The 54,459-nt window shown below is 71.4% G+C and carries 56 protein-coding genes and 2 tRNA genes (2 of these 58 cut by a window edge); 20 read left to right on the top strand and 38 right to left on the bottom strand.

What is annotated here, in order from left to right; translation table 11 throughout:
• A protein-coding gene (locus AFL01nite_RS09145; RefSeq protein WP_146827364.1) for a trans-sulfuration enzyme family protein crosses the window boundary here: on the top strand, positions 1-690 show its 3' portion. It extends 339 nt beyond the left edge of the window; the window shows 690 of its 1,029 coding nt (coding positions 340-1,029); its start codon lies beyond the left edge, outside the window; its stop codon occupies positions 688-690.
• Positions 691-703: 13 nt separating this feature from the next.
• Here AFL01nite_RS09145 and AFL01nite_RS09140 read toward each other — a convergent pair whose 3' ends face one another.
• Genes AFL01nite_RS09140 through leuC form a run of 4 tightly spaced genes read right to left on the bottom strand, consistent with a single transcriptional unit; the run spans position 704 to position 4,489 of the window.
• A complete protein-coding gene (locus AFL01nite_RS09140) occupies positions 704-1,705 on the bottom strand; it encodes an NAD(P)H-dependent glycerol-3-phosphate dehydrogenase (RefSeq protein ID WP_146827363.1) in 1,002 nt (333 codons plus the stop codon).
• A complete protein-coding gene (locus tag AFL01nite_RS09135) occupies positions 1,705-2,439 on the bottom strand; it encodes a lysophospholipid acyltransferase family protein (protein WP_146827362.1) in 735 nt (244 codons plus the stop codon). The genes AFL01nite_RS09140 and AFL01nite_RS09135 overlap by 1 nt, the downstream gene beginning before the upstream one ends.
• Before the next feature lie 41 nt (positions 2,440-2,480).
• Entirely contained in the window at positions 2,481-3,080 is a 600-nt protein-coding gene (gene leuD, locus AFL01nite_RS09130) for a 3-isopropylmalate dehydratase small subunit (protein ID WP_146827361.1), read from the bottom strand.
• Positions 3,081-3,091: 11 nt separating this feature from the next.
• Positions 3,092-4,489, bottom strand: coding sequence for a 3-isopropylmalate dehydratase large subunit (gene leuC, locus AFL01nite_RS09125; RefSeq protein WP_146827360.1), 1,398 nt, complete (start codon positions 4,487-4,489; stop codon positions 3,092-3,094).
• A gap of 57 nt (positions 4,490-4,546) precedes the next feature.
• On the opposite strand from leuC, the gene AFL01nite_RS09120 reads away from it, so the two are divergent.
• On the top strand, positions 4,547-5,257 hold the full coding sequence (locus AFL01nite_RS09120; RefSeq protein WP_078698542.1) for an IclR family transcriptional regulator: 711 nt from the start codon (positions 4,547-4,549) through the stop codon (positions 5,255-5,257).
• 71 nt (positions 5,258-5,328) lie between these two features.
• On the opposite strand, the gene AFL01nite_RS09115 is transcribed toward AFL01nite_RS09120, so the two are convergent.
• Entirely contained in the window at positions 5,329-5,775 is a 447-nt protein-coding gene (locus AFL01nite_RS09115) for a methylated-DNA--[protein]-cysteine S-methyltransferase (protein WP_246119658.1), read from the bottom strand.
• A gap of 11 nt (positions 5,776-5,786) precedes the next feature.
• Positions 5,787-7,211 (bottom strand): AlkA N-terminal domain-containing protein, encoded by a 1,425-nt coding sequence (locus AFL01nite_RS09110; protein ID WP_222593468.1) that lies wholly within the window; start codon positions 7,209-7,211, stop codon positions 5,787-5,789.
• Positions 7,212-7,341: 130 nt separating this feature from the next.
• Here AFL01nite_RS09110 and AFL01nite_RS09105 point away from each other — a divergent pair, with 130 nt between their 5' ends.
• The 3 genes from AFL01nite_RS09105 (at position 7,342) to AFL01nite_RS09095 (ending at position 10,111) form a co-directional block, all read left to right on the top strand.
• Complete coding sequence (locus AFL01nite_RS09105) at positions 7,342-8,442, top strand: S-(hydroxymethyl)mycothiol dehydrogenase (protein ID WP_146827357.1); 1,101 nt, start codon at positions 7,342-7,344, stop codon at positions 8,440-8,442.
• Entirely contained in the window at positions 8,442-9,050 is a 609-nt protein-coding gene (locus AFL01nite_RS09100) for an MBL fold metallo-hydrolase (RefSeq protein ID WP_146827356.1), read from the top strand. Before AFL01nite_RS09105 ends, AFL01nite_RS09100 begins: the two co-directional genes overlap by 1 nt.
• A 143-nt stretch (positions 9,051-9,193) precedes the next feature.
• On the top strand, positions 9,194-10,111 hold the full coding sequence (locus tag AFL01nite_RS09095; RefSeq protein WP_146827355.1) for a DMT family transporter: 918 nt from the start codon (positions 9,194-9,196) through the stop codon (positions 10,109-10,111).
• Positions 10,112-10,113: 2 nt separating this feature from the next.
• On the opposite strand, the gene AFL01nite_RS09090 is transcribed toward AFL01nite_RS09095, so the two are convergent.
• Both AFL01nite_RS09090 and AFL01nite_RS09085 read right to left on the bottom strand, forming a co-directional pair.
• Positions 10,114-10,623, bottom strand: coding sequence for a flavin reductase family protein (locus AFL01nite_RS09090; protein WP_146827354.1), 510 nt, complete (start codon positions 10,621-10,623; stop codon positions 10,114-10,116).
• Positions 10,620-11,129 carry an NAD(P)H-dependent oxidoreductase gene (locus tag AFL01nite_RS09085; RefSeq protein WP_222593467.1) on the bottom strand — a complete coding sequence of 170 codons (510 nt, stop codon included), beginning with the start codon at positions 11,127-11,129 and terminating at the stop codon, positions 10,620-10,622. Before AFL01nite_RS09085 ends, AFL01nite_RS09090 begins: the two co-directional genes overlap by 4 nt.
• A gap of 142 nt (positions 11,130-11,271) precedes the next feature.
• Here AFL01nite_RS09085 and AFL01nite_RS09080 point away from each other — a divergent pair, with 142 nt between their 5' ends.
• The 4 genes from AFL01nite_RS09080 to AFL01nite_RS09065 all read left to right on the top strand — a co-directional run bounded on the left by AFL01nite_RS09080 (position 11,272) and on the right by AFL01nite_RS09065 (position 14,701).
• Entirely contained in the window at positions 11,272-12,168 is an 897-nt protein-coding gene (locus AFL01nite_RS09080; RefSeq protein ID WP_146827353.1) for a LysR family transcriptional regulator, read from the top strand.
• Between the two features lie 94 nt (positions 12,169-12,262).
• Positions 12,263-13,402, top strand: coding sequence for an LLM class flavin-dependent oxidoreductase (locus AFL01nite_RS09075; protein WP_146827352.1), 1,140 nt, complete (start codon positions 12,263-12,265; stop codon positions 13,400-13,402).
• A 72-nt stretch (positions 13,403-13,474) separates the two neighbouring features.
• On the top strand, positions 13,475-14,182 hold the full coding sequence (locus tag AFL01nite_RS09070; RefSeq protein ID WP_222593466.1) for an HNH endonuclease family protein: 708 nt from the start codon (positions 13,475-13,477) through the stop codon (positions 14,180-14,182).
• Between the two features lie 45 nt (positions 14,183-14,227).
• Positions 14,228-14,701, top strand: coding sequence for a GNAT family N-acetyltransferase (locus AFL01nite_RS09065; protein ID WP_146827350.1), 474 nt, complete (start codon positions 14,228-14,230; stop codon positions 14,699-14,701).
• 35 nt (positions 14,702-14,736) lie between these two features.
• On the opposite strand, the gene AFL01nite_RS09060 is transcribed toward AFL01nite_RS09065, so the two are convergent.
• On the bottom strand, positions 14,737-15,378 hold the full coding sequence (locus tag AFL01nite_RS09060) for an FMN-dependent NADH-azoreductase (RefSeq protein WP_146827349.1): 642 nt from the start codon (positions 15,376-15,378) through the stop codon (positions 14,737-14,739).
• A gap of 87 nt (positions 15,379-15,465) precedes the next feature.
• Here AFL01nite_RS09060 and AFL01nite_RS09055 point away from each other — a divergent pair, with 87 nt between their 5' ends.
• Both AFL01nite_RS09055 and AFL01nite_RS09050 read left to right on the top strand, forming a co-directional pair.
• Positions 15,466-15,990 carry a MarR family winged helix-turn-helix transcriptional regulator gene (locus tag AFL01nite_RS09055; protein ID WP_222593465.1) on the top strand — a complete coding sequence of 175 codons (525 nt, stop codon included), beginning with the start codon at positions 15,466-15,468 and terminating at the stop codon, positions 15,988-15,990.
• Positions 15,991-16,195: 205 nt separating this feature from the next.
• A complete protein-coding gene (locus AFL01nite_RS09050) occupies positions 16,196-17,740 on the top strand; it encodes a LamG domain-containing protein (RefSeq protein WP_146827348.1) in 1,545 nt (514 codons plus the stop codon).
• 67 nt (positions 17,741-17,807) lie between these two features.
• Here the strand turns inward: AFL01nite_RS09050 and AFL01nite_RS09045 are convergent, their stop codons facing one another.
• The 6 genes from AFL01nite_RS09045 to AFL01nite_RS09020 all read right to left on the bottom strand — a co-directional run bounded on the left by AFL01nite_RS09045 (position 17,808) and on the right by AFL01nite_RS09020 (position 22,178).
• Entirely contained in the window at positions 17,808-18,650 is an 843-nt protein-coding gene (locus AFL01nite_RS09045; protein ID WP_246119657.1) for an NERD domain-containing protein, read from the bottom strand.
• 140 nt (positions 18,651-18,790) lie between these two features.
• Positions 18,791-18,866, bottom strand: a tRNA-Glu gene (locus AFL01nite_RS09040).
• A 42-nt stretch (positions 18,867-18,908) separates the two neighbouring features.
• A tRNA-Gln gene (locus tag AFL01nite_RS09035) sits at positions 18,909-18,980 on the bottom strand.
• A 97-nt stretch (positions 18,981-19,077) separates the two neighbouring features.
• Positions 19,078-20,547, bottom strand: coding sequence for a glutamate--tRNA ligase (gene gltX / locus AFL01nite_RS09030; protein ID WP_146827347.1), 1,470 nt, complete (start codon positions 20,545-20,547; stop codon positions 19,078-19,080).
• Positions 20,540-21,319, bottom strand: coding sequence for a fumarylacetoacetate hydrolase family protein (locus tag AFL01nite_RS09025; RefSeq protein ID WP_146827346.1), 780 nt, complete (start codon positions 21,317-21,319; stop codon positions 20,540-20,542). Before AFL01nite_RS09025 ends, gltX begins: the two co-directional genes overlap by 8 nt.
• Positions 21,320-21,329: 10 nt before the next feature.
• Positions 21,330-22,178 carry an NAD(P)/FAD-dependent oxidoreductase gene (locus tag AFL01nite_RS09020; protein ID WP_146827345.1) on the bottom strand — a complete coding sequence of 283 codons (849 nt, stop codon included), beginning with the start codon at positions 22,176-22,178 and terminating at the stop codon, positions 21,330-21,332.
• 35 nt (positions 22,179-22,213) lie between these two features.
• Here AFL01nite_RS09020 and AFL01nite_RS09015 point away from each other — a divergent pair, with 35 nt between their 5' ends.
• Positions 22,214-22,657 carry a MerR family transcriptional regulator gene (locus AFL01nite_RS09015; protein WP_246119656.1) on the top strand — a complete coding sequence of 148 codons (444 nt, stop codon included), beginning with the start codon at positions 22,214-22,216 and terminating at the stop codon, positions 22,655-22,657.
• Positions 22,658-22,659: 2 nt separating this feature from the next.
• Here AFL01nite_RS09015 and AFL01nite_RS09010 read toward each other — a convergent pair whose 3' ends face one another.
• The 3 genes from AFL01nite_RS09010 to recO all read right to left on the bottom strand — a co-directional run bounded on the left by AFL01nite_RS09010 (position 22,660) and on the right by recO (position 25,160).
• Positions 22,660-23,538 carry an NAD(P)/FAD-dependent oxidoreductase gene (locus AFL01nite_RS09010; RefSeq protein WP_146827344.1) on the bottom strand — a complete coding sequence of 293 codons (879 nt, stop codon included), beginning with the start codon at positions 23,536-23,538 and terminating at the stop codon, positions 22,660-22,662.
• 138 nt (positions 23,539-23,676) lie between these two features.
• The gene (locus tag AFL01nite_RS09005; RefSeq protein ID WP_146827343.1) at positions 23,677-24,432 is read right to left on the bottom strand and encodes an isoprenyl transferase; all 756 of its coding nucleotides are present in this window, start codon (positions 24,430-24,432) and stop codon (positions 23,677-23,679) included.
• Complete coding sequence (gene recO / locus AFL01nite_RS09000) at positions 24,432-25,160, bottom strand: DNA repair protein RecO (protein WP_146827342.1); 729 nt, start codon at positions 25,158-25,160, stop codon at positions 24,432-24,434. The genes AFL01nite_RS09005 and recO overlap by 1 nt, the downstream gene beginning before the upstream one ends.
• A 53-nt stretch (positions 25,161-25,213) precedes the next feature.
• Between recO and AFL01nite_RS08995 the strand changes: the two genes are divergently transcribed.
• Positions 25,214-26,146: a pyridoxal-phosphate dependent enzyme gene (locus tag AFL01nite_RS08995; protein WP_146827341.1), complete on the top strand. Its 933-nt coding sequence runs from the start codon at positions 25,214-25,216 to the stop codon at positions 26,144-26,146.
• 4 nt (positions 26,147-26,150) lie between these two features.
• Here the strand turns inward: AFL01nite_RS08995 and amaB are convergent, their stop codons facing one another.
• Together amaB and AFL01nite_RS08985 are read right to left on the bottom strand one after the other, a co-directional pair.
• A complete protein-coding gene (gene amaB, locus AFL01nite_RS08990; RefSeq protein ID WP_146827340.1) occupies positions 26,151-27,653 on the bottom strand; it encodes an L-piperidine-6-carboxylate dehydrogenase in 1,503 nt (500 codons plus the stop codon).
• On the bottom strand, positions 27,650-28,732 hold the full coding sequence (locus AFL01nite_RS08985; RefSeq protein WP_146827339.1) for a saccharopine dehydrogenase family protein: 1,083 nt from the start codon (positions 28,730-28,732) through the stop codon (positions 27,650-27,652). Before AFL01nite_RS08985 ends, amaB begins: the two co-directional genes overlap by 4 nt.
• Before the next feature lie 50 nt (positions 28,733-28,782).
• On the opposite strand from AFL01nite_RS08985, the gene AFL01nite_RS08980 reads away from it, so the two are divergent.
• The gene (locus AFL01nite_RS08980; protein ID WP_146827338.1) at positions 28,783-29,691 is read left to right on the top strand and encodes a LysR family transcriptional regulator; all 909 of its coding nucleotides are present in this window, start codon (positions 28,783-28,785) and stop codon (positions 29,689-29,691) included.
• Positions 29,692-29,793: 102 nt separating this feature from the next.
• Positions 29,794-30,504 carry a hypothetical protein gene (locus AFL01nite_RS08975; protein WP_222593463.1) on the top strand — a complete coding sequence of 237 codons (711 nt, stop codon included), beginning with the start codon at positions 29,794-29,796 and terminating at the stop codon, positions 30,502-30,504.
• Between the two features lie 60 nt (positions 30,505-30,564).
• On the opposite strand, the gene leuA is transcribed toward AFL01nite_RS08975, so the two are convergent.
• Positions 30,565-32,298 carry a 2-isopropylmalate synthase gene (gene leuA, locus AFL01nite_RS08970; RefSeq protein WP_246119655.1) on the bottom strand — a complete coding sequence of 578 codons (1,734 nt, stop codon included), beginning with the start codon at positions 32,296-32,298 and terminating at the stop codon, positions 30,565-30,567.
• A 188-nt stretch (positions 32,299-32,486) separates the two neighbouring features.
• On the opposite strand from leuA, the gene AFL01nite_RS08965 reads away from it, so the two are divergent.
• Entirely contained in the window at positions 32,487-33,467 is a 981-nt protein-coding gene (locus AFL01nite_RS08965) for a glutathione S-transferase C-terminal domain-containing protein (RefSeq protein ID WP_146827337.1), read from the top strand.
• A gap of 1 nt (position 33,468) precedes the next feature.
• Here AFL01nite_RS08965 and AFL01nite_RS08960 read toward each other — a convergent pair whose 3' ends face one another.
• The 3 genes from AFL01nite_RS08960 to AFL01nite_RS08950 are packed head-to-tail and all read right to left on the bottom strand — an operon-like array spanning position 33,469 to position 37,648.
• Positions 33,469-35,595: a transglutaminase TgpA family protein gene (locus tag AFL01nite_RS08960; protein WP_146827336.1), complete on the bottom strand. Its 2,127-nt coding sequence runs from the start codon at positions 35,593-35,595 to the stop codon at positions 33,469-33,471.
• The gene (locus AFL01nite_RS08955) at positions 35,592-36,731 is read right to left on the bottom strand and encodes a DUF58 domain-containing protein (RefSeq protein WP_146827335.1); all 1,140 of its coding nucleotides are present in this window, start codon (positions 36,729-36,731) and stop codon (positions 35,592-35,594) included. The genes AFL01nite_RS08960 and AFL01nite_RS08955 overlap by 4 nt, the downstream gene beginning before the upstream one ends.
• A gap of 2 nt (positions 36,732-36,733) precedes the next feature.
• Positions 36,734-37,648 carry an AAA family ATPase gene (locus AFL01nite_RS08950; protein ID WP_146827334.1) on the bottom strand — a complete coding sequence of 305 codons (915 nt, stop codon included), beginning with the start codon at positions 37,646-37,648 and terminating at the stop codon, positions 36,734-36,736.
• Between the two features lie 70 nt (positions 37,649-37,718).
• Between AFL01nite_RS08950 and AFL01nite_RS08945 the strand changes: the two genes are divergently transcribed.
• Entirely contained in the window at positions 37,719-38,168 is a 450-nt protein-coding gene (locus AFL01nite_RS08945; protein WP_146827333.1) for a flavodoxin family protein, read from the top strand.
• Between the two features lie 51 nt (positions 38,169-38,219).
• On the opposite strand, the gene AFL01nite_RS08940 is transcribed toward AFL01nite_RS08945, so the two are convergent.
• Together AFL01nite_RS08940 and AFL01nite_RS08935 are read right to left on the bottom strand one after the other, a co-directional pair.
• Positions 38,220-39,242 (bottom strand): PHP domain-containing protein, encoded by a 1,023-nt coding sequence (locus tag AFL01nite_RS08940; protein WP_222593461.1) that lies wholly within the window; start codon positions 39,240-39,242, stop codon positions 38,220-38,222.
• 22 nt (positions 39,243-39,264) lie between these two features.
• On the bottom strand, positions 39,265-39,864 hold the full coding sequence (locus tag AFL01nite_RS08935) for a LysE/ArgO family amino acid transporter (protein ID WP_222593460.1): 600 nt from the start codon (positions 39,862-39,864) through the stop codon (positions 39,265-39,267).
• Positions 39,865-39,943: 79 nt separating this feature from the next.
• On the opposite strand from AFL01nite_RS08935, the gene AFL01nite_RS08930 reads away from it, so the two are divergent.
• Entirely contained in the window at positions 39,944-40,783 is an 840-nt protein-coding gene (locus tag AFL01nite_RS08930) for a LysR family transcriptional regulator ArgP (protein ID WP_246119654.1), read from the top strand.
• A gap of 12 nt (positions 40,784-40,795) precedes the next feature.
• Here AFL01nite_RS08930 and era read toward each other — a convergent pair whose 3' ends face one another.
• The 8 genes from era to hrcA are packed head-to-tail and all read right to left on the bottom strand — an operon-like array spanning position 40,796 to position 47,399.
• The gene (era, locus tag AFL01nite_RS08925) at positions 40,796-41,722 is read right to left on the bottom strand and encodes a GTPase Era (protein WP_146827331.1); all 927 of its coding nucleotides are present in this window, start codon (positions 41,720-41,722) and stop codon (positions 40,796-40,798) included.
• Positions 41,719-42,051, bottom strand: a complete 333-nt coding sequence (locus tag AFL01nite_RS08920) for a cytidine deaminase-like protein (RefSeq protein ID WP_146827330.1) — start codon at positions 42,049-42,051, stop codon at positions 41,719-41,721. Before AFL01nite_RS08920 ends, era begins: the two co-directional genes overlap by 4 nt.
• A 22-nt stretch (positions 42,052-42,073) precedes the next feature.
• Positions 42,074-43,357: a hemolysin family protein gene (locus AFL01nite_RS08915; RefSeq protein WP_146827329.1), complete on the bottom strand. Its 1,284-nt coding sequence runs from the start codon at positions 43,355-43,357 to the stop codon at positions 42,074-42,076.
• A gap of 4 nt (positions 43,358-43,361) precedes the next feature.
• Positions 43,362-43,826: an rRNA maturation RNase YbeY gene (gene ybeY / locus AFL01nite_RS08910; protein WP_146827328.1), complete on the bottom strand. Its 465-nt coding sequence runs from the start codon at positions 43,824-43,826 to the stop codon at positions 43,362-43,364.
• Positions 43,804-44,829: a PhoH family protein gene (locus AFL01nite_RS08905; protein WP_146827327.1), complete on the bottom strand. Its 1,026-nt coding sequence runs from the start codon at positions 44,827-44,829 to the stop codon at positions 43,804-43,806. Before AFL01nite_RS08905 ends, ybeY begins: the two co-directional genes overlap by 23 nt.
• Before the next feature lie 19 nt (positions 44,830-44,848).
• A complete protein-coding gene (locus AFL01nite_RS08900; RefSeq protein WP_146827326.1) occupies positions 44,849-45,193 on the bottom strand; it encodes an HIT domain-containing protein in 345 nt (114 codons plus the stop codon).
• A gap of 23 nt (positions 45,194-45,216) precedes the next feature.
• Positions 45,217-46,368: a molecular chaperone DnaJ gene (gene dnaJ, locus AFL01nite_RS08895; RefSeq protein WP_146827325.1), complete on the bottom strand. Its 1,152-nt coding sequence runs from the start codon at positions 46,366-46,368 to the stop codon at positions 45,217-45,219.
• A 14-nt stretch (positions 46,369-46,382) separates the two neighbouring features.
• A complete protein-coding gene (gene hrcA, locus AFL01nite_RS08890; protein WP_146827324.1) occupies positions 46,383-47,399 on the bottom strand; it encodes a heat-inducible transcriptional repressor HrcA in 1,017 nt (338 codons plus the stop codon).
• A gap of 113 nt (positions 47,400-47,512) precedes the next feature.
• On the opposite strand from hrcA, the gene AFL01nite_RS08885 reads away from it, so the two are divergent.
• Positions 47,513-47,941 (top strand): hypothetical protein, encoded by a 429-nt coding sequence (locus AFL01nite_RS08885; protein WP_146827323.1) that lies wholly within the window; start codon positions 47,513-47,515, stop codon positions 47,939-47,941.
• Entirely contained in the window at positions 47,934-48,767 is an 834-nt protein-coding gene (locus tag AFL01nite_RS08880) for a DUF3097 domain-containing protein (protein ID WP_146827322.1), read from the top strand. Before AFL01nite_RS08885 ends, AFL01nite_RS08880 begins: the two co-directional genes overlap by 8 nt.
• Here the strand turns inward: AFL01nite_RS08880 and AFL01nite_RS08875 are convergent.
• The 4 genes from AFL01nite_RS08875 to AFL01nite_RS15735 form a co-directional block, all read right to left on the bottom strand.
• Entirely contained in the window at positions 48,754-49,995 is a 1,242-nt protein-coding gene (locus AFL01nite_RS08875; protein ID WP_146827321.1) for an arginine deiminase, read from the bottom strand. The two genes, AFL01nite_RS08880 and AFL01nite_RS08875, sit on opposite strands and share 14 nt — an antisense overlap.
• Positions 49,996-50,004: 9 nt before the next feature.
• Complete coding sequence (hemW, locus tag AFL01nite_RS08870; RefSeq protein WP_307724459.1) at positions 50,005-51,129, bottom strand: radical SAM family heme chaperone HemW; 1,125 nt, start codon at positions 51,127-51,129, stop codon at positions 50,005-50,007.
• A gap of 44 nt (positions 51,130-51,173) precedes the next feature.
• Positions 51,174-53,009, bottom strand: a complete 1,836-nt coding sequence (locus AFL01nite_RS08865; RefSeq protein WP_146827319.1) for an AMP-dependent synthetase/ligase — start codon at positions 53,007-53,009, stop codon at positions 51,174-51,176.
• A 76-nt stretch (positions 53,010-53,085) separates the two neighbouring features.
• Positions 53,086-54,459 carry the 3' portion of an esterase-like activity of phytase family protein gene (locus AFL01nite_RS15735; protein ID WP_146827318.1) on the bottom strand. It continues 849 nt past the right edge of the window, so the window shows 1,374 of its 2,223 coding nt (coding positions 850-2,223); its start codon lies beyond the right edge, outside the window — the gene reads right to left on this strand; its stop codon occupies positions 53,086-53,088.

Here is a 54,459-nt window from a genome sequence, read left to right as displayed (position 1 = left end):
ACGGCCGGCAGCATCGAGTCGTTCGCCGGCGCGGACCTGGTGTGGCTCGAGTCGCCCACCAACCCGGCGATGGAGGTCGGCGACCTGCCGGTGCTGGTGGCCGCCGCAAAGGACGCGGGCGCACTCGTCGCCGTCGACAACACGTTCCGCACTCCCCTGCGCGACCGGCCGCTCTCGTACGGCGCCGACATCGTGACCCACTCGGCCTCGAAGCTCCTCGGCGGGCACAGCGACCTCGTGCTCGGCGTCCTCGCCACGCGCGACGACGCGCTGTACGAGCGCCTCCTGCAGCACCGCTCGCTGCACGGCGCGATCCCCGGCGCACTGGAGTGCTTCCTGGCCGTGCGCGGCGTGCGCACCCTGGCCGTGCGGCTGGATCGCGCCGAGTCGAGCGCCGCGGTGCTGGCCGACCGACTGAAGGCGCATCCGGCGGTCGCCGAGGTCCGCTACCCCGGGTTCGGCTCGATGGTGTGCTTCGTCATCGACGATGCCGACCACGCCCAGCGCGCCACCGAGGCCAGCCGCATCATCACGCACGCCACGAGCCTCGGCGGCGTCGAGTCGACGTGGGAGCGCCGCCGCCGCTTCCCCGCCGAGCCCGAGACGATCCCCGCGGTCCTGATCCGGCTCAGCGTCGGCATCGAGGCCGTCGAGGACCTCTGGGCCGACATCGAGGCAGCCCTCGGCTGATCGCTCCCCGAGGTCAGCGGGTCTCGGGCTTGGCCGACCGGCTGATCAGCGCGTTGACGAGCTCGCTGGGCGTCATCTGGCCGTCGACGAGGGCCCGGACGTGCTCGACGATCGGCATGTCGACGCCGTGCATCTCCGAGAGCTCGGCGACGGACACGCAGGACTTGACGCCCTCGGCCACCTGACGGGTCTGCGACGAGATCTCGTCGACGGTCATGCCCCGGCCCAGCTTCTCGCCGAAGGTGCGGTTGCGTGACAGCGGCGACGAGCAGGTGGCCACGAGATCGCCCAGGCCGGCCAGGCCCATGAACGTCATCGGGTCGGCGCCCATCGCGACGCCCAGGCGTGCGGTCTCGGCCAAACCGCGCGTGATGACCGAGGCCTTGGTGTTGTCGCCGAAGTCGAGGCCGTCGCACACCCCGACCGCGAGGCCGATGATGTTCTTGACCGTGCCGGCCAGCTCGCAGCCGACGACGTCAGTGTTCGTGTACGGGCGGAAGGCCGGCGTGTGGCAGTACTTCTGCAGCTGCAGGGCGACCGCCTCGTCCTCGCACGCGACCACGCTGGCGGCCGGCTCTCGGCGGGCGATCTCCTTGGCCAGGTTGGGCCCCGTGATGACGGCGATCCGCTCGGGCCCGGCCCCCGTGAGCTCGGCGATGACCTGGCTCATCCGCAGGTGCGAGCCGAGCTCGACGCCCTTCATGAGGCTGACCATAATCGCCGAGGGCTCGATCAGGTGCCCCCACGACTCGAGGTTCGGGCGCAGCGTCTGGGAGGGCACCGCCAGCACGACGATCTCGGCACCGGCCAGGGCCTCGGCGGGGTCGGTGGTGGCGCGGATCGCCGCCGGCAGCTCCAGACCGGGCAGGTACTCGGTGTTCTCGTGCCGCTCGTTGATGTTGGCGCACGTCTCGTCGCGCCGTCCCCACAGGCGGACGTCGTGACCGGCGTCGGCCAGCACGATCGAGAAGGCGGTGCCCCAGGACCCGGCTCCCATGACTGCTGCAGTGACCATCAGCTCTCCTCGTATCGGGTCTTCGGCTTGCGCAACGTTCGCACGTCGATGCGCGGAGAGGAGGGTACCTCGCCACGGATCTGGGACTGCAATGCCGTGATGGCGTCCATGAGCCGGTCCGTGGCGGCGTGGAACTGGGCCTGGGTGGGCTGCTCACCCAGGTCGGACAGGTCGATCGGGGCTCCGACGCGCACGTGCATCGTCTTGCGCGGGAACACCCGGAACTCGCGGCGGTAGGGCCACATGATCTGCTGCGGTCCCCACTGCGCCACCGGCACGAGCGGCACGCCCGCGGCATGGGCCGTGCGGACGGCGCCGTCGCGGCCGGACATGGGCCACGCCTCGGGGTCGCGCGTCATCGTGCCCTCGGGGTAGATCGCCACGATGGACCCCGCCTCGACGGCGTCGACGGCCGCGCGCAGCGATTGGGCCGCTGCGCCGGTGCCCCGGTACACCGGGATCTGCTCGGCCATCCGCAGCAACCGGCCGATCACCGGCACCGCGAACAGCGGGTCCTTCACCAGGAACCGCGGCGGGATGTCGTGGTCGACCAGCCAGTGCCCGAACATGAACGGATCGATGTACGACAGGTGGTTGGCCGCGAGGACGAACCCGCCGGACCGGGGCAGGTGCTCGTCACCGCGCCAGTCGCGGCGGGTGACGACCATGAAGATCGGTCGCAGGATCCACACGACGACCCGCAGCACCGGAGGCAGCGGGCGCGTGCGTGACATGTGACGACCCTATTACGGGCCCCGGTCCGGCGGGACGAGCGTCAGAGCGTCGCGGGCTTGAACGACGGACGCTTCGCCTCGTAGGCGGCGATGTCGTCCGCGTGACCCAGCGTGATGCCGATGTCGTCGAGTCCCTCAAGCAGGCGCCAGCGGGTGTAGTCGTCGATCGTGAACGAGTCCTCGATGCGGTCGACGCCCTCGCCGGCGGAGACGGTGCGCGACTCCAGGTCGACGCTGATCTGCGCACCCGGGTTGGCCTCGAGGTACGCCCACAGGGCGGCGACGACCTTCTCGTCGACCTGCGCGGCGAGCAGGCCCGCCTTGCCCGAGTTGCCACGGAAGATGTCGCCGAAGCGCGGGCTGATGATGACCTTGAAGCCGTAGTTCTGCAGCGCCCACACGGCATGCTCGCGCGACGAGCCGGTGCCGAAGTCGGGTCCGGCCACCAGGACGGTGGCGTGCTCGTACGCCGGCTGGTTCAGGACGAACTCGGGGTCGTTGCGCCACGCGGCGAACAGGCCGTCCTCGAAGCCCGTGCGGGTGACGCGCTTGAGGTAGACCGCGGGGATGATCTGGTCGGTGTCGACGTTGCTGCGGCGCAGCGGAGCGCCGACGCCGGTGTGCGAGGTGAACTTGTCCATGGTGTGCGTCCTCAGAGCTCGGCCGGCGAGGCCAGGTGGCCCGTGACGGCGGTGGCGACGGCGACGTCGGGCGAGACCAGGTGGGTCCGGCCACCCTTGCCCTGACGGCCCTCGAAGTTGCGGTTGGAGGTGGAGGCGCTGCGCTCGCCCGGCGTGAGCTGGTCGGGGTTCATGCCCAGGCACATCGAGCAGCCCGCACCACGCCACTCCGCGCCGGCCTCCTTGAAGACGACGTCGAGGCCCTCCTCCTCGGCCTGCAGGCGGACCCGCACCGAGCCCGGGACGACGAGCATGCGGGTGCCGTCGGCGACCTTCTTGCCCTTGATCAGGTCGGCGGCGCGCCGCAGGTCGCTGATGCGGCCGTTGGTGCACGAGCCGACGAAGACGGTGTCGACGGTGATGTCGCGCATCGGCGTGCCGGCCTCGAGGCCCATGTAGCGCAGCGCGTTGGCGGCGGCCTCGCGCTCGTCGGCGTCGTCGAAGTCGTCGGGGTTCGGGACCAGGCCCGACAGGGCGACGCCCTGGCCGGGGTTGGTGCCCCAGGTGACCCACGGCGTGACCTGCGAGGCGTCGATCGTGACGACCTTGTCGAAGTGCGCGTCCTCGTCGGTGACGAGGCCCTTCCAGTACGCGACGGCCGCGTCCCACTCGGCGCCCTGCGGCGCGTGCGGGCGGCCCTCGAGGTAGTCGAAGGTGGTCTGGTCGGGCGCGATGAGGCCGGCCTTGGCGCCCCACTCGATACTCATGTTGCAGATCGTCATGCGCTCTTCCATCGTGAGCGCGCGGATCGCCTCGCCGCGGTACTCGACGATGTAGCCCTGACCGCCGCCGGTGGTCTCCTGCGTGATGAGCGCCAGGATCAGGTCCTTCGCGGTGGAGCCCGGGGGCAGCTCGCCGACGACGTCGACGGCCATCATCTTGGGCTTGGCCTGCGACAGCGACTGCGTGGCCAGGACGTGCTCGACCTCGCTGGTGCCGATGCCGAACGCGATGGAGCCGAACGCGCCGTGTGTGGAGGTGTGCGAGTCGCCGCAGACGATCGTCATGCCCGGCTGGGTCAGGCCCAACTGGGGACCGACCACGTGGACGATGCCCTGCTCGATGTCGCCCATCGGGTGCAGGCGCACGCCGAACTCGGCGCAGTTGCCGCGCAGGGTCTCGACCTGGAGGCGCGAGACCGGATCGGCGATCGGCTTGTCGAGGTCGGTCGTCGGGATGTTGTGGTCCTCGGTCGCGAGGGTCAGGTCGGGACGACGCACGGTGCGCCCGGAGAGACGCAGTCCGTCGAAGGCCTGCGGGCTCGTGACCTCGTGGAGCAGGTGGAGGTCGATGAACAGCAGGTCCGGTTCTCCCGGCGCGGAACGGACGACGTGGTCGTCCCAGATCTTCTCGGCGAGCGTCTTGCCCATGATTCTCTCTCAGTTCGGGGGGTTGCGTCTCACAATGCGATACGGCAGTATCAAGACATGGACAACTCTAGCGGAGTCGGCGTTCTCGACAAAGCCGCCCTCGTACTGGCGGCCCTGGAGCCCGGACCGGCGACGCTGGCCGGCCTCGTCACCGCGACGGGCCTCGCGCGGCCGACCGCGCACCGCCTCGCCGTGGCCCTCGAGCACCACCGGCTGGTCGCCCGCGACATGCAGGGTCGGTTCATCCTAGGCCCGAGACTGTCCGAGCTGGCCGCAGCCGCGGGCGAGGACCGCCTGCTCGCCGCCGCCGGTCCCGTCCTGGCCCGCCTGCGCGACATCACCGGCGAGTCGGCCCAGCTGTTCCGCCGCCAGGGCGACCACCGCGTGTGCGTCTCCGCGGCCGACCGCCCCACCGGCCTGCGCGACTCGATCCCCGTCGGCAGCCAGCTGACGATGTCCGGGGGTTCCGCCGCCCAGGTGCTGCTGGCGTGGGAGGACCCCGAGCGCATGAACAAGGGCCTCATGAAGGCCACGTTCTCGGCCGCGGAACTGTCCGCCGTGCGCAAGCGCGGGTGGGCGCAGAGCGTGGGCGAGCGCGAGCCGGGCGTCGGCTCGGTCTCGGCCCCGGTCCGCTCCCCCAGCGGCAAGGTCGTCGCCGCGGTGTCGGTCTCCGGCCCCCTCGAGCGCCTCACCCGCCAGCCCGGCCGCATGCACGCGCCCGCCGTCGTCGCGGCCGCCGAGCGGCTGTCCCAGAACCTGCGCCGCTGACCCGCTGAGTTGCACGTTCGGCCCGCGACACGCCGCGTCAGAGGGGCGAAACGTGCAACTCAGCGGGCTCGTCAGAACAGGCCGGGGCGCTCGAGCTCGAGCAGCGTCGTCTTGCGGTCGAGCCCGCCGGCGTAGCCGGTGAGCTTGCCGTTCGCGCCGATGACGCGGTGGCACGGCACGACGATCGGGATCGGGTTGGCGCCGTTGGCGGCGCCCACGGCGCGCGAGATCCCGGTGGCGTAGCCCAGGTCGGTCGCGATCTGTCCGTACGAGACGGTCTCGCCGTACGGGATCGTGCGCAGGTACGACCACACCTTCCGCTGGAACTCGGTGCCGTCGGCCGCGACCGGGAGGTCGAAGTCGCGGCGCTCGCCGGCGAAGTACTCCGTCAGCTGGCGTTGCGCCTCGTCCAGCAGGTCGTCCTCGACGGCCGTCCCCACCGGCTCGGCGCCGAAGTCGATCGCCGTGAGCAGCCCGGCGTCGACGTGCAGCCGCAGCCCGCCGATCGGCGAGTCCATCCAACGAGTCTTCATGCGGTCCTCCACAGGTGCAATGAGGCGTACGACCGCCACGGTCGCCACCGGTCGGTGCGCGCCCGGTCGAGCCCCTCGCGCGCGAGGACGCGGCGCAGCACGAGGTCGGTCTCGAGCAGGACGTCCGGATCGCCCAACGCCCGCATCCTGACGTAGTCGGCGGTCCAGGGCCCGATGCCGCGGACGGCCAGCAGCTGGTTCCGCGCGGTCTCCCGGTCGGCTCCTGGATCGAGGTCGAGGCGACCGGCCGCCATCGCGTGCGCGACGGCGAGGATGGCCGCGGCCCGGCCGCGAGGCATGGCGAACTCCTCGGGCGCGGCCTCCGCGACTGACTCCGCCGTCGCGAACGCGTGCGTGAGCCCGTGCCGGCGCGCGAGCTCGAGATCGACCTCGGTGCCGCGCGACCTCGCGACGCGACCCAGGATCGTGCGCGCGCCCGCCACCGACACCTGCTGGCCGACGATCGCGCGCAGCACCATCTCGAAGCCGTCCACCTGTCCGGGCAGCCGGATCCCCGGGACCTCGCGGACGAGACCGGCGAGCAGCGGGTCGGCCGACAGTGCCTCGTCGATCGCGACGGGGTCGGCGTCGAGGTCGAGCAGCCGCCGGCAGCGATGCACCGCCGTGGCCAGGTCGCGCAGGTCGGTGAGCTCGAGGTCGGCCGTGACGTGGTCGCCGTGCGGCTCCAGCTCGACCGCGGCGACGCCGTGCGGCAGGTTCAGCACGCGGGCGTACGTGCGCTCCCCCACGGCCTCGACGCCCTCGATCGCGCGCGGAGCGAACCACGCGAGCAGGCTCGCGGCATGGAACGGCGGGCGCACCGCGAGCTCCAGCCGGATCCGCCCGGCGCCCTCGTGGGGCGTCCGCCGCGACCGCGACCGCAGCTCGCGCGGCGTGAGCCCGAACGACTCGCGGATCGAGTCGTTGAACTGCCGCACCGATCCGTACCCGGCGGCGAAGGCGACGTCGGCGGCGCGCATCGCGGTGGTCTCGAGCAGGATCCGCGCCGTGCGGGCCCGGTTGCTGCGAGCGATCGCCTGGGGTCCGGCGCCCAGCTCGGTCGTGACCAGACGGTTGACCTGGCGCTCGCTGTAGCCGAGACGGCCGGCCAGGCCGCTGACGCCCTCGCGCTCGACCACCCCGTCGCCGATGAGGCGCACGGCCCGGGCGACGACGTCGGCGCGGGCGTTCCACTCCGGGGAGCCGGGGGTGCTGTCGGGCCGGCACCGGCGGCAGGCGCGGTACCCGGCGCGCTCGGCCGCGGCCGCCGACGGGTAGAAGCTGACGTTCGCCTCGTGGGGCGTCATGGCCGGGCACGACGGGCGGCAGTAGATGCCCGTCGTGCGGACCGCGGTGTAGAAGACGCCGTCGAACCGCGCGTCGCGCGCGGTGACGGCGCGGTAGCAGTCGACGGGATCCATGGCTCCATCCTGTCGCACCGAACCGGGCCAGTTCTCGCGGGAATCGGACATGACCGTCCCGGGTGCAATCGGTGTGACGCCACCTCGTCTGGCACGCTCGGAGGAACACCCCCGAAACGAGGAGACAGCCGTGCAGCAGGTGAAGGGCGTGATCGCGCGAGCGAAGGACGCACCGGTCGAACTGGTCACCATCAACGTTCCCGACCCCGGTCCGGGCGAGGCGGTGGTGACGATCCAGGCCTGCGGCGTCTGCCACACCGACCTGCACTACCGGCAGGGCGGGATCAACGACGAGTTCCCGTTCCTGCTCGGCCACGAGGCGTCGGGGATCGTCGAGGCCGTCGGCGAGGGTGTCACCGAGGTCGCGCCCGGCGACTTCGTCGTCCTGAACTGGCGCGCCGTGTGCGGCGAGTGCCGCGCGTGCAAGCGCGGCGACCTGCAGTACTGCTTCGCCACGCACAACGCCAAGCAGAAGATGACGCTCGAGGACGGCACCGAGCTCTCCCCCGCCCTCGGCATCGGCGCGTTCATCGAGAAGACCCTCGTCGCCGCCGGCCAGTGCACGAAGGTCGACCCGCAGGCGCGTCCCGCGGCGGCCGGCCTCCTCGGCTGCGGTGTCATGGCCGGCATCGGCGCGGCCATCAACACCGGCGCGCTCACCCGGGGCCGCTCGGCGGCGGTCATCGGCTGCGGCGGCGTGGGTGTCGCCGCGGTGGCCGGCGCGGCGCTCGCGGGTGCCAGCCCGATCATCGCCGTCGACATCGACCCGGTGAAGCTGGAGGCCGCACGCAATCTCGGCGCGACCCACACCATCGACTCCTCGCAGACCGACCCGGTCGAGGAGATCAAGCGGATCTGCGCCGAGACCTACGAGGGTGCGGAGGGCGCGGACGTCGTCATCGAGGCGGTCGGCCGGCCCGAGACCTGGAAGCAGGCCTTCTACGCCCGCGACCTGGCCGGCACGGTCGTCCTGGTCGGCGTGCCCACGCCGGACATGACGGTGCCGGAGCTGCCGCTGGCCGACGTCTTCGGACGCGGCGGCGCGCTCAAGTCCAGCTGGTACGGCGACTGCCTGCCGAGCCGTGACTTCCCGATGCTGATCGACCTGTACCTGCAGGGTCGGCTCGACCTGGACGCGTTCGTCACCGAGGAGATCGGCATCGAGGACGTCGAGGCGGCGTTCGACAAGATGCACTCCGGCGAGGTCCTGCGCTCGGTGGTGGTGCTCTGATGGCCGCGCGCATCGACCACGGCGTCGTCTCGGGCACCTTCAGCCTCGACGGCGAGACGTTCGACGTCGACAACAACGTCTGGGTCGTGGGTGACGACGCCGAATGCTTGGTGATCGACGCCCCGCACGACGTGGACGCGATCCTCGAGGTCGTCGGCGACCGCACGGTCACGGCGATCGTCCTGACGCACGCCCACGACGACCACTGCCGCGTGGCTCCGGCGTTGCGCGAGAGCACGGGCGCGCCGATCTGGCTCCACCCGGACGACCGACCCCTGTGGGAGCTGACGCACACCGACGCCACCTGGGACCACGACCTCGTCGACGGCACGGAGCTGACCGTCGGCGGCACGACCCTGCGGGCGATCCACACGCCGGGACACGCACCGGGCGCCACGTGCCTCGTCGCCGACGAGCTGGGTTGCGTCTTCACCGGCGACACGCTCTTCCAGGGCGGGCCGGGAGCCACGGGTCGGTCCTACAGCGACGCGGACGTCATCCGTGCCTCGATCGCCGAGCGGCTCTTCACCCTCCCGGGCGAGACGGTCGTGCACACCGGCCACGGCGACGACACGACGATCGCTGCCGAGTCCGCCGGCCAGGGCTGAGGCACCACGGGAGGCGGTGAGCCTGGTCCCACCGTCCCCGGGTCGACGGTGAGCCTGGTCCCAGCCCCGAGCGCGAGGTGGGACCAGGCTCACCGCTTTCCAGGGGCAGTGGGACCAGAGTCACCGCCCTCTAGTCTGAGCGCGTGAGTGCGCGACTCGGGCTGCTGCAGGTGTGTGCGGCCGGCGTCCTGTGGGGCACCGGCGGACTGGTCCTGACCGTCCTGCACGAGCGCGACGGCCTCGGCGCCATGACGGTCAGCGCGTGGCGGATGCTGCTCGCCGCGGTGGCACTCGGGGCGTTCGTCCTCGCCACCGGGCGCGTCTCCACGGTGCGACGGACGTTCCGGTCCCACCCGACGGCGGTGGTCGTCATGGGCTGCGGCACCGCGATCTACCAGGGCCTGTACTTCGTCTCGGTGCTGATGGTGGGCGTCAGCGTCGCGACGGTGGTCTCGTTGGGTCTGGCCCCGGTCCTGGCAGCGGCCTGGGAGCACTCCCGCGCACGAACCCGTCCGACCGCCCGTGACGTGAAGGTGCTGGCAGCGGCCCTGATCGGATTGGCGCTGATCAGTGCGACGGCGAGCCACGGCTCCCCCGCTCCGCTCGACCGTCCCCTCCTCGGCGTCGTGCTGGCGATCGGGGCCGGCGCGACCTACGCGGGCACCACCGTCCTCGGCCACACGCTCGCCTCCCGCACGGAGCCGGTCGCGCTGACCACCTGCGCCACGGCGGCCGGCGCGGTCCTGCTCGCGCCCTTCCTCGGCGTGGCCGCCGCCTCCGGAGAGCCGATGGTCGGCACGTCCGCGCTCTCGCTGGCACTGCTGGCCTACCTCGGGGTGGCGACCATGGCGCTGGCGTACGGACTGCTCTACGCCGGCCTGCGCACGACGCCCGGCTCGGCGGCGACACTGGCGACACTCGTCGAGCCGATCTCCGCCGCCGCGCTGGCCGCCATCGTCCTCGATGAGCGGCTCAACGCAGCCGGCGTCGCGGGAGCGGCACTGATCCTGGCCGCCGTCCTGGCCATCCGGCCCGCCGAGCATCCGCCCGTCGTGAACTGACGTCAGGCGCCGGCCGCGGCGAAGCTGCCGAACTCGCTGCGGTGGAACAGCAGCGGTCCGCCGTCCGAGCGGTGCTCCACCGCATGGAGCTCCAGCAGCACCAGGATGTGGTCACCGGCCGGCACCTCGCGGTAGATCGTCGTGTCGAACGTGGCCATCCCGTCGTCGATGAAGATCGAGCCCTCGGGACTGACCGAGTACTCGATCCCGGTGAACCGCTGCTCCACGTCGCCGGCGAGCTGGCGGCACAGCGGACCGTGGTGGGCCGCCAGCACGGTCACCCCCAGCCGCAGGGCGCGCCGCAGGTCGGGCCACGTCTTGGACTTCCCCGCGAGGTTGATCGAGACCAACGGCGGGTCGAGGCTGACGCTCGTGAAGCTGCTGGCCGCGAGACCGACGGGCGCCCCCTCGACCTCGGCGGCGACCGCCACCACCCCGGTCGGGAAGTTGCCGAACGCCGAGCGCAGCCGCCGGGGGTCCAGGTCCTGGTTGGTGGGGAAGGTCGCGGTCATGCCGCCGCCTGCAGCAGCGTCCGCACGAGCGGACGGGTCGCGTCGAGCCACGGCTCGAAGGTCGCCGGGTCGTCGTACTGCGAGTCCAGGACGAACAGCCCGCGTCCGGGCACGGTGGCCCCCAGCTCGGTCAGCACCGGGCGCAGGGACAGCTCGGGCGCCAGCGCGTGCTGGGGTCCGGCACCGAGCAGGAGCGGCACGGCCAGACCCCTCAGTCCGGTGCCGCCGGCGAACCGGTCGAGGAACACCTTGAGCAGGCCTGAGTAGGTGCCCTTGTAGGTCGGTGAGGCCACCACGACGAGGTCGGCCTGGCCGACGACGCCGACCAGCCCGGCGATGCCGGACGACCCCCAGTCGAGGACCTCCGCCCCGAGGGTGGCCAGGTCGACGACCAGGTCCGGCTCGGCGCCGGTCAGTTCGCGGGCCACGTGCGTCGCGGCCGCCAGGGTCCGCGAGGCGGGCTTCGGGTTGCCGACCACGACGGCCGTGCGGATGCGCTCCGACACGGTGAACCTCCTTGATCGAGCGGGTACTGGGTGTCGACGTTAGGGATCCGGACCCGCTGTGCGCGGTGCGTCTCACGAGGCGGGAGATCACGTGAGCGGCCACACCGATCACGTACCCTCACCGGGAATCGGGGAGGAACACATGCGCCTGGAGCAGCTCGAGTACGTCCGTGCGGTCAACGAGCACGGGTCGCTCCGCCGGGCCGGCGAGCACCTGAACGTGTCGCTGCCGGCCCTCAGCGAGGCAGTCACCAAGCTTGAGCGCGAGTTGGGGGTCACGCTGCTCGACCGGCGCCGGTCGGGCACGAGGATCAACGGCGCCGGCCGCGAGCTGCTCCCCCGGATCCTGGAGATCCTCGACGCCGCCGACGGGCTGCGCGCCGCGGCGCGGGGCGAGTCGCGGATCCACCATCCGGTGCGGGTGGGCAGCGTCTATTTCGGCGTGACCGCGATCGTCGTGCCGGTGATGCGGGCCCACGCGGAGGACCTCGAGCACACGGCCGTCGACCTGCGCCAGCTGCGGCACGACGAGGTCCACGCCGGGCTGCGGGACGGCTCGCTCGACATCGGGCTCGTCACGTTGCTGCCGGGTGACGACCTCCACCCCGACCTCGTCGCCACCGAGCTCGTCCACGGCCGGCCGGTGGCGGTCCTCCCCGGCGACTCGCCGCTGGCGGCGCGCGCCACGGTCACCGTCGACGACCTCCGCCGCGAGGTCTTCGTCGGGGCTCGCCCGGGCTACCTCATGCACCGGGTCGCGGAGCGGGTCTTCGGCGACGCGCCCCCGCTGAGGTGGCACATCGCCGACAGCGCCGATGTGTCCAAGCAGATGGTCTCGTCCGGCCTCGGGGTCTCGCTGCTGCCCGACTTCACCCTGGTCGACGACCCGCTCGAGACCGGCGGCGCCGTGGTCCTCCGCCCGATCGACGACGAGGACACGGTCATCCGCATGGTGATGGTCCGTCGCCGGGGCGTGCGGCCCACTCCCGCGGCCCAGGCCCTGTTCGACCGGCTCGCACATCACGCGGCGCGCAGCTGACCCACGTCGGTCTGACCACCACGTGGACAGCGCCGAACATCTGTAAGTCCTGCGGTTTACTGGACTTTCTTTCCGTCCTCCTCGAAGGAGCCCCATGACCGCCGCGAGCCTGCGCTTCGACTGGTTCCTGCCCACCACCGGTGACAGCCGTGCTCTCGTCGGCGGTGGCCACAGCGTGCCGACGGGCGTCGGTCGCGAAGCCGGCTCCGTCGACACGGCGGGCCGGTACCGCGAGGCCGACCTGCGCTACCTCGCAAACGTCGCCCGCACGGCCGAGGACCTCGGCTTCGACGCCGTGCTGACCCCGACCGGCACGCCGTGCGAGGACGCGTGGGTCGTGGCCTCGGCGCTGATCCCGCAGACGACGCGCCTGAAGTTCCTCGTCGCGCTGCGGCCGGGGCTGGTCAACCCGACCCTGCTGGCCCAGATGGCCTCGACCTTCCAGCGGCTGTCCGACAACCGGCTGCTGCTGAACGTCGTGGTCGGCGGCGAGCCCGCCGAGCAGCTGCGGTTCGGCGACCGCATCGCGAAGGACGACCGGTACGCGCGCGCCGCCGAGTTCATCCAGGTGTTCCGCGAGGCCTTCACCGACGGCGGCAGCAACTTCACCGGTGAGTACTACGACGTCGAGGACGCTCGCACCCGCCGCCCCGCGCCGGTCCCGGAGATCTACCTGGGCGGCTCCTCGGCCGCGGCCGGTCCCGTCACCGCCGCCCACACCGACGTCTACCTGACGTGGGGCGAGCCACCCGAGGCCGTCGCCCAGAAGGTCGAGTGGATCCGCAAGCTGGCCGACGACGAGGGGCGCACCGTGCGGTTCGGCGTCCGGCTGCACACCATCACCCGCGACCGGTCCGAGGACGCCTGGCGCGTCGCCGACGACATGCTCGCCGGACTCGACCCCGCCGAGGTCGAGAAGGCCCAGCGGGCGCTCGCCGCGAGCGAGTCGGAGGGACAGCGCCGCATGCGCGACCTGCACGGCGGCCGCTTCGACCGCGCGGACGCCCACTCCCTGGAGGTGCGTCCCGGCCTGTGGGCCGGTGTGGGCCTGATGCGCGGGGGCGCCGGCACTGCCCTGGTCGGCAGCCACGCCGAGGCGGCCGACCTCATCGAGCAGTACGCCGCCGCCGGCATCGAGGAGTTCGTGATGTCGGGCTACCCGCACGTCGAGGAGGCCTACTGGTTCGCCGAGGGCGTCCTGCCGATCCTGCGCCGTCGCGGGCTGGTGCGGTAGGGGGCGCCGCGCCGTCCGGAGGCGGTGAGGGCTCCCCCTCGACTGTCCGTGCCACGTGACAGGGTGGCGTCCGTGCGTCGTCGTTCCGTGGGTCTCGTGGTCGTCGCGCTACTGGCCCTGACGGCCTGCGAACTCTTCGAGAGCGTCGACGTGATCACCGAGCAGCCCGACGTCGTGGCGCCGGTGCCCTCGTTGGCGCCCTCGGATGCCCGCGCGCAGCTCGACGGACTGCGCGTGACCGACCGTCGACCGGCCGGTGTCCCGACCTACGCACGCGACGCCTTCGGCAGCGCCTGGAAGGACGTCGACCGCAATGGCTGCAACCAGCGCGACGACGTGCTGCTCCGCGACGCCGTCCCCGGCACCACGCGGGTGCAGGTGCAGCACTCGTGCCCGCACGACGTCCTCGCCGGGACGTGGGTCGACCCGTACACCAGTAGGCACCTCACCTTCGACGACCTGAAGGACCCGCGCCAGGCGCAGGCGATCCAGATCGACCACGTCGTCCCGCTCGCGGAGGCCTGGGTCTCGGGGGCGCACGCGTGGCCGGACGAACGACGCGAGCAGTTCGCCAACGACCTGACCGTGCTGCTCGCGTCGGACGGGCCGACCAACGCGTCGAAGGGGTCCGGCGACCCCGCAGCCTGGAAGCCGAGGAAGGCGTTCCAGTGCACCTACGCCACCCACTGGATCGACGTGAAGCACCGCTGGGGCCTCGCGGTCGACATCAGCGAGGCGACGGCCCTGACCGAGATGCTGCAACGCTGCCCTCCCGACTGACGGGCTTTCGCCTCCCGCGACCCCGAAGCCTGTGAGACTCGCCCCATGGACACCCTGAGCTTGGACGGTCGCACCTTCGAGCTCGTTCGTGCCAGCGAGGCCGACGTGCCGGCGATCGTGGCACTGCTGACCGACGATGACATCGGCGGCAGCCGGGAGTCGCGCGACCTCACGCCGTACCTCGAGGCCTTCCGCGAGGTCCACGCGACCGAGGCGCACCTGTTGTTGGTCGTGCGTGACGAGACCGGAGACGCCGTCGGCACGCTGCAGCTGACCCTCGTGCCCGGCCTGTCCCGCGGCGGCGCGAAGCGGCTGGTGATCGAGGGCGTCCGCGTGGCCCCAGCCACGCGGGGGTCGGGGCTGGGCACGGCGCTCATGCGATGGGCGCAGGCCTGGGGCGCCAGGAACGGCGCCACGATCGCGCAGCTCACGTCCGACAAGCGCCGCGTCGACGCCCACCGCTTCTACGTGTCGCTCGGGTACGAGCCCAGTCACGAGGGCTTCAAACTCGAACTCTGACCGCGCTCGCTCCCCGCGACGCTTGCGCCCAGCCCTCAGGCCGCGCGTCCGGCAGCGAGAGCGGCGCCGGCCGCGACCGCCGCCTCTTCCGCGCTCTTGCGCATCATCGACGCCATCTCGCTGAACTCGTCGAGCGCCGGGTTCACCCCGACGAGGGTGAACTCGCGCTCGATGACCGTGAGGTCCGCGCCCCAGATGTCGACGAGGATCCGGCGCAGGAAGTCGGTGTTGTGGTCCCAACCCGCCCGCGGCGTGCCCGGGCCGTAGGCGCCGCCCCGCGTGGTCACCAGCACGGTCGGCGTCCCCTCGAGCAGAAGCGTGCCCTGCGGCGCGCCGGCAAGGGCGACGTCGATCCAGGTCTTCGCGTGCTGCGAGATGCCGAAGTTGTAGAGCGGCAGCGCCAGGACCGCGACCGAGGCCTCCTGCAACTCGGTGGCGACCTGCTCCGCCAGGGCGAGCGCCTCGCGCTGCTCCGCGTTGCGATCGTCCTCCGGCGTGAAGCTGCCGGCGATGGCCTTGGCCCACACGTCGGCGGCAAGCGGCTCCTGGCCGAGGTGCCGGCGCACGACCGGGGTCCCGGGGCTGGCGGAGGTGAACTCGTGAAGCACGAGGTCGGCGAGTGCGCTGCTGGCGGACATCTCGCCCTGGATGCTGGCGTCGACACGGAGCAGGGTCATGGGGTCTCCCAGAGTTCGAGTTGAATGTTCAAGTCCCACCATACTCAGATGACTTGAACATTCAACACACCGGGTAGAGTGGGGCTCGTGACCTCCGACACCGTGCCCCCCGCCGTCGACGACGACGTGCCCTGGCTGAGCACCGAGCAGCAGCTCGCGTGGCGTGCCCTGTTCGCGATGATCGACACCCTCCCGGCCGCGATCGACGCCCAGCTCAAGCGCGACGCCGGCGTGAACCGCTACGAGTACCAGGTGCTCGCCGTCCTGTCGCAGTCCCCCGGCCACACCGTGGGACTCTCGCTGCTGGCCGAGGAGGCCCGCGGCTCGCTGTCGCGGCTGTCGCACGCCCTGACGCGCCTCGAGAAGGCCGGTTGGGTCGAGCGGTGCCCCGCCACCGAGCCCGGCGGCCGCCGCATGCGCGCGCGCCTCACCGAGTCCGGTCTGGCCAAGATCGAGGCCATCGCACCCGGTCACGTGCGCGAGGTGCGCCGACTCGTCGTCGACGTGCTCACCGACGAGCAGCTGGTCGCGCTCGGCGAGATCGCCACGGCGGTCACCGCCGCGGCTCAGCGCGAGGTCGCCGAGGCCTGCACCGAGGTCCCCGACTGCTGAACGCGGACTCCCGCTCACCCGTGAGGCGCCGATCACACCCGAGTACCCCTGACGGCTCATCACTGCCCTCTCGTCACGCACGTCCCGCACGCAGCGCGACGCGCCGCACGGCCGGATTTCCGCTGTGCGGCCGCGACACCTCGGACCCCTAGGCTGTGCCCGCCGAGCGCGCTTGGCGTTCGGGGGGAAACACGATGGGGGAAGCATGAAACGCATGATGATGGCGCTGGCGCTCGTGACGGGCATGGCGCTCGGGGGCCTCGGCGGCCTCGACGGAGGGCCTCAGCCGGCCGCGGCGCAGGACGAGGTGAGCCTGGGCGACGCCCGCTGGAAGCAGCAGTTCGTCGACCACTTCGAAGCCGGTTCCTACAAGTACGTCGGCAACGACCTCGTCGCCGTGAACGGCACGACCGAGAAGGTCCGCTGGCGAAACGGGATCGCCCAGGAGGGGAACCCGAAGGCGCTCGGCTACCTCGACATGAACCAGTGCGTCGAGGTGAGGAACGGCGTCCTGTTCGTGAAGCCACGGAACAAGTTCGTGGACGCGAACGAAGACCAGTGGCGATGCCGGATCACCACCACCGACACGTTCGGTGGCGGACCGCTGAAGTTCTCGGCGAAGGTCAAGCTCCATTCGGAGAACGGGCGTCGCAGCTCGTTCTGGTGGAACGGGTACAGCGGCAACACCGCCGCCGAGATCGACGTCATCGAGAACGAAGGCCGGAAGAACAACCCCGATGGCTGCCAGCCCAAGGAAGCGGTGACGACCACGGGCAATGGCTACTACGGCTTGAACCACTCGTACTACTCCGCGTACGAGCCGGTCACCACCGGGCACAAGCACTGTCTCGGGAAGTCGAAGTCGGACGGCCTGCTCAACGACCAGTTCCACACCGTGGAGGCCGTGCTCACCCCGGGCGTCTCCGTCCAGTTCTTCATCGACGGACAGCTCTCGGCGCGCTTCGGCAAGGAGAAGGCTCAGGCGTGGGACGTGCGAGCGATCCTCACGAACATCAAGCTCGGTGACGGCACACCCAACGACTTCGAGGTCGAGTGGGTGAAGGTCTGGAACCTCGATTCCGGCGCCGGCACGGTGCCCCCTCCGCCGGCCCCGGACCCGGTCCCGGTGTGCGACAACGACTGCGAGCGCGCCAAGCTGGGCGTGTACACGGGCTACAACTATGTCCCGAACTCCAACCCGAGCAGCCCGCTGCAGGCCCGGATCGTGTTCGACCGGAAGTTCTACCTCGGCGCGTACCCGGACGTCCAGGCCTGGGCGGAGGGCAAGGTGGCCACGCAGGGCGGCAACATCAACGACCACGCGCAGTGGCACTGGCTGAACTACGGCATCCCGCAGGGCCGCATGGGATCGGCGACGTTCGATCCGTACTTCTACCTGCACCACCACCCGGACGTCGCAGGGGCGTACGGGGCGACGAATTACGAAGGCGCCATCCGGCACTACGTCCAGTTCGGGCGCTTCGAAGGTCGACGAGCGTCGGTGCTCTTCGATCCCGGCCACTACAAGGCGCGCTACGGCGACATGGCCGGAGCGTCCAACGAGGCGGTGACCGACCACTTCACAGTGTTCGGCATGGACGAGGGCCGGCAGGGGTCGGCGGACTTCGGTCCGGCGTACTACCTGGCGAACAACCCCGACGTGCGCGCCGCGTTCGGCAAGAACTACCGCAAGGGCATGAGCCACTGGATCGCCTACGGCCGCGGTGAGGGCCGCAAGGGCGCTCCGTGACCTGAGCCGCAAGAACGCCGAGGCCCCCGATCCGAGGATCGGGGGCCTCGGCTCGTGAGTGGCGCGCTCAGGCCGGCGGGAAGGCTGTCGCCAGGGAGCGGTGGAGGCTCTCGATCGAATCGGGGTTGACGGGACCATCGGCTTCGAGCAGCGGGTAGAGCTTCTTCGGCCACATCACGTCGATGCCGCTGATCATGAAGTCGCCGCCGAACAAGGGCCAGTCCGCCTCGATGAAGCACAGGACCCCGCGAACCGGCACCTCCGGGCCGACGGCCGATCGAACCAGGTCGACCTGCTTGAGCACGCCCTGGACGAGCTTCGTGCTGTCGCGACCGCCCACCACCAGCTTCTCGACTCGCGGCCGCAGGATGCCGCCCTCGACCTTCAACTCGGGGCGCTTGTCGACGTACCTCTTCGGGTCGACGACCCACACGCCACTGGACACCACGACGATGTGGTCGATGTTCGCGCGGGTGCCAGGGATCCGACGATCGTGCAGGACACGGAGCCGCTCACCGACTCGCTTGTCGATGGCGCCACCGAACCTCTCCTCGCCCTTGGCCCCTGTGTCCCACGACTTGGTCGACTGCGGGTCGTCCCTGAGCGCCACGATCAGTCCGCCGAGCTTCGGATGCTTCGCCCTGGTCGCGTCGTCGCGCTTGGCCTTCCGGCGCTCGTACTCTCGTCGCGCCGAAGCACCGGCCGTCCCCGAGTCGACCGGCTCGGGCTCGGCGACCACCGCACTGTCTGGCGGCTCCGTGGCCGACGGCCCACATGCGACACAGCGAACGGTCTTGGTGGCGCGTTCCCAGATCGCCTCGGTCTTCGCAGGCAGTTCCTCCGCGCAGAGGCGGCACGTGCCGGCGTACCGGAGTCGCATCAACTTGTCCTGCGCCGCTTCGGTGTCCACAGCCAGAACCTAGCGAAGACCCACGACCCGAACGGATCATGCGACGAAGTTGTCGCTGGGGCGACCCGACTGTCGAATCCTCCCGACCGGCGCTCGACAAAGGGAAAGGCCCCCGATCCGAGGATCGGGGGCCTTTTCGCTGGTAGCCCCGACGGGATTCGAACCCGCGCTACCGCCTTGAGAGGGCGACGTGCTAGGCCGCTACACAACGGGGCCAGCGATGAGAAACGCTACCAGATCGCTCCAGAAGCATTCTCGCTGGGGTACTAGGACTCGAACCTAGAATGGCGGTACCAGAAACCGCTGTGTTGCCAATTACACCATACCCCATGGGGGTATCGGATCCTTGCCTTGCGGCCGCTCTCCGAACCAAGAGATCACTTTACCGGACGCCTCCGCGGGGCCCCAAATCGGCCCCGCGGAACGCTCAGAGAACAGCGTCCAGACGGGCGAGTGAGACCTCGCGTCCCAGCAGTTCCATGGACTCGAACAGCGGCGGCGAGATGCGCTTGCCGGTCACCGCGACGCGCACCGGACCGAAGGCCAGCCGCGGCTTGAGTCCCCGCTCCTCGACGAGCGCCTGGCGCAGCGACGCCTCGATGCCCTCGGTCGTCCACTCCCCCAGCTCGGCGAGTGCCTCACGCGCCGCCTTGGCGACCTCGAGGCCGTCCTCGTTCAGCTGCTTGGCGGCGTCGTCGGGGTCGACCGCGAAGTCGTCCCCGGCGAACAGGAACGCCAGCATGTCGGCGGCCTCGGTCAGCAGGTTGCTGCGCTCCTGCACCAGCGGCGCGGCCTGCGTCACGACGTCGGCGTCGACCCCCTCGGGCAGGTACGGCAGCAGCCGGCGGACGAACTCGTCGGGAGCCAGCAAGCGCACATGGTCGCCGTTGATCGCCTCGCACTTCTTCAGGTCGAAGCGCGCCGGGTTGGGGTTGACGCGCTCGACCTCGAACGCGGCCACCATCTCGTCGAGGCTGAAGATGTCGCGGTCCTCGGCGATCGACCAGCCGAGCAGCGCGAGGTAGTTCAGCAGGCCCTCGGGCAGGAAGCCCTGGTCGCGGTAGCCGAGCAGGTTCGACTCGGGGTCGCGCTTGGACAGCTTCTTGTTGCCCGCGCCCATGACGTACGGCAGGTGGCCGAACCGCGGCGTGAAGCCGCTGCCCACGCCGATCTCAGCGAAGGCCTCGTACAGCGCCATCTGGCGCGGGGTGGACGACAGGATGTCCTCGCCGCGCAGCACGTGCGTGATGCCCATCAGGGCGTCGTCGACCGGGTTGGTCAGCGTGTACAGCGGCTGGCCGTTGGCGCGGACGATGACGAAGTCCTGCACGTTCTCGGCACCGAAGGTGATCTCGCCGCGCACCAGGTCGTCGAACGTCCAGTCGCGCTGCGGCATCTTGAAGCGGATGACCGGCTCGCGACCCTCGGCCTCGAAGGCGGCCTGCTGCTCGGGCGTCAGGTCACGGTGCAGACCGTCGTAGCCGCTCGGCTTGCCCGCGGCGCGCGCAGCATTGCGGCGCTCCTCGAGCTCGTCGGCGGTGTCATAGGCCTTGTAGGCGAACCCGGCGTCCAGGAGGCGCTGCGCGACGTCGGCGTAGACGTCCATGCGCTGGCTCTGGCGGTACGGGCCGTTCGGGCCGCCGACCTCGACGCCCTCGTCCCAGTCCAGGCCCAGCCACCGCATGACGTCGAGCAGCAGGTCGTACGACTCCTGCGAGTCGCGGCTGGCGTCGGTGTCCTCGATGCGGAAGACGAAGCGGCCGCCGTGGTGGCGGGCGAACGCCCAGCTGAACAGCGCCGTGCGCGCCATGCCGACGTGCGGGTTGCCCGTCGGCGAGGGGCAGAAGCGGGCGACGACGTCACTGCCGGTCGCGGTCGTCCATCGGGTCTCAGTCATCGGCCACCACCGGGTTGGTCAGGGTGCCCAGACCGTCGATCGTCACGGCCACGTGGTCGCCGGCCTGCATGGGGCCGACTCCCTCGGAGGTGCCGGTGAGGACGACGTCGCCGGGCAACAGGGTCATGAAGCTGGTCACGTACTGCAGGATCGCGGGAACGTCGAACACCATGTCCGACGTGCGCCCGTCCTGCTGGATCTCACCGTTGAGCGTGGTGCGCACCCGCACGTTCGACGGGTCGAAGTCGGTCTCGATCCACGGGCCGAGGGGGCAGAACGTGTCGAAGCCCTTCGCACGCGCCCACTGGCCGTCCTTGGCCTGCAGGTCGCGCGCGGTGACGTCGTTGGCGATCGTGTAGCCGTAGATCACCTTCGACGCGTCGTCGGGGGTGAGGTTGCGGCAGATGCGTCCGATGACGATCGCCAGCTCACCCTCGAAGTGGAGGTCCTGCGTCTGCTTCGGGTAGAAGATCGGCTCGCCCGGCCCGATCACCGAGGTGTTCGGCTTGAGGAAGATCAGCGGCTCCTCGGGCACCTCGCCACCCATCTCGGCGGCGTGCGCGACGTAGTTCTTTCCCACGCACACCACCTTGCTGCGCGGGATGACGGGCGCCAGCAGGCGCACGTCCTCCAGGGCCAGCTTCTCGCCGGTGAGCTCGAGCGAAGCGTAGAGGGGGTCTCCCTTGAGGGGAGCGATGATCGGTGTGTCGCCATCGGCACCGACGACCCCGTAACGGGGGTCGTCGTCGCCGGCGAATCGGGCCACGCGCATGAGCCCCAGACTATCGGGGTCCGGCGACCTCCCCCGCGGCGAGGACCCGAACCGCGCTCGCGCCTGCGGTGAGCCCCGCGGCGGCCGACCCGAGCACCGACGCCATGGGCATCGGCAGCTCGGCGACGTGGGCGAGATCGCCGCCCGCGAAGACCCGCGGATGGCTGGTCTGGCCGAGGGCGTCGATCCGGACGCACCCCGACGGCAGCAGCTCCAGGCCCAGCTGGTGCGCGAACGGAGCCGACTGGACGAAGGGCGGGTGCATGAACAGTCCGCCCACCTCGGTCGTGCCACCCACAGCGAGGTGGAGCCGCAGGCCGCCATCGATCCGCTCGATGCGCGTCGGAGCCTCCGCGAACGTCACCACGTCCGAGCCGATGCGGCTCAGCATGGCCACCATCACCGGCAGGTGAGGTCCTTCACCCACCAGTGCGATCACGCGCCCGGCCAGCTCGTGGCCGTGACAGAACGGGCACGCCGCGACCTCCCGGCCCCAGGCCTCCTCCAGCCCGGGGACGGCGGGCAGCTCGTCCCGCAGGCCCGTCGCGAGCACCAGCGTGCGCGCCTCGATCGAGCCGTCGTCGGTCTCGGCGACGAAGCTGTCGCCCGTGTCGCGAACGGTCTGCACCGTCGTCCCGCGCAGCTCGACGGTGTCGTAGCCGGCGAGGTCCTCGCGGGCGAGCTTGCGGATCTCGGCGGGGGCGCGGCCGTCGTGGGTGGCGAAGTTGTGCGCGTGCTCGACCGTGCCGTTGCGGTACCGGCCCGAGTCGACCAGCACGACCGTGCGGTGCATGCGGCCGAGGGTCAGGGCGGCCTGCAGGCCCGCCGGCCCGCCGCCGATCACGAGTGCGTCGTACATGGTGAGTCCTCTCGTCGTGGAATAACAAGACGAGCGTGCGACTTCAGGTCAACATGAAGTCAAGTCAGTCGATCGGGGACGTGGCGGCGAGGTTCGGGATCGAGACCCATGTGCTGCGGCACTGGGAGGACGTCGGCCTGCTGCGTCCGTCACGCGACGGCGCGGACCGACGGCGCTACGTCGACGACGACCTCGTGCGCATCGCGGTGATCCTGCGCAGCAAGGCCGCCGGGATGTCGCTGGAGCAGATCGCCGTGCTGCTCGACGACGAGGCGCCTTCCAGGCACGAGGTGCTCGAGTCGCACATCGCCGACCTCGACCGCCGCATGCGCGAGATGCAGCGCTCGCGCGAGATGACCGAGCACGCGTTGCGCTGCCGGTCGCACGACATCACCCAGTGCCCGCGCTTCAAAGGGTTCGTCTCCGACGTCCTGGCCGGGACGACGCCGTGGTCGCTGGACGGTCCGGCGACGGCTTGAGGTCAGTCGGTGAGCGGGTTGCCCTCATTCTCGGCCTCCGGGTTCGCGAGGAAGCGCACGGCGCTCGCGCCGGCCGCCTGACCGGCCGCCGCGGCAGCGAGGATCGACGGCATCGGCACGGGAAGCTCCTCCACGTGCGCGAGGTCGCCGGCCGCGAACACCCGCGGGTGGCTCGTGCGGTTGAGTGCGTCGACCTTGATGCAGCCCGACGACAGGATGTCCAGGCCGAGCTGCTCCGCGAACGGCGCCGCCTGGACGGTGCTGGGGTGCAGGAAGAGCCCGGCCAGCTCGACCGGATCGCCGTCGACGCGATGCGCGAGTAGGCCGCGCTCGGTCCGCTCGACCTTGGCGAGCTCGTCGTGGCCGAAGGTGACGACCTCCGACCCGATGGGCGCCAGCATCGCCTCGAGCTCACCGATGCTCGGTCCGTCGCCGAGCAGCCCGATCGGCTGGTCCGCGAACTCGTGGCCGTGGCAGAACGGGCAATTGGCGACCTCGGCGCCCCACGCGTCGGCCAGGCCGGGGACGTCCGGTAGCTCGTCGCTCATCCCCGTCGCGAGCACGAGCGTGCGGGCCTCGACCGTGCCCTCCTCGAGCTGGGCCACGAAGCCGTCGGTGGTCTCGCGTACGGCACCGACCGTCGCCTCGCGCAGCTCCACCGACGCGTATCGGGCGACGTCCTCACGCGCGAGGCGGCGCAGCTCGTCGGGCGCGCGGCCGTCGTGCGTGACGAAGTTGTGGGCGTGCGCGACCGTGCCGTTGCGGTACTGGCCCGAGTCGACCAGCAAGGTCGATCGGTGCATCCGCCCCAAGGTGAGGGCGGCCTGCAGGCCGGCCGGACCGCCACCGATCACGAGCGCGTCGTAGCTGTCTGCTTCCACTCCGCTCAGGTACCCAGCAGGGCGGGAGCCGACACGTCGCGTCGCGACGCGAGATGTGTAGCGGTCCCCACACGAAATCGGCCGTTTCGGGCCGAAAGAGGTGGGAAACTACAGATCTCGCGGGCGGAGCCCGGAACGTCAGGCCGAGCCGTAGCGGCGCTGGCGGGTGGCGTACTCCTCGACCGCGGTCCAGAGGGCGCGGCGGTCGACGTCGGGCCAGGCGATGTCGCTGAAGACCAGCTCGGCGTAGGCCGACTGCCAGGGCAGGAAGTTGCTGGTGCGCTGCTCGCCGGACGTGCGCCAGAACAGGTCGACGTCGGGCATCCACGGCTCGTCGAGGTAGCGGGCGAACGTGGCCTCGGTGATCTTCTCCGGGTTGACCCGCCCGGCCTTCACGTCGCGCGCGAGGGCCGCCGCGGCGTCGGCGATCTCGGCCCGGCCGCCGTAGTTGACGCACATCGTCAACGTGCAGACGGTGTTGTGCTTCGTCAGCTCCTCGGCGGCCTCCAGCTCGCGGATGACGCTGCGCCACAGTCGCGGCCGGCGGCCGGCCCACCGCACGCGCACGCCCAGCTCGTGCATCTCGTCGCGGCGGCGGCGGATGACGTCGCGGTTGAAGCCCATGAGGAACTTCACCTCTTCGGGCGACCGCTTCCAGTTCTCGGTGCTGAAGGCGTAGGCGCTGACGGCCTTGACCCCGACCTCGATGGCGCCCTCGACGACGTCGAAGAGAGCGGCCTCGCCAGCCTTGTGGCCCTCGGTGCGCGGCAGCCCGCGCTCCTTCGCCCAGCGGCCGTTGCCGTCCATGACGATCGCGACGTGCTGGGGCACCTGCTCGAGGGCGAGGCGCGGGGCGGTGGCACCCGAGGGGTGCGGGGTGGGCTTGCGGGGCATCAGCGATCCACGTGGGCGAGGGAGCGCAGGCCGCGCTCGAGGTGCCAGGACAGGTAGTTGGAGACCATGCCGCCGGCCTCGCGCCGGGTGCGCTCGTCGGCCAGGGCGACCGCCGCCCAGTCGCCGACCAGCAGGGCGGCCAGCAGCGCGACGGTGGTGGCGGCGGGGACCGAGGAGCCGGGGACCCGGCACTGGTCGCACAGCATGCCGCCCGATCCGGCGTGGAAGTGACGGTGCGGACCCTCGAGCCCGCAGCGTGCGCACGCGTCGAACGACGGCGCGTAGCCCGCGATCGCGAGCGACCGCAGCTGGAAGGAGTCGAGCAGGACGCCGGGCGGCTGGCGGTGCTCGGTCAGGGCGCGCAGGGCGCCGACGAGCAGCTGGTACTGAGGCACGGACGGCTCGGCGGTGTCGGAGACGAGGCGCTCGGCCGTCTCGAGCATCGCGGTGCCGGCGGTGTAGGCGCCGTAGTCCTCGCCGAGGTGCGAGGCGAAGGGGTCGATCGTCACGACCTGGGCGACGATGTCGAGCGTGCGGCCCTCGGCGAACTGCACGTCGACGTGCATGAACGGCTCGAGGCGACCGCCGAAGCGGCTGGACGTCTTGCGCACGCCGCGCCCGACGGCCCGGACGACGCCCCGCCCGCGCGTGAGCATCGTGACGATGCGGTCGGCCTCGCCCAGCTTCTGGGTGCGCAGGACGACACCGGTGTCGCGATAGGTGCCCACCGTCCCATTCTGCCCCAGCGGCGGTCGGTCGCCGGTGTGGCACGCTCGGAGGCATGGACCTGAGCGATCGTCCCCGGGCTCACCTCGGCGTGTGGCCCACTCCCCTGCAGGACGTCGACGGCCTCTGGATGAAGCGCGAGGACCTCAGCGGCTTCGGCTTCGGTGGCAACAAGGTCCGCAAGCTCGAGTTCCTGCTGGGCGCCGCCGTCGCCCGCGGACAGCGCCGCGTCGTGACTTTCGGGGCGCTTCAGTCGAACCACGTCCGGGCCACGGCCGCGGCCTGCGCCCGGCTCGGCCTGCACCTGGACGCCATCGCGATCGAGGCGGTGCCCCGCGTCGATGCCGAGTACACCGGCTCGGGGAACGCCTTCCTGACCGAGCTGTTCGGCGCGACGCGGCACGTCGTGCGCGACGACGAGGAGGCCGGGACGGTGGCCCTGGAGCTCATGGCCGAGCACGGCGACGACCTCGCCGTGATCATGCCCGGCGGATCCGACCGCATCGGCGTGCTCGGGCACGTCGACACCGCGCTCGAGCTCTACAGCCAGCTCGAGTTCGACCCCCGCGAGGTCGTCGTGGCCGCGTCGACGTGCGGCACCATGGCGGGCCTCGTGATCGGGTTGGCGATCGCCGAGGTCGACACCGTGGTGCGCGGCGTGTGCGTCTACCGCTCGCGCGACGAGACCGAGACCGTGCTGCGCGACCTGCTGGCGCAGGCCTCCGACGAGCTCGGCGTCCCGCTGCCCGACGACGACCGCTGGATCCTCGACGACTCGCAGTTCGGTGACGGCTACGGCATCCCCACCGAGTCCGGCCTGGCCGAGATCCACCGCCTCGCGACGACCGCCGGCGTCACCCTCGACCCCGTCTACACCGCCAAGGCCTACGCCGCGATCCCCCGCGACCCCGAGCTGCGCCGCCGGACCGTCTTCCTGCACACCGGCGGCGGCCCGTCGCTGTTCGCCTACCGGAGCGCTCTGACCTGACGGCTCAGCCGAAGTCGACGCCCTGCGCCAGTGGCAGCTCGGTGGAGTAGTTGATCGTGTTGGTCGCCCGGCGCATGTAGTTGCGCCACGCGTCCGAGCCCGACTCGCGGCCGCCGCCGGTGTCCTTCTCGCCGCCGAACGCGCCGCCGATCTCGGCCCCCGAGGTGCCGATGTTGACGTTCGCGATGCCACAGTCCGAGCCGGTCGCCGAGACGAACAGCTCGGCCTCGCGGACGTCCATCGTGAAGATCGCGCTCGACAGGCCCTGGTCGACGGCGTTGTGCAGCGCGATGGCCTCGTCGAGGTCGCGGTAGGTCAGCACGTAGAGCACCGGCGCGAAGGTCTCGGCCTTCACGATGTCGGTCTGGGCCGGCATGTCGACGATCGCCGGATGGACGTAGTGCCCGCCCTCGACGCCGTCGGCCGTGGTGCCGCCGGCGACGAGCGTGCCGCCGTCGGACCTGGCCTGGTCGATCGCCTTGGCGAAGCCCGCCGCGGCGGACTCGTCGATCAGCGGACCCACCAGCGTGCCGGCGTCCAGCGGCGACCCGATCGGCAGCGTCTCGTACGCCGCGGCGAGGCGCTGGACGAGCTCGTCCTTGAGCGACTCGTGCACGATCACGCGGCGCAGTGAGGTGCAGCGCTGGCCGGCCGTGCCGACCGCCGAGAACACGATGCCCCGGACGGCCAGGTCGAGATCGGCGCTGGGCGCGATGACCGCCGCGTTGTTGCCGCCGAGCTCGAGGAGGGTGCGTCCCAGCCGGGCCGCCACGCGCGGTGCCACCTGCTTCCCCATGCGGGTGGACCCGGTCGCGGAGACCAGCGGGACGCGGGGGTCGTCGACGAGCGCCTCGCCGACCTCGCGGGCACCGACGACGACCTGCAGCAGGCCGTCGGGGGCGCCGACGCGACGCGCGGCCTCCTCGGCGAGGGCGCGGCACGCCAGCGCGGTCAGCACGGTCTTCTCGGACGGCTTCCACACGATGCTGTCGCCGCAGACGAAGGCGAGCGCGGCGTTCCAGGACCACACCGCGACCGGGAAGTTGAAGGCGCTGATGACGCCCACGACCCCGAGCGGGTGCCACTGCTCCATCATCCGGTGACCGGGACGCTCGCTGGCGATCGTCAGGCCGTGCAGCTGGCGCGAGAGCCCGACGGCGAGGTCGCAGATGTCGATCATCTCCTGCACCTCGCCCTGCCCCTCGGACAGGATCTTCCCCGCCTCGATGGAGACGAGCGCGCCGAGGTCGTCCTTGTGCTCGCGCAGCAGCTCGCCGAGCTCGCGCACGAAGGCGCCGCGCGCGGGCGCGGGAACGGTGCGCCACTGCTCGAAGGCGGCATGGGCCAGGCCGACCTTGTCGCCGACGGAGGCCGCGGTGTCGGCGGCGAGGCGACCGAGCTCCGAGCCGTCGATGGGGGTCCGGCAGACGATCTCGCCGGCGGCGTCGAACCGGACCGGCGCGCCGATCCGCTCGAAGATCTCGGTGACGTGCTCAGCGATGCTCATGCGTCGATCTTTCCGTGGGTGTCGAACAGCTGGCCGGACTTCGTGGCGAGGAGGTCGGTCAGCGAGATGTCCTCCTGGCGGACGAAGCCCGTCGCGGGCAGCGTGCCGTTGGCGACGAGCTCGACGACCGCCACGGCGCTGGCCGCGGTGGTCCAGCTGATGGCGCGCCACCCCTGGCCGTCGATCTCGATCGGCCGGTAGGCGCGGACGTGGTTCTTGCGGAAGGGCTGGCCCTCCCAGATCCCCTCGACGGCGGCGTGGAGGTAGACGACGTCGTCGTTCACCGGCGGCTTGGCGTCGACCAGGATGCGCCCGACCAGCTCGCGCTCGTCGCGCAGGTTCAGCTCCTCGAAGAGGAAGTGCATCTGGCGGAAGTGGCCCGGGTACCGCATCGTCTTGTAGTCCAGGCGCTGGACGCTGCCCTCGTAGGTCTGGCACATCGTGCCGAGGCCGCCCGAGGTCAGCGCCGCCTCGAGCTCGATGCCGCCGATGACGACGCGCTCCTTCTCGGTCATGGCAGGCACCATGCGGCGCTCGCCGGAGCGCAGCACCTCGCAGTCGTTGAGGTACTCGTTGACGACGCCCTCGGCCGACCAGTTGAAGGCGTAGCCCAGCAGGCCGGTGGGGTTCTGGGGCAGCGCGCCGACCTTGAGCTCGATGCTGCGGATCGAGTCGAACGACTTGGCCAGGCTGGCGCCGACGATCCCGATCAGGCCGGGCGCCAGGCCGCACTGCGGCACGAAGACGCTGTCGGGACGATCCTTCGACAGCTCGATGACGCGGTTCGTCGTCGGCACGTCCTCGGTGAGGTCGAAGTAGTGCGCGCCCGTGTCGTGCGCGGCCTCCGCGACGGCGATGTTCAGGTGGTACGGCAGGCACGAGACGACGGCGTCCACCTCGCTCAGCGCCTCACGCAGCGCGGTGACGTCCGCGACGTCCAGGACACGGGTCTGCAGCAGTGGCACCTCCCGCTCCCGGGAGTCGAATCCCACGACTTTGAAGCCGGCACGGGTGAGCAGGTGCGCGACCAGCTCTCCCACCTTGCCGAGCCCGAACACGGCGACGTTCTCGATTCTCACCACCCCATCGTCTGCCTGATGCGGCAGACTGTCCACCGTAAGTTGTTCTAATGCCTGAGGAGACCCGCGCCGTGAAGGACCTGCCCGACCCGACCCGCCTGCGACTGCTCGTGGACGTGGCCCACCACGGCTCGATCGCGGGCGCCGCCCGCGCCAGCGGCATCACCGCGTCGGCCGTCTCGCAGCAGCTCACGACGCTCGAGCGCGAGTGCGGGGTGCCGCTGCTGGAGCGACTCCCCCGCGGCGTGGCCCTGACCGCAGCCGGCGAGGTGCTGGCCGAGCGGGGACGGTCGCTCGTCCGGCTGCTGGAGGCCGCTCGCGGCGACATCGACGGCTTCGACGACCACCTCGTGGGGCGTGTCCGGATCGGGACGATCGCGTCGGCGGCTCAGGCCCTCGTCCTGCCCGCCCTCGCGCACCTGACCGGCGAGCACCCCGGCATCGACGCGACGGTCACCGTGGCCGAGCCGCAGTCGAGCCTCGCGGCCCTGCACGAGGGCCGGATCGACCTGGCCCTCGTCGACGTCTACGAGCACGCCCCGATGGCCATCCCGTCCCGCGTCACCGCCACGACCGTGCACCGCGAGCCCCTGGTGCTGATCGGTCGCGAGCCGTTCAGCGCGGGCACCGCGCTCGCCGACCTCGCCGACGAACGCTGGGTCATGCCGCCCGCGGAGGCCGCCTGCGGCCAGGCCGTGCGGTACGCGTGCCGCCAGGCCGGGTTCGAGCCGCAGGTGCGCTGGGAGACCGACGACCTGCAGTTGCTGTCGCGCGCCGTCGCCGCGGGCCAGGGCGTCACGATGCTGCCCCAGCTGGCGATCGACGTCGACCGCCCGGGCCTGCACACCACGGTGCCGGCAGGCGCGAAGCTCGGCCGTGAGATCCGGGCGGTCGTCCGCTCGGGCGAGCGCGACCGGCCCCTGCTGCGCGCCGTCACCGCCGCCCTGCCGCGAGGCTGACCCCACGCTTCCGGGGGATCACAGCCCGCCCGCGCCGTGACACGGTGATCGGTGGGTCATCCGACCCACGCTGCCATCACCACTCTCGGGGGAAACATCACCGTGCACACCGCTCGACCGATCAAGACCGCCCTGACCGCCGCCGCCGTCACCGCCCTGCTCACGCTGAGCGCCTGCGGCGGCTCCGACGAGGAGACCGCCACCGACCGGGCCACCACCGCGCAGTCCGAGGCTCCGACCGAGGAGCCCTCGGCGTCCGCCGCGGCCGACCCCGCCTCCGGCGACCAGCCCGCCTGGGCCGCCTCGACGGCCACCCCGGGCGAGAAGATCTCGACCTTCGAGGTCGGCGACATCACGGTCGACGTCCACCAGGTCGGCACCGCTCCGGCGCCCAAGCAGGGCATGTGGGTCGACCCGAAGACGAACAAGCCGCTGATCGCCCAGGGCGACCCGCTCGTGTTCGTCAACTACGTCGTCACCAACAACGGCGACGCGGTCGACCTGGGCTCCTCCCTGGTCAACATCTCCGCACGCTACGACGACTGGGCGTATGCGCAGGGCATGGGCGGCATCACCGACTCGGCGCTCTACGAGTCGCAGGGAGTCGTGAGCTTCCCGATCAAGCCCGGCACCGCCCAGGAGCCGCCCGTCTACACGCTCGAGAAGGGTCAGACGTACTCCTACGGCGAGAATTTCCACCACCAGAAGAGCTCGAAGATCACGTTCAAGGCGACCGTCACCCCGGTCGACGCCGAGGGCGAGCTGCTGCACGACCAGCGCGTCGAGGGCGAGGGCACCGGCACCATCGAGTGACCCGCCCCCGGACAGACCACCGGCCCGCCAGCACTGCTGGCGGGCCGGTGGTCTCTTCGGTCAGTGAGCCGGGATCGTCGTGGCCTCGGCGCGATTGGCCGCGCAGACCACGGCGCGCAGGGACGCGGTGACGATGTTCTCGTGGATGCCCACGCCCCACACGACCTCGCCGGCGATCTCGCACTCGACGTAGGCCGCGGCCTTGGCGTCGCCACCGGAACTGAGGGCGTGCTCGCTGTAGTCGAGCACGCGGATGTCGGATCCGGCCTGGCGCATGCCGTCGACGAACGCCGCCACCGGGCCGTTGCCCTCGCCCTTGAACGAGCGCTCGTCGCCCCGGACGACGAGATCGACGACCTGCTCGTCACGGCCGTCCTCGGTGGTGACCGAGGTGAACCGGGTCAAGGCGTAAGGCTCGTCGCGCTCCAGGTACTCGCGGGTGAACGCGCCCCAGATCTCCTCGGGCTGGATCTCGCCGGCCTCGCCCTCGCTCATCGACTGGATGGCGCGGCTGAACTCGATCTGCAGGCGACGCGGCAGGTCGAGCTGGTGCTCGGACTTCATGATGTACGCGACGCCGCCCTTGCCGGACTGGCTGTTGACCCGGATGACGGCCTCGTACGTGCGGCCCACGTCGTGCGGGTCGATCGGCAGGTAGGGGGCCTCCCACGGCAGCTCCGAGACGGGCACGCCCTGCTCGGTGGCCTGACGGTCGAGCGCCTCCAGGCCCTTCTTGATCGCGTCCTGGTGCGAGCCGCTGAACGCGGTGTAGACCAGGTCGCCCGCGTACGGGTGGCGCGGGTGGACGGGCAGGTTGGTGCAGTACTCGACGGTGCGGCGCACCTCGTCGATGTCGGAGAAGTCGATCTGCGGGTCGATGCCCTGGCTGAACAGGTTCATGCCCAGCGTGACCAGGTCGACGTTGCCGGTGCGCTCGCCGTGGCCGAACAGGCAGCCCTCGACGCGGTCGGCACCGGCCATCATCGCCAGCTCGGTGGCGGCGACGGCCGTGCCGCGGTCGTTGTGCGGGTGCAGCGAGATCGCGACGGCGTCGCGGCGGCTGATGTGACGGCTGAACCACTCGATCTGGTCGGCGTACGTGTTGGGCGTGGCCATCTCGACGGTCGCGGGCAGGTTGAGGATGATCTCGCGGTCGCCCTCCGGCTGCCACACGTCCATGACCGCCTCGGACACCTCCAGGCTGAACTCCAACTCGGCGGCGGTGAAGATCTCGGGGCTGTACTGGTAGCCGAAGGCGGTGTCGCCCAGCAGCTGCTCGGCGTACTTCATCACCAGCTCGGTGCCGCGGGTGGCGATCGCGCGGCACTCGTCGCGGTCGACGTTGAACACCACGCGGCGGAACAGCGGGGCGACGGCGTTGTACAGGTGGACGTTGGCGCGCGGGGCGCCGACCAGCGACTCGACGGTGCGCTCGATCAGGTCCTCGCGGGCCTGGGTCAGCACCGAGATCGTGACGTCCTCGGGGATCGCGTCGCTCTCGACCAGGGAGCGGACGAAGTCGAAGTCGGTCTGGCTGGCCGACGGGAAGCCGACCTCGATCTCCTTGTAGCCCATCCGCACGAGCAGGTCGAACATGCGTCGCTTGCGCGCGGGGGTCATCGGGTCGATCAGCGCCTGGTTGCCGTCGCGCAGGTCGGTGGACAGCCAGCGCGGCGCCTCGGTGATCTGCTTGCCCGGCCAGGTGCGGTCGGGCAGGTCGATCGGCGTGAAGGGCTGGTAGCGGCCGAACGGCATGGCGGAGGGCTGCTGGGGCGAGACAGGGTTGTTCTTCATGAGGTCTTCCTCGGGGATCGTCGAGCGATGCAGCGGCCGGTCATGACTGACTCCGCGCCGAGGGGTCCGACCTGGTTCAGAGGACCTCGACGCGGCGGCGAAGGAGGAGGTTCGCGATCCGCATGATGCGACCATCCTAACACCGGGGACGGACGGCACGGTTCGGCCTGCGTGGCTAGGGTCGGAGCATGCCCGACGATGCGCTCGCCACGACCGGTTCGTACGTGAAGGCCGGCGCGGCCTTCGACCGCGACATGAACTACATCCCCGACCGGATCACGCAGGGCGGCGGAGCGCCGGCCGACCACCGGGCGGGCACCGGCAAGGCCCCCGTCACGGATGCGCCGACGTGGCCCGTCGAGCCCGGTCGCTACCGGCTGATCGCCGCCAAGGCGTGCCCGTGGGCGACCCGCGCACTGATCGTCCGCGACCTCCTGGGCCTGCAGGACGTGATCAGCGTCGGCCTCCCCGGACCCACGCACGACAAGCGCAGCTGGACCTTCGACCTCGATCCCGGCGGGGTCGACCCGGTGCTGGGGATCGAGCGCCTGCAGGACGCGTACTTCGCCCGCTACCCCGACTACCCGCGCGGCATCACCGTCCCCGCCATCGTCGAGGTCGCCACCGGGCACGTGGTCACCAACGACTTCCCCTGGATCACGCACGACCTGTTCTTCGAGTGGCGCGAGCACCACTCCCCCGACGCCCCCGACCTCTGGCCGGCCGACGTCCGGGACGAGATGGAGGAGGTCATGGAGCGCGTCTTCACCGAGGTCAACAACGGTGTGTACCGCTGCGGCTTCGCCGGCTCGCAGGAGGCCTACGAGACCGCATACGACCGGCTGTGGACCGCGATGGACTGGCTCGAGGAGCGCCTCGCCGACCGGCGCTACCTGATGGGCGACGCGATCACCGAGGCCGACGTGCGACTGTTCACGACGCTCGCCCGCTTCGACGCGGTCTACCACGCGCACTTCAAGTGCAACCGGAACCTGCTCACCGAGATGCCGAACCTGTGGCGCTACGCGCGCGACCTGTACGCGCACCCCGCCTTCGGCGACAACACCGACTTCGAGCAGATCAAGCAGCACTACTACGTCGTGCAGACCGACATCAACCCGACGCAGATCGTCCCGAAGGGGCCCGACCTCTCCGTCTGGGAGCGGTAGGTCAGCGCAGCAGCGACCGCGGCATCACCCGCGCGAGCCACCGCGTGCGACGGTCGCTGGACGCCTCCAGCGACTCCACGACCTGCCGCGCCTCGGCGACGCGAGACGTGACGGTGCCGCCGCCGGCGTAGCGGTCGCGCTCGACGGCGCCGACCACCTCTCCGAGCGGGGTCGCGTCGACCCCGTGGTCGCCGAGCCGTCGGGCGAAGCCGCGCGGCGTCTCGGCAGGATCGGGGTCGATGCCGAGGTCGCGCGCCGTGTCGGCGATCTCGCTCCACAGCGGCTCGCTCGAGTCCTGGCCGGCACTGAAGCGGCGACGGCGGCGCAGCTGCCGCACCACGCCGGGCACGGCGCCCAGCACCGCCAGCACCGCGATCGCCAGGAGCGCCGGCCGCCACGAGGAGCCCGTCTCCTCGGCCGCCGCGGCGGCCGCCTCGTCGTCCTGGGCGTCGAGGGTGCGGTCGTCGCGCGCGTCGCTCTCGGGCACCTCCGAGTCCTGGCCCGCACCCTCGCCCTCCGCCACCTCCTCGGCGAACTCGGTGGCCTCGCCGATGCCCGGCGTGGCGTCGAACGGGACCCAGCCGATCCCGTCGAAGTACACCTCGGTCCACGCGTGCAGGTCGTCAGAGTCGACGCCGTACGTCGTCCCGCTCGAGGAGCGGCCCACGACGCTGTCGCCGGGCGCGTAGCCCACCGCGACCCGGGTGGGCACGTCCAGCACGCGCCCCATCACCGCCAGGGTCGAGGCGAAGTGGACGCAGTAGCCGGTCTGCTGGCGCAGGAACTCCTCCATCACGTCGAGCCCGTTGCCGTCGTAGCCCTCCGCGACCGGGGCCTCGACGGAGTAGGAGAAGTCGGTGCGCAGCCAGTCCTGCAGCGCGACCATGCGGTCGTAGTCGTTCGTGGCGCTCCCGGCGCGTTCGCGGGCGAGCCGCGAGACGAGCCCGGGCACCCGGTCGGGCAGGGTGCGGTAGGCATCGAGCCCGCGTCCGCCGGGGTCGGCACGGCGGATCTGCTCGGCCGTCGGCCGGCGGTCGATGCTCGTCACCGTGTAGGTCTGGTCCTCGCTGGTGGTGCGGCCCTGCGCGCGCACCGTGCTGCCGTCGCGGAGCCACTGCCAGTCGCCCTCCAGCCCGCGGATCTGGGTGGCGGGGTACGGCACCGGGAGGTAGCTGGAGCGCAGGCTCTCGATGCGGACCCGGGTGACCTGCTCCTCGGTCTCGATGGTCTGCTGGAGGTCGTCGACGCCCTCGATGTCGAGGTCGCCCGAGACGGGGCTAGGGCTCCACGTCCGGCCGTTGAACTGACGCAGCGTGGCCACCTTGAGGTACTGGCCCGAGGTGGCGTCGGTCGAGTAGGTCAGCACGCGTCGGGGCTTGGACTGGCGCAGGTTCCGGCCGAGCTCGATCATCGGGTTGATCCCCGTGCCGAAGACCTGGCTCTCGGCGACGCCGAAGTCGCTCGAGGTCGGCTCGATGTCCGGGCCGACGGCGGGCAGGGCCAGCGCCACCAGCAGGGCGCCGACGCCGGTCAAGGCCGCCGCGCCGGTCGGCAGGACCCCCACGTGCGGCGATTCCGACCACCAGAGCCAGAGCCAGGCCGCAGCCGTGCCGAGGAACACCCACCACGCGGGCATCTGCATCGAGATGACGCTGGGGACCACGAGCATCGTCGCCCAGAGCAGGCCCAGCAGCGGCACCCGCCAGGTCTGCCGGGCGACCGCGTCGGCGAGCACGAAGGTGACCACGACCGACGAGGCGACCAGCAGCACGACGGAGTCGGGCGGGGTGATCGGTGCGACCTCCTCGACGATCACGGTGCGCGACCGGCCCAGCAGGTCGACCAGCGCGCCGAGCGAGCGCGGGGTGGGGATGCCGAGGACCGTCGTGCCGGGCACGAACACCCACGTCAGCATGACGAGAGCGGCCACCGCCCCCAGCGGGCTCCCCCACGTGGGCGCCCTGAGCCGCACCACGGCGATGACCGCACCGACGGGCACCAGGACCGACAGCACCGTGACCGCCCACCGGGTGCCGTCGAACAACGGCGCGAAGCCTCCGAGCAGCACCGCCGAGGCGAACAGGACGACGGCGGTGTCGGAGAGCTCGTCGAGCCGGGTGCGGCTCATCGCGCGGACACTCCCGTCGCGGCGTCCCACGTGGACGCGAGGTCGTCGGTGACGTCGCGCTCGACGACGTGCCATCCCGCGGTCGTGAGCACCGAGCGACCCGCGTCGGACGCGCCCCGGGCGACGAAGGCGATGGTGTCGCGGGACGGGACCGCGTCCACGAGCCGGGCGGCCGCGGCGGTGTCGAGGGAGCCCGTCAGGACGAAGGTCGTCCGCTCGCGCGCCGGCACGACGACGGGCGACGAGTCGGGCTCGGCCAGCGCGAGCGTGACCAGCGCGTCCTGCAGGCCGTGGCCTGACTCCAGCGAGACGAAGGTCGGGCCGCAGGCGAGGTCGACGTCGAAGCCGCGGTCGCCGTAGTGCGCGACGACCGAGGCGGCCGCGGAGACGCTCCACTCGAAGCCGGCGTGGTCGTGCACCCGCGGGTCGGTGTCGAGCACGACCAGCACGGTCGGGCGTACCTCCGACTCCTCTTGGCGCACCATCGGCTCGCCGTGGTGGGCGGTCGCCTTCCAGTGCCAGCGCTTGAGCGCGTCGCCGGGCAGGTAGGGCCGCGCGATGACGTCGTCCTGGCCCAGCCCCGAGGTGGGATGCAGCCGGGTCGCCCCGTCCGTGGCGCCGGCCGGGCCGACGCGCACGTCGAGCGGCCTCCGGCGCGGCAGGACGATGAACCGGTCGCGCCCGCCGGTCGAGAGCGACCGCTGCACGAGGCCGAACGCGTCGCCGACGATCACCGAGAACGGGCCGACCTCGTGGCTCCCGCGACGACGGCCGCGCACCTCGTAGCGCAGCTCGACGGCGGGCTCGTCCGTCACGGGCACCGTCCCGGTCGCGGTGCCCAGCACGGTGCTGGGCAGCCGCTCACGCCACTGGCCGGCCACGACGGGCACGCCGGAGCGCACGGTGAGGGCCAGCTCGACCTCGACCGGCTCGTCCGGCTCGACGATCGCGGGCTCGACGTGGCGGTGCAGCTCGATCCGGGGCCGCGACAGCAGGGCCAGCAGAACGGCCACCGCGACCAGTCCGGCGCACAGACCGGTGACGTACAGCAGCGCCGGGATGCCGGCGATGACGGCCAGCGCGAGGCTCACGACCGCGGTCGCGATGAGGGCGACCGAGCGTCCCGTGAGCCACATGGTCAGACCGGGACCTGGCGCAGCACGTCGGCGACGACCTCGTCGGCCGAACCGCCGCCCCGCAGGGGGACGAGACGATGGGTGAGGACGACCGGCGCCAGCTCGGCGACGTCGTCGGGCAGCACGAACTCGCGGTCGCGGACGGCGGCGAGGGCCTTGGCGGCGCGGACCAGCTGGAGGGTCGCGCGCGGGCTGGCGCCCAGCCGCAGGTCGCCGGACTCACGGGTCGCCCGGGCCAGCGCGACGATGTACCTCTCGACGGACTCCGAGACGTGGACCGCCCGCACGTGGGCGATCATCTGCTGCAGGTCGTCGACCATGACGACGGGCTCGAGCAGCGCCGCGGGATCCTGCAGGTCGCGATCGCGCAGCATCGCCAGCTCGGCGTCGGCATCCGGGTACCCCAGCGAGATCCGGGCCATGAAGCGGTCGCGCTGCGCCTCCGGCAGCAGGTAGGTACCCTCCATCTCGAAGGGGTTCTGCGTGGCCACCACCATGAACGGCGCCGGCAGCGGGTACGTCGTGCCGTCGACCGAGACCTGGCGCTCCTCCATCGCCTCGAGCAGCGCGGACTGCGTCTTCGGCGAGGCACGGTTGATCTCGTCGCCGATCACGATGTTCGCGAAGACGGAGCCGGGCTTGAACTCGAACTGCGACGCCGCCTGGTTGAACACCGAGACGCCGGTGACGTCCGAGGGCAGCAGGTCGGGCGTGAACTGGATGCGGCGCACGGAGCAGTCCACCGAGCGGGCGAGGGCGCGGGCCAGGGCGGTCTTGCCCACGCCGGGGACGTCCTCGATCAGCAGGTGACCCTCGGCCAGGGTCACGACCAGGGCGGTCTCGATGGCGTGCTGCTTGCCGTCGATGACCTTGCCGACGTTGTCGAGAACGGACTGTGCTGCTGCCGCGAAGTCCATGCGCCCGATCCTAGGCACACCGAGCAATTTCGGATACGTGATCACGTGGCCGCGCCGATACGGTGGCGTCATGGCCCGCCTCCTCGTCGTCCACCACAGCCCGACCCCGCGCCTCGCCGAGCTGACGGACGCGGTCCTCGCCGGAGCCGGCGACGAGGCGATCGAGGGCGTCGAGGTCGTGGTGCGGACTGCCTTGGAGGCCACCGTCGACGACGTCCTCGCCGCGGACGGCTACCTCCTCGGCACCAGCGCGAATCTCGGCTACATCTCGGGTGCGCTCAAGCACTTCTTCGACTCGGTCTACAACGAGGTCCGCGAGCCGACGGCCAAGCGGCCGTTCTCCTACTGGATCCGCGGCGGCTACGACACGATCGGCGCCGAGCGCGCGATGGAGTCGATCACGACCGGCCTGCAGTGGTCGCTGGCCGCCCCTCCCTTGGTCTTCACCGGCGACGTCGAGCCGCACCTCGAGGCCGCGACCGAGCTCGGCGGCACACTCGCCGCCCTCCTGATGCGCTGAGTTGCACGTTCCGCACGCGACACGCCGCCGGGAGCGGGCGCAACGTGCAACTCAGCGGGTCAGCCAGGTGCGCAGACGTTCCAGTGGCCAGGTCGTGACGATGCGATCGGGGTCGATGCCTCGCGCGGCGGCCCGGGCGGCACCGTGGTCGAGGAAGTCGAGCTGGCCGGGGGCGTGCGCGTCGGTGTTGATCGCGAACAGGCAGCCCAGCTCGTTCGCCAGGTCGATGAGCTCGTCGGGCGGGTCCTGGCGCTCGGGACGCGAGTTGATCTCGACCGCGACCTGGTGGTCGGCGCACGCGCGGAAGACCTGCTCGGCGTCGAACTGCGACTGACGCCGCGTGCCGCGTCCGCCTTCGACGAGCCGGCCCGTGCAGTGCCCGAGCACGTCCGTGTGGGGGTTCGAGACCGCGGCGACCATGCGACGGGTCATCGACGGTGCGTCCATCGCGAGCTTGGAGTGCACGCTGGCCACCACGACGTCGAGCCGGCCGAGGAGGTCGTCGTCCTGGTCCAGGGTCCCGTCGAGGTGGATGTCGACCTCGATGCCGGTCAGCAACGTCATCCCGTCGAGCCGATCGTTGAGCTCGTCCACGACCTCGAGCTGCACCTCCAGACGCTCGCGGCTGAGGCCGTTGGCGATGGTGAGCCGGGGCGAGTGGTCGGTGAGCGCCTGGTACTCGCGCCCCCGCCACGCCGCCGCGCGTGCCATCTCCTCGATGGGACTGCCGCCGTCGGACCAGTCCGAGTGACTGTGCAGGTCGCCGCGCAGCAGCGCGCGCAGCTCGCCACCGCCCTCGGCCAGCGACTCGGTGTTCCGCTCCCGGAGGTCGGCCAGGTACGCCGGCACCTCGTCGGCGAGCGCCTGCTCGACGACCGTCACCGTGCGGGGACCGAGCCCCTTCATCCGCGCGAGCGCGCCGCTGCCCGCCCGCTCGGCGACCTCCTCGGGCGACAGGTCGGACAGGGCCGCCGCCGCCTTGCGGAAGGCCTCGACCCGGTAGCTGGACGCGCGCTCGCGCTCCAACCAGAACGCGGTCTCGCGCAGCGCCTCGACAGGATCCACGTGTCCCATCCTGCACGCACCGGCACGGGTGTCACCAGACGAGGGACGCGGCGATCACGAACATCACCAGGCCGATCACGAGGTCGACCACCTGCCATGCCCGCGGTCGCGCCAGCAGCGGGGCGAGCCTCGTCGCGCCGAGGCCGAGGCTGGAGAACCACACGACACTGCCGATCGAGGCGCCGGCGGCGAACCACCACCGGTCGACCGACCCGTGGGTCTGGGCGATCGAGCCCAGCAGGATCACGGTGTCGAGGTAGACGTGCGGGTTGAGCCACGTCAGGGCGAGCGCCTGCAGGGCCACCGAGCGACGCAGGCGCACCGTCTGGCCGGCCGTCTCGAGCGTCTCGGGGCGGCGAGCCCGCCGGAGTGAGCCGATGCCGTACCAGACGAGGAACGCCACGCCGAGCCACGTGACGACGTCGATGACCCATCCCGCGCGCTCGACGATCGCTCCGATGCCGACGACCCCGGCGAGGATCAGCACCACGTCGCTGACGGCGCAGATCGCCACCACCAGCCCGACGTGCGCCCGGCGGATCCCTTGACGCAGGACGAAGGCGTTCTGTGCGCCGATGACGACGATGAGGGACAGGCCGGTCAGCATTCCGGTCACGAGGGCGTGCAGCACGCCACCGACGCTAGGCGCGCGACCAGATGAAGTCCAACGAATGATCCTGCAGTTGATGAAGCGATGCTTAACTGGGTCGGTGGACGTCGCCCCCGCGCAGCTCGCCGCCCTCGTCGCGATCGCCGACCACGGCTCCTTCGAGGCCGCCGCCCGTCAGCTGCACGTCACGCCGAGTGCCGTGAGCCAGCGCGTCCGCGCCCTCGAGAGCGCGGTCGGCAAGGTCCTCGTCAGCCGGGGGTCGCCGTGCGTCCCGACCGAGGCCGGTGCCTCGCTCGTCCGGCTCGGACGCCAGCTCGAGCTGGTCTTCGCCGAGGCGCTCGCCGACGGTCCGACCGAGCTCACCCTGGCCGTCAACGCCGACTCGCTCGCCACGTGGTTCCGCCCGGTGCTGACCGAGGTCGCCGCGTGGGGCGAGGTGGCGCTGCGCCTGCGCGTCGAGGACGAGGGCCACAGTCACGATCTGCTGCGTCGCGGCGAGGTCGTCGGCGCCGTCACGAGCGACCCCTCCCCCGTGCAGGGCTGCTCGGTCACTGCGCTCGGCACCATGCGCTACCTGCCCGTCGCGCACCCGGCGCTGGTCGCGCGGCTCGGCGGTCGCCCCGACTGGTCCGCCCTGCCGATGGTCGTGTTCAACGCGAAGGACCGGCTGCAGCACGACGAGCTCCGCCGCCACACCGACCGCGAGCCGCGGGTCGTGCACGAGGTGCCGTCCTCGGACGACTTCCGTGCCGCGATCGAGGCCGGGCTCGGCTGGGGCCTGCTCCCCCACGACCAGGCCTCCGACGGAGTGGATGCCGGGCGCCTGGCACGACTGGGCCGATCGACGACCCGCGTCGCGCTCTACTGGCAGCGCTGGAAGCTCGACTCGCCCCTGCTCGACCGGCTCAGCGAGCAGCTGCTGACGCACGCTCCGCGCTGATCCGGCGGCGAGTCAGAAGCCGAGCTTACGCAGCTGCTTCGGGTCGCGCTGCCAGTCCTTAGCCACCTTGACGTGCAGGTCGAGGTGCACCGGCGTGCCCAGCAGCCGCTCGATCTGGCCGCGGGAGTCGATGCCGATCTGCTTGAGCCGGGCACCCTTCTTGCCGATGATGATGCCCTTCTGGCTGTCGCGCTCGACATAGACGTTGGCACGCACGTCCAGCAGGGGGCGGTCCTCCGGCCGGTCCTCGCGCGGCACGATCTCGTCGACGACGACGGCCAGCGAGTGGGGCAGCTCCTCACGGACGTCCTCGAGCGCCGCCTCGCGGATGATCTCCGCGATCAGCGTCTCCTCGGGCTCGTCGGTGAGCTGGCCCTCGGGGTACAGCGGCGGGCCGGGCGGCAGCGTGTCGATCAGCAGCGACGCCAACAGCTCGACCTGGTCGCCGTTGACGGCCGAGACCGGCACGACCTCGCTCCACGTCAGGCCGGCCTCCACGCCGGCAGCGCCGATGTCGCTCAGGTGCTGGATCAACCGATCCGGCGACACCAGGTCGGTCTTCGTCGCGACCGCGATCACCGGCTTCTTGCGCAGCGCCGCGATCTCCTTGATCAGGTAGCGATCGCCCGGCCCGATCTTCTCGTTGGCCGGCAGGCACATGCCGACGGTGTCGACCTCGGCCCAGGTCGTGCGGACCAGGTCGTTGAGCCGCTGGCCCAGCAGCGTGCGCGGCTTGTGCAGCCCCGGCGTGTCCACGAGCACCAGCTGGGCGTCGTCACGGTGGACGAGGCCCCGGATGGCGTGGCGCGTGGTCTGCGGCCGCGAGGAGGTGATGGCGATCTTGCCGCCCACCAGCGCGTTGGTCAGCGTCGACTTGCCGGCGTTGGGACGGCCGACGAAGCAGGCGAAGCCGGAGCGGAACCCCTCGGGCGTGCTCATGTCGTCAGCACCGTGTCGACCGCGCCCTGCGGGTCGGCGACCACCACGGTGACCCCGACGCCGCCGAACTCGATGACCGCGTCCAGGCCGACGGGCACGTCACCCTCGGTGACCAGCGCCGCGGCCTCGAGGCCCTTGGCGCCGGACGACACCGCCATGGCGACCGCGAGGTCGATGGCCGAGATCGTCAGGGTGTCCAGGTGGACCGTCGCGGCGGCGTAGGTGCGACCGTCGAGGTCGCGCACGGCGGCTCCCTGGGCGACACCGAGGCGGGCGCGGGAGGAGCGGGCGAGGGTCACGAGCTTCGCGTCCTCGGGGGGTAGATCCATGCCTTGAATGTACCGGCCGCGCTCAGGCGTCGGCCGTGACGTCCAGCGTCTCCACCCGCGAGACGACCACGCGGCCGATCCGGTTGCGGCGGCCCTGCGGCGCCTGCGCCTCGAGGCGCAGCCCGTCGACCTCGACGACCGACCCGGGGATCGGCACGGTGCCCAGGTGCTTGGCCATCAGGCCGCCGACGGAGTCGACGTCCTCGTCCTCGACGGGGATGCCGAAGAGCTCCTCGAGGTCGTCGACGTCGAAGCGCGCGCTGACCCGCCAGGTGCCGTCGGAGAGCTGCTCGCGCTCGTCGGGCTCGTCGTCGTACTCGTCGGTGATCTCGCCGACGATCTCCTCGAGGATGTCCTCGATGGTCACCAGGCCGGCCGTGCCGCCGAACTCGTCGATGACGATCGCGACGTGGGTGCGCTCGGCCTGCATCTCGCGCAGCAGGTCGTCGGCGTGCTTGGTGTCGGGCACGAACACGACCGGACGGCAGATGGAGTCGACCTTCTCCGTCGTCTCGGCGGCGTGGTTGTCGAAGACGCGCTTCGTGACGTCCTTGAGGTACGCCATGCCGATGACGTCGTCGAGGTTCTCACCGGTGACGGGGATGCGCGAGAAGCCGCTGCGCAGGCCGAGCGACATCGCCTGGCGCAGCGTCTTGTGGTGCTCGATGTAGACCAGGTCGGTGCGCGGCACCATGACCTCGCGCACGATCGTGTCGCCCAGCTCGAACACCGACTGGATCATCTTGGACTCGTCGGACTCGATGACCGACGAGGCCGCCGCCAGGTCGACGAGCTCGCGGACCTCGACCTCGGACGCGAACGGACCTTCGGCGAAGCCGCGGCCGGGCGTGATCGCGTTGCCCAGGAAGATCAGCAGCTTCGGCAGCGGGCCGAGCAGCGTCGTCAGGCCGATCACCGGACCGGCCGAGGCGACCGCGATGCGCTCGGAGTGCTGGCGACCCAGGGTGCGGGGCCCGACGCCGATCGCGACGAACGAGACGACCGACATGATGCCGGCCGCGATCAGCACGTTGTGCCAGTAGCCGGTCACCCGGTCGGCCACGACGGCGGCGACCAGGACGATGCCCGCGGTCTCGGAGATGATGCGCAGCAGCAGCACCGAGTTCAGGAACGGCGCCGGGTCCTCGAGGATGTGCGCGAGCCGCTTGGCGCCGGCGACGCCCTCCTCGGTCAGCTCCTCGGCGCGGGCGCGCGAGAAGGTCGAGATCGCGGCCTCGACGGCCACCAGCAGGCCGGCGAGGAAGACCAGCACGACCGCCAGGACCAGCGCGGCGGAGTCGCTCATCGGCTCACTGCTCCCGCAGCGCCGGGTCGGCCCACTCCAGCAGCAGGCGACCCTGGATGCCGAACATCTCGGCGTGCTCCTCGGGCTCGGCGTGGTCGTACCCGAGCAGGTGCAGGATGCCGTGGACCGTGAGCAGGTTCATCTCGTCGTCGCGCTCGTGGCCGGCGGCCGGGGCCTGCTGTTCGGCCACCTGCGGGCACAGGGCGATGTCGCCCAGGTAGCCCGCCTCGCGCTCGTCGTCGTCCCGGCCGGGCGTCAGCTCGTCCATCGGGAACGACAGGACGTCGGTGGGGCCCTGCTTGCCCATCCACTGCTCGTTGAGCACGGCGATGGTGTCGATGTCGACCAGCCGCAGCGTCATCTCGGTCTGCGGGTGCAGGCGCATGCGCCGCATGACGAAGCGGCACAGCGAGGTGAGGGCGGCGACGTCGACGTCGACGCCGGACTCATTGAGGACGTCGACGGTCATGCGCACCCCCGGCGGCCTCGGAGCGGCTGTCGCGACCGTTCGCCTCGTACTCGTCGTACGCGGCGACGATGCGGCCGACCAGCTTGTGCCGGACGACGTCGTGGCTGGTGAGCCGGCTGAAGTGGACGTCGCGGACCTCGTCGAGGATCTGCTGGACGACCCGCAGGCCGCTGGTGGCGCCGCCGGGCAGGTCGACCTGCGTGACGTCGCCCGTGACGACCATCTTGGAGCCGAAGCCCAGGCGGGTCAGGAACATCTTCATCTGCTCGGCCGTGGTGTTCTGCGCCTCGTCGAGGATGATGAACGCGTCGTTGAGCGTGCGACCGCGCATGTAGGCCAGCGGCGCGACCTCGATGACGCCCGAGGTCAGCAGCTTCGGGATCGAGTCCGGGTCGAGCATGTCGTGGAGCGCGTCGTACAGCGGGCGCAGGTACGGGTCGATCTTCTCGCTGAGCGTGCCCGGCAGGTAGCCCAGCCGCTCGCCGGCCTCGACCGCCGGCCGGGTCAGGATGATGCGCGTGACCTCCTTGGCCTGCAGCGCCTGCACGGCCTTGGCCATCGCGAGGTAGGTCTTGCCGGTGCCGGCCGGGCCGATGCCGAAGACGATCGTGTGCTCGTCGATCGCGTCGACGTACTTCTTCTGGTTGAGCGTCTTGGGGCGGATCGTGCGGCCCCGGCTCGAGAGGATGTTGAGGCTCAGCACGTCGGCCGGGCGCTCCTGCGTCTCGGTGCGCAGCATGCCGATGCTGCGGTCGACGGTCTCGGCGTTGAGGGCCTGACCGGTGCGCAGGATCGTGACCAGCTCATCGAGGAGCCGCTCGACCAACGCGGCCTCGGCGGGCGGGCCGGTGAGGGTGACCTCGTTGCCGCGCGCGTGGATCTTCGCGTCGAACGCGGACTCCATCAGGCGCAGGAACTCGTCGGCGGGCCCGAACAGCGAGACCAAGGGGACGGAAGCGGGGATCGTGACCGTGTGCCGGGTCTCGGGAGTGTCGTCAGTCATACCCCTCCAGTCTACTGGCTCAGGCGAGGAAGAGCTTGGACACGTCGACGCCGGCCAGCACGTGCACGTGCGCGTGGAAGACCGTCTGGCCCGCCTCGGCGCCGGTGTTGAAGACCAGGTTGTAGTCCTCGTAGCCCTCCTGCGACGCCACCACGCGGGTCTGCGCGAGCAGCTCGGCGGCGATCGCCGGCTCGGCCGACGCCAGCGCGGCCGCGTCGGGCTCGTGCACCTTCGGCACGACGAGCACGTGCACGGGCGCCTTCGGGTTGATGTCCCGGAAGGCGATCGTGTGCTCGGACTCGGCGACGACGTCGGCCGGGATCTCGCCCGCGATGATCTTGCAGAAGATGCAGTCAGCAGCCATGCGCCGACTCTAGCGAGTCCGGGTCACTTGAAGACGTCGCGCAGCCGACCGAAGACGCCGCCGCGGGAGTTGTGGCCGACGACGGGGTCGACGTGCTCCTCACCCCGGGACGCCGCCAGCTTCTCCAGCAGTTCACGCTGCTCGTCGTCCAGGTCGCGCGGGGTCTCGACGACGACCTGCACGGTGAGGTCGCCACGGCCGGCGCCACGCAGGCGCGGGACGCCGAAGCCGCGCGCCACGATCGTCTCGCCGGACTGCGTGCCCGGGGGCACGTCGATCGGGACCGACCGCTCCAGGTCGGGCAGGTCCTCGCGGTCGGCGTCGAGCGTGGGCAGGTCGATGCGGGTGCCCAGCGCGGCCGCCGTCATCGGCACCGTGACCTGGCAGGCCAGCTGGTCGCCCTGACGCGTGAACACCGCGTGGCGGGCCACCTTGATCTCGATGTAGAGGTCGCCGGCCGGACCGCCGCCGGCCCCGACCTCGCCCTCGCCCGCGAGCTGGATCCGGTTGCCGTCGTCGACGCCGGCAGGCACGTTGACCTGGAGGCTGCGGCGCGAGCGGACCCGGCCGTCGCCGTTGCACTCGCGGCACGGGTCGGGGATGACGGTGCCGTAGCCGTGGCACGTGGGACACGGGCGCGAGGTGCGGATGTCGCCCAGCAGCGACCGCTGGACGTGGTGCACGTTGCCGTGACCGTGGCAGGTGCCGCAGGTGACCGGCTCGGAGCCCTCGTTGGCGCCGGTGCCGTCGCAGACCTCGCAGGTGACGGCGGTGTCGACCTTGATCTCGCGGCTGACGCCGAACGCCGCCTCGGCGAGGCTGATCGACAGCCGCAGCAGGGCGTCCTGGCCACGCTGCGTGCGCGGGCGCGGGCCGCGCGACTGCTGCGTCTGGCCGAAGAACGCGTCCATGATGTCGTCGAAGCTGAAGCCCTGGCCGAAGCCACCGCCCATACCGCCGCCCGCGGACAGCGGGTCGCCGCCGCGGTCGTAGACGGCCCGCTTCTGGGCATCGGACAGCACCTCGTAGGCGGTCGTGACCTCCTTGAAGCGCTCGGAGGCGTCGGGGGCGTCGTTGACGTCCGGGTGCAGCTGGCGCGCCAGTCGGCGGTAGGCCTTCTTCAGCTCCTCGGGAGTGGCCTCGCGGGACACGCCCAGCAGTTCGTAGTAGTCCAAGATCTCTTTCGCTTTCAGCCGTCGGCGAGGATTCGCCCGACGTAACGAGCGACGGCGCCGACGGCGGCCATCGTGGCGGGATAGTCCATGCGGGTCGGTCCCATCGTCCCCAACTGGGCGAAGGACTCGCCGTCGGGACCGTAGTTGCTGGCGACGACGGCCGTGCCCGAGAGGTCGTCACGCCCGGTCTCGCGGCCGATCCGCACGTGCGGGCCGGAGGTGGCCTCGCCCAGCAGGTGGAGCAGGACGACCTGCTCCTCCATCGCCTCGAGCACCGGACGGATCGCGGTGTCGAAGTCGGCCCCGAAGCGGGCCAGGTTGGCGGTGCCGCCGACGGCGACCCGCTCGTCGGACCGCTCATTGGAGAACGTGTTCGCCAACGTGGTGACGATCGCGCTGACGACCGGGCGGTCGTCGAGCTCGAACGTCTCGATCAGCTCGGCCAGCCGCAGCGAGGCCTCGGGCAGCCGCTGCCCCAGCGTGGCGCGGACGATCCGGGACTTCAGGTCGCCGAGCAGCTGCTCGCCGGGCGTCTGCGTCAGCTCGACGATCCTCTGCTCGACGCGGCCGCTGCTGGTGATGACGACGACGAGGACGCGCGAGCCCTCGAGGCCGACGAGCTCGACGTGACGCACCGTCGATCGGGTGAGTGAGGGGTACTGCACGATCGCGACCTGGTTGGTCAGCTGGGCCAGGATCTTGACGCTGCGCATCACGATGTCGTCGACGTCGATGGCACCCGAGAGGAACGTCTCGATCGCCCGGCGCTCGGCGACCGAGAGCGCCTTCACCTCGGCCAGGCGGTCGACGAACATCCGGTAGCCCTTGTCGGTGGGGATGCGGCCGGCGCTGGTGTGCGGCGCCGACAGGTATCCCTCGTCCTCGAGGGCGGCCATGTCGTTGCGGATCGTCGCCGACGAGACGCCCAGCCGGTGCCGCTCGACGAGCGCCTTCGACCCCACGGGCTCCTGGGTCGCGACATAGTCCTCGACGATCGCGCGCAGGACGTTGAGACGGCGGTCCTCGATCACGCTGTCACCTCCACGCACTTGGCACTCGACACGGTCCAGTGCCAAGTCTAGCGGCGGTGTGGAGGGCGGTGCGCCTGCGCGAACGCCCCCGGCGGACATGGCAACCTGTCCGGGTGAGCGAGGTGTCCATACGCGACGACGGGACGATCGAGGTCGTCGACGGTGAGCAGGTCCTGGTCTACACCCCCTACGCCGTCACGGCCCCCGACGGCACGACCGTCGCGCACGAGTCGCGCGGCGGGCAGATGGCGGCCGTGTGGGCCGGTGCGGTCGGCGAGGCGTTCGTCGAGGTCTCGCACCTGGGCCACGGCCCCGAGGGCGGCGAGCTCGTGATGGTCGTGACGCGACCCGGCCACTCCCCCGACGTCGCCCTGGGCGCCCTCGTCACCGACGACATCCCCGCCACGGTCCCCGACTCCTGGCCGGCGGCGGTCGATCTGGCGATCGGCCTCATCGTCGACACGACCCTCGACAGCGGCACCAAGGACGACGTCGAGGCGTTCCACCAGCGACTCCTGGGCGTGTGGTTCGGCCATGGCTGACCGATACGGCTCCGACGTCCTGTCCGGCGACTGGCGCAAGCCGAGGAACGGTCGCTCGACCGAGCTGGCCGCCGACCCCGGCCTCGTCGTCGAGGAGGCCTCCACGGGCTTCGTCGGCGAGATCATGCGCGTCGAGCGCGACCTCGGCACCCTCGAGCTCGAGGACCGCCGGCTCAGGCGCAAGGTCTTCCCGCTCGGCCCCGGCTTCCTCATGGAGGGCAAGCCCGTCGTGCTCGTGGCCCCCACGCCGAAGGGGCCTGCGGCACCGACCCGCACGGCCTCCGGCTCACGCCGGGTCGCCGACGCGCGTGCCAAGGTGGCGTTGCCCAGCCGCATCTACGTCGAGGGCCGTCACGACGCCGAGCTGGTCGAGAAGGTGTGGGGCGACGACCTGCGCGCCGAGGGCGTCGCGGTCGAGTACCTCAACGGCATCGACGACCTCGCCGCCATCGTGCGCGACTTCTCCCCCGGGCCCGACCGCCGGCTCGGCGTGCTGGTCGACCACCTGGTCAAGGGCTCGAAGGAGCAGCGCCTCGCCGACGAGGTGGCCCACGTGCCGCACCTGCTGGTCGTCGGCCACCCCTACGTCGACGTGTGGCAGTCGATCAAGCCGCAGCGCCTCGGGATGGACGCGTGGCCCACGATCCCGCGCAGCATCGAGTGGAAGCGCGGCATCTGCGCCCACCTCGGCTGGCCGCACGAGAGCCAGGCCGACATCGCCCGCGCCTGGAAGGCGATCCTGGGCCGCGTCGACTCCTGGACCGACCTCGAGCCGGCGTTCCTGGGCCGGGTCGAGGAACTGATCGACTTCGTCACGGCTCCCTGATCAGCGGGCACGTCATGCAGTGGCCGCCGCCGCGGCCGCGGCCCAGCTCGGCGCCGACGATCTCGATGACCTCGATGCCGGCCTTGCGCAGCAGCGAGTTGGAGTGCGTGTTGCGGTCGTAGGCCACCACGACGCCCGGCTCGAGCGCGACGAGGTTGTTGCCGCTGTCCCACTGCTGGCGCTCGGTGTCGTACTCGGTGCCGCCGGTCTCGACGACCTGGAACGTGCCCACGCCCATCGCCTGCGCGACGACGTCGAGGAACGAGGTGTCGGCGTGGTCGATCACGTCGATCCCGGACGGACCGTCGCCGGGCAGGATCGTGAAGGCGTGGATCGTGTTCACGATCTCGGGATAGATCGTGACGACGTCGCGGTCGGCGAACGTGAAGACGGTGTCGAGGTGCATGGCCGCGCGCAGCTTCGGCATCCCGGCGACGATGACCTGCTCGGCGGCACCCTGGTCGAACAGCGCCTTGGCCAGCTGGGTGATGCCCTGACGCGACGACCGCTCGCTCATGCCGAGCAGCACGACGCCGTTGCCCGGCACCATCACGTCGCCGCCCTCGACCGTGGCGGTGCCCCAGTTCAGCTCCGGGTCGCCCCACCAGACGGTCGACCCCACGAAGTCCGGGTGGAACTCGTAGACGGCCTTCATCAGCAGCGTCTCGTCCTTGCGCGCGGCCCAGTACAGCGGGTTGAGCGTGAGCCCGCCGTGCACCCAGCACGTCGTGTCGCGCGTGTAGAGCGTGTTGGGCAGCGGCGGCATGAGGTACTCGTGGCCGCCGTGCGCCTCGCGGACGAGCGCGCGGTAGCCCGGCGAGAGCTCGCGCGGCAGATCGCGTGTGGACAGGCCGCCGATCAGGAACCGGGCCAGCTCGTCGGCCGGCAGCTCGTCGAGGTACGACCGGGTCTCCTCGACCAGCCCGACGCCCACCTCGTTCGGGACGATCTTCCGGTCGAGCAGCCAGGAGCGGGCGGTCGTGTCGGCCATCGTCTGCGCGAGCACCTCGTGCAGCTCGGCGACCTCGATCCCTCGTCCGCGCATCATCTCGACGAAGTCGTGGTGGTCGCGCTGCGAGCGCTCCACCCACAGGACGTCGTCGAACAGCAGGTCGTCGCAGTTGGAGGGGGTCAGCCGCTCGTGGGCCAGGCCCGGCGCACACACCAGGACCTTGCGCAGCCGGCCGACCTCGGAGTGCACGCCGTAGGCGTCGGACGGCCGGGTCATGCGTCGAAACTAGCGCAGGTCGCCGCCGACGGCCTCCAGCACGACGCGGTCGGCCATGAGGCGTCCGGTGCGGGTCAGCACCATCTTGTCGCCCACCGGATCAAGCCAGCCGGCGGCCACGAGACGGTCGACGTCGTCGCCGAGCAGGGAGGTCTCGATCCCCTCGGCCAGCCGGATGCGCAGCATGACGTCCTCGAGGTGTCGCGCCTCCGCGTCGGGGCGCTCGCCGTCGGCCCGCGGCGAGTCGCCCGCGGTCAGCCGCTGGGCGTACGCCGCCGGGTGCTTGACGTTCCACCAGCGCTCGCCGTCGACGAACGAGTGCGCACCCGGCCCGACGCCCCACCACTCGCCGCCGTTCCAGTAGCCGATGTTGTGGTGACACCGCGCGGCGTCGTCCCTGGCCCAGTTCGACAGCTCGTACCAACGCAGGCCGGCGGCCTCCATCAGGTCGTCGGCCAGCAGGTACTTGTCGGCGGTCTCGTCGTCGTCGGGCATGACGACCTCGCCCCGGCGGACCTTGCGCGCGAACGCGGTGCCGTCCTCGACGATCAGGGCGTACGCGCTGATGTGGTCGGGCTCCATCGACAGGGCGGTCTCCACCGAGTGACGCCAGTCGGCCATCGACTCGCCCGGCGAGCCGTAGATCAGGTCGAGGCTGACCTGCTCGAAGCCGGCGTCTCGTGCCCACGCGACGGCCTGCGGGACCCGCTCGGGATCGTGCGTGCGGTCGAGCACCGACAGGACGTGCGGCACCGCCGACTGCATGCCGAACGAGATGCGGGTGAACCCGCCCTCACGCAGCTCGGCCAGGGACTGCGGGGAGACGCTGTCGGGATTGGCCTCGGTGGTGACCTCGGCGCCGGGTGCCAGACCGAGCCGGCGGTCGACCGCCTGCAGGAAGCGCACCAGGTCGGCCGCGGGCACCTGCGACGGCGTGCCGCCGCCGACGAAGACGGTGTCGACCGTGCGCTCGGGCACCTGCGCGAGCTCGGCGAGGGCCGCCTCGATGTAGGTCGACCGCGAGGCACCGATCACGTCGGGACCGCCGAGCTCGTCGGCGGTGTACGTGTTGAAGTCGCAGTAGCCGCACCGCACGGAGCAGAACGGCACGTGCAGGTAGATGCCGAACGCCACCTCCCCAGCGTACGTGCCGGGGAGATGGCGTTCGGTGCTGCGGATCAGGACCCGGCGTAGAAGCCCTGCAGGACGTCGGCGTAGCGCTCCTCGACGACGCGGCGCTTGACCTTCATGCTCGGCGTGATCTCACCGGACTCGATCGTCAGGTCGTGGTCCAGGACGGCCCACTTCTTGATCGTCTCCCACGGGTTGAGCTTCGCGTTGAGCTCCTCGATGTCCTTGGCGATCTGCTCCTGCATCGCCGGCGACGAGACGATCTCGGTGTACGACTTGCCCGCCATGCCGTGGTGCTCGGCCCAGCCCTCGACCGCGTCGGGCTCGAGCGTGATGAGCGCGGAGCAGTACTGGCGCTCGTTGCCGTGCACGATCATCTGGCTCGCCAGCGGGCACACGGCCTTGAACCGGCCCTCGATGTGCGACGGCGCGATGTACTTGCCGCCCGAGGTCTTGAACAGGTCCTTCTTGCGGTCGGTGATGCGCAGGAAGCCGTCGGCGTCCAGCTCGCCGATGTCGCCCGTGGCCAGCCACCCGTCGTCGGTCAGCGCGGACGCCGACTCGGTCTCGAGGTTGTGGTAGCCGCGCATGACGCCGGGGCCCTTGATCATGACCTCGCCGTCGGCGGCGACCTTGACCTCGGTGCCCGGGAACGGCTTGCCCACGGTGCCGATCTTGAAGTCGTCCGGCAGGTTGACGAACGAGCCCGCCGACGACTCGGTGAGGCCGTAGCCCTCGAGCACGAGGATGCCCGCGGCGTGGAACCACTCGGCGATGTCGGGCGACAGGGCCGCCGCGCCGGAGATGAAGAACCGCACCCGGCCGCCGAAGCGGGCCCGGACCTTGGAGAAGACGAGCTTGTCGGCGATGGCGTGCTGCACCTTCAGTGGTGCCGGCACGGGCTTGCCGGCACGGGTGAGGCGCGAGACCTGCAGGCCGACGCGCTCGGCCCAGTGGAACAGCTTGAGCTTGGGCCCACCCTCCTCCTCCATCATGCCCACGACGCGGCCGTAGGCCTTCTCGAAGATGCGGGGGGCGGCGCCCATGAACGTGGGCTTGACGACGGCGAGGTTGTCGACGATCTTCGGCACGCGACCGTCGACGGCGCACGCGAAGCCGACGGCGAGCTGCGTGGTGAGCAGCACCTTGCCGAAGGAGTGCGCCATGGGTAGCCAGCGGAACTCGAGGTCGTCGATGCTCAGCAGTCCGGGCGCGGCGACGGCAGCGCCCTCGTAGGTCCAGCCGTCGTGCGCGAGGCGGACGCCCTTGGGGCGGCCGGTGGTGCCGGACGTGTAGATCAAGGTGGCGAGCGAGTCGGGCTCGGTGGCCGCGACCCGCTGGCGGACGACGTCGGGGTGGTCGGAGAGGTACTTCTCGCCCATCGCGATCAGGTCGTCGAGCGAGATCACCCAGTCGCCGTCGGTCTCGCCCTCGTAGGCGATGACCTTCGTGACCTGCGGCAGCTCGGCGCGGCCCTCGCGCAGCTTGGCGACCTGCAGGTCGTCCTCGGCGAAGACGACGCGGCTGTCGGAGTCGGACAGGATGTAGACGACGTCGGCCGTGACGGTGCTGGGGTAGACCGTGGTCGTGGCCGCACCGGCGGCGTTCGTCGCCAGGTCGGAGAGGATCCACTCGATCCGGGTGCCGGACGCGATCGCGACCCGCTGCTCGGGCTCGACGCCCAGCGCCACGAGGCCCGCCGCGATCCTGGTGACCTTGTCACCGGTCTCGCTCCACGTCATCGAGTGCCAGTTCTCGTCGGCGTCGGGGTAGCGGAAGGCCTCACGGGGCCCGGAGGCGTTGACGCGGTCGTAGAACAGCTCACCGACGTTGCGGGCGCGGTTCTGGACGATCGTGAGCTGTTCGGCGGCGGACACTGCCATGGAGTTCTCCCGGGGACGGTGGGGCGAGCTGTGATTCAGGTCACCCTACCCGTCCCCGGGCACGTGTCACAGAGGGTTACCGCTTTTCCGCGGCCGTCCCCGGGTGGTCCGTGAAGAACCCGTCCATCCCCGCGTCGAGGAATCTGCGGATCTCACCGGCGAGGTCGCCCGGGGCCGCCGGGTCGGTGCTGCTGCGGAACTCCACGGGCAGGAACGAGTTCTCGCGGCGGAACGTCCAGCCGTGCACGACCAGCCCGGCGGCGTGCGCGTCGTCGATGACCGGCGTCGGGCTCCCGAGCCTGCCGTCGGCGGTGCGCGGGATCATCCGGTCCTTGCACAGGCCCACGCCGTCGGCATACCGCGCGATGCGACGCAGCTGCGGCGCCGTCACCAGGTCGGCGTAGGTGCGACCGTCCCCCGCCGCCACGAGGTCGTACGGAGCCCCGCTGCAGTCGATCAGCTGGACGATCCGCGCCCGGCTCCTGCGGTTCAGCTCCTGCAGGTTCTGCGTCTCGAAGCTCTGCAGCACGACGGGCGCCCCGCGACGGTCGAGGCCGGCCCGCTTCAGCCCCGCGACCAGCGGCTCCTCCATCGACAGGCCGACCGAGTCGAAGTACGTGGGGTGCTTCGTCTCGGGGTAGACGCCCACCGGCTTCCCGTCGCACGTGCGCGAGCGACGGGCCAGGTCGAGCACCTCGTCGAGGGTCGGCACCGGGTACAGCCCATCGAACGCGGTGTTCGCCGGGCGCAGCGCCGGGATGCGCTCCTTCGCCCGCAGCGTCCGCAGCTCGGCGAGGGTGAAGTCCTCGGTGAACCAGCCCGTGATCGCACGGCCGTCGATCGTCTTCGTCGTGCGCCGTGCGGCGAACTCGGCCCGGTCGGCGACGTTCGTGGTGCCGCCGATCTCGTTCTCGTGCCGCGCCACCAGGACCCCGTCCTTCGTCGGGACCAGGTCGGGCTCGATGAGGTCGGCGCACTGGCGGATCGCCTCGGAGTACGACGCGAGGGTGTGCTCGGGTCGGTGCCCCGACGCACCGCGGTGCGCGACGATCGTCGCCTCGTTCGCGCCGACCCGCTGGCGCCGCAGCTCGACGACGGCCATCTCGGTGTCGTCCGGGCGGCCCGGGACCCGGGCGTCGTTGCCGGGGTAGTTGTTGTCGTTGCCGATCAGCAGCCGACCGTCCCGCAGCTGCACGATGGTCTCGAACGACTGCACGGGCAGCGAGAACGGATCGCCGGTGCCGTAGCCGTCGCCCGCGCCGATCCCGGCGGGGTTCGCGATCTTGAGGGCGTCGAGGACGAGCTCCTTCTCGACGTGGCCGTCACGGTCGCGGCGGTCGAGGTCGACCCGGTAGACGCGCTTGGTGACCGCCTGATCGCCCTCGAAGTCGTCGCGCTCGGCCACCAGCAGCTCGTGCCGACCGACCGTGAACGCGTCCGCGACGAGCGA

This window comes from Aeromicrobium flavum, assembly GCF_007992115.1.
Taxonomy (GTDB): Bacteria; Actinomycetota; Actinomycetes; order Propionibacteriales; family Nocardioidaceae; genus Aeromicrobium; species Aeromicrobium flavum.
The sequence above is the reverse complement of the archived record's forward strand: the minus strand, read 5'-3'. Positions and strand labels throughout refer to the sequence as shown.

What these genes read in the sequence shown, in the direction of transcription:
- AFL01nite_RS09140 (WP_146827363.1), bottom strand. Translation starts at nt 1,705, where the DNA reads ATGGTCACTGCAGCAGTCATGGGAGCCGGGTCCTGGGGCACCGCCTTC.
- AFL01nite_RS09135 (WP_146827362.1), bottom strand. Translation starts at nt 2,439, where the DNA reads ATGTCACGCACGCGCCCGCTGCCTCCGGTGCTGCGGGTCGTCGTGTGG.
- leuD (WP_146827361.1), bottom strand. Translation starts at nt 3,080, where the DNA reads ATGGACAAGTTCACCTCGCACACCGGCGTCGGCGCTCCGCTGCGCCGC.
- leuC (WP_146827360.1), bottom strand. Translation starts at nt 4,489, where the DNA reads ATGGGCAAGACGCTCGCCGAGAAGATCTGGGACGACCACGTCGTCCGT.
- AFL01nite_RS09120 (WP_078698542.1), top strand. Translation starts at nt 4,547, where the DNA reads ATGGACAACTCTAGCGGAGTCGGCGTTCTCGACAAAGCCGCCCTCGTA.
- AFL01nite_RS09115 (WP_246119658.1), bottom strand. Translation starts at nt 5,775, where the DNA reads ATGGACTCGCCGATCGGCGGGCTGCGGCTGCACGTCGACGCCGGGCTG.
- AFL01nite_RS09110 (WP_222593468.1), bottom strand. Translation starts at nt 7,211, where the DNA reads ATGGATCCCGTCGACTGCTACCGCGCCGTCACCGCGCGCGACGCGCGG.
- AFL01nite_RS09100 (WP_146827356.1), top strand. Translation starts at nt 8,442, where the DNA reads ATGGCCGCGCGCATCGACCACGGCGTCGTCTCGGGCACCTTCAGCCTC.
- AFL01nite_RS09090 (WP_146827354.1), bottom strand. Translation starts at nt 10,623, where the DNA reads ATGACCGCGACCTTCCCCACCAACCAGGACCTGGACCCCCGGCGGCTG.
- AFL01nite_RS09080 (WP_146827353.1), top strand. Translation starts at nt 11,272, where the DNA reads ATGCGCCTGGAGCAGCTCGAGTACGTCCGTGCGGTCAACGAGCACGGG.
- AFL01nite_RS09075 (WP_146827352.1), top strand. Translation starts at nt 12,263, where the DNA reads ATGACCGCCGCGAGCCTGCGCTTCGACTGGTTCCTGCCCACCACCGGT.
- AFL01nite_RS09065 (WP_146827350.1), top strand. Translation starts at nt 14,228, where the DNA reads ATGGACACCCTGAGCTTGGACGGTCGCACCTTCGAGCTCGTTCGTGCC.
- AFL01nite_RS09060 (WP_146827349.1), bottom strand. Translation starts at nt 15,378, where the DNA reads ATGACCCTGCTCCGTGTCGACGCCAGCATCCAGGGCGAGATGTCCGCC.
- AFL01nite_RS09050 (WP_146827348.1), top strand. Translation starts at nt 16,196, where the DNA reads ATGAAACGCATGATGATGGCGCTGGCGCTCGTGACGGGCATGGCGCTC.
- gltX (WP_146827347.1), bottom strand. Translation starts at nt 20,547, where the DNA reads ATGACTGAGACCCGATGGACGACCGCGACCGGCAGTGACGTCGTCGCC.
- AFL01nite_RS09025 (WP_146827346.1), bottom strand. Translation starts at nt 21,319, where the DNA reads ATGCGCGTGGCCCGATTCGCCGGCGACGACGACCCCCGTTACGGGGTC.
- AFL01nite_RS09020 (WP_146827345.1), bottom strand. Translation starts at nt 22,178, where the DNA reads ATGTACGACGCACTCGTGATCGGCGGCGGGCCGGCGGGCCTGCAGGCC.
- AFL01nite_RS09005 (WP_146827343.1), bottom strand. Translation starts at nt 24,432, where the DNA reads ATGCCCCGCAAGCCCACCCCGCACCCCTCGGGTGCCACCGCCCCGCGC.
- AFL01nite_RS08995 (WP_146827341.1), top strand. Translation starts at nt 25,214, where the DNA reads ATGGACCTGAGCGATCGTCCCCGGGCTCACCTCGGCGTGTGGCCCACT.
- amaB (WP_146827340.1), bottom strand. Translation starts at nt 27,653, where the DNA reads ATGAGCATCGCTGAGCACGTCACCGAGATCTTCGAGCGGATCGGCGCG.
- AFL01nite_RS08980 (WP_146827338.1), top strand. Translation starts at nt 28,783, where the DNA reads ATGCCTGAGGAGACCCGCGCCGTGAAGGACCTGCCCGACCCGACCCGC.
- leuA (WP_246119655.1), bottom strand. Translation starts at nt 32,298, where the DNA reads ATGAAGAACAACCCTGTCTCGCCCCAGCAGCCCTCCGCCATGCCGTTC.
- AFL01nite_RS08965 (WP_146827337.1), top strand. Translation starts at nt 32,487, where the DNA reads ATGCCCGACGATGCGCTCGCCACGACCGGTTCGTACGTGAAGGCCGGC.
- AFL01nite_RS08960 (WP_146827336.1), bottom strand. Translation starts at nt 35,595, where the DNA reads ATGAGCCGCACCCGGCTCGACGAGCTCTCCGACACCGCCGTCGTCCTG.
- AFL01nite_RS08955 (WP_146827335.1), bottom strand. Translation starts at nt 36,731, where the DNA reads ATGTGGCTCACGGGACGCTCGGTCGCCCTCATCGCGACCGCGGTCGTG.
- AFL01nite_RS08950 (WP_146827334.1), bottom strand. Translation starts at nt 37,648, where the DNA reads ATGGACTTCGCGGCAGCAGCACAGTCCGTTCTCGACAACGTCGGCAAG.
- AFL01nite_RS08945 (WP_146827333.1), top strand. Translation starts at nt 37,719, where the DNA reads ATGGCCCGCCTCCTCGTCGTCCACCACAGCCCGACCCCGCGCCTCGCC.
- AFL01nite_RS08940 (WP_222593461.1), bottom strand. Translation starts at nt 39,242, where the DNA reads ATGGGACACGTGGATCCTGTCGAGGCGCTGCGCGAGACCGCGTTCTGG.
- era (WP_146827331.1), bottom strand. Translation starts at nt 41,722, where the DNA reads ATGAGCACGCCCGAGGGGTTCCGCTCCGGCTTCGCCTGCTTCGTCGGC.
- AFL01nite_RS08920 (WP_146827330.1), bottom strand. Translation starts at nt 42,051, where the DNA reads ATGGATCTACCCCCCGAGGACGCGAAGCTCGTGACCCTCGCCCGCTCC.
- AFL01nite_RS08915 (WP_146827329.1), bottom strand. Translation starts at nt 43,357, where the DNA reads ATGAGCGACTCCGCCGCGCTGGTCCTGGCGGTCGTGCTGGTCTTCCTC.
- ybeY (WP_146827328.1), bottom strand. Translation starts at nt 43,826, where the DNA reads ATGACCGTCGACGTCCTCAATGAGTCCGGCGTCGACGTCGACGTCGCC.
- AFL01nite_RS08905 (WP_146827327.1), bottom strand. Translation starts at nt 44,829, where the DNA reads ATGACTGACGACACTCCCGAGACCCGGCACACGGTCACGATCCCCGCT.
- AFL01nite_RS08900 (WP_146827326.1), bottom strand. Translation starts at nt 45,193, where the DNA reads ATGGCTGCTGACTGCATCTTCTGCAAGATCATCGCGGGCGAGATCCCG.
- AFL01nite_RS08880 (WP_146827322.1), top strand. Translation starts at nt 47,934, where the DNA reads ATGGCTGACCGATACGGCTCCGACGTCCTGTCCGGCGACTGGCGCAAG.
- AFL01nite_RS08875 (WP_146827321.1), bottom strand. Translation starts at nt 49,995, where the DNA reads ATGACCCGGCCGTCCGACGCCTACGGCGTGCACTCCGAGGTCGGCCGG.
- AFL01nite_RS08865 (WP_146827319.1), bottom strand. Translation starts at nt 53,009, where the DNA reads ATGGCAGTGTCCGCCGCCGAACAGCTCACGATCGTCCAGAACCGCGCC.